The organism is Streptomyces tateyamensis (assembly GCF_003205575.1).
Classification (GTDB): Bacteria; Actinomycetota; Actinomycetes; order Streptomycetales; family Streptomycetaceae; genus Kitasatospora; species Kitasatospora tateyamensis.
The window spans coordinates 1-53,816 of sequence record NZ_PYBW01000074.1 but is presented as its reverse complement, the minus strand read 5'-3'; the positions used below and the strand labels follow the sequence as shown (position 1 = coordinate 53,816).

Here is a 53,816-nt window from a genome sequence, read left to right as displayed (position 1 = left end):
CCCTCCTCCTTCCGGTCTGCTCGTCCCGGCTGCGCCGAGGCTCAGGCGCTCTTCTCCCGGCGCTCGCGCTTGATCATGTCGCGCGGCACCAGGGTCGGGATGGCGTGCTTGGAGACCACGTCACCGGTGACCACCACGCGGGCGACGTCCTGACGCGAGGGCACCTCGTACATCACGGACATCAGCACCTCCTCCATGATGGCCCGCAGGCCGCGCGCGCCGGTGCCGCGCAGGATCGCCTGGTCGGCGATCGCCTCCAGCGCGTCCCGGCTGAACTCCAGCTCCACGCCGTCCAGTTCGAACAACTTGCGGTACTGCTTGACCAGCGCGTTCTTCGGCTCGGTGAGGATCTGCAGCAGCGCCTCGCGGTCCAGGTTGTGCACGCTGGTGATCACCGGCAGCCGGCCGATGAACTCCGGGATCATGCCGAACTTGACCAAGTCCTCCGGCATCACCTGACGGAAGTGGTCGCTGGCGTCGCTCTCCCGCTTGGACCGGATGGTGGCGCCGAAGCCGATCCCCTTGGCGCCCGAGCGGCCCTCGATGATCCGCTCCAGGCCGGCGAACGCGCCACCCACGATGAACAGCACGTTGGTGGTGTCGATCTGGATGAACTCCTGGTGCGGGTGCTTGCGACCGCCCTGCGGCGGGACCGAGGCGGTGGTCCCCTCCAGGATCTTCAGCAGCGCCTGCTGGACGCCCTCGCCGGAGACGTCCCGGGTGATCGACGGGTTCTCGCTCTTGCGGGCGACCTTGTCGATCTCGTCGATGTAGATGATCCCGGTCTCGGCCTTCTTGACGTCGTAGTCGGCCGCCTGGATCAGCTTGAGCAGGATGTTCTCGACGTCCTCGCCGACGTAGCCGGCCTCGGTCAGCGCGGTGGCGTCGGCGATCGCGAACGGGACGTTCAGCATCCGGGCCAGGGTCTGCGCCAGCAGCGTCTTGCCGGAGCCGGTCGGGCCCAGCAGCAGGATGTTCGACTTGGCCAGCTCGATGGCGTCCTCACGGCCGCCGTTGCGCCCGGCCTCGCCGGCCTGCACCCGCTTGTAGTGGTTGTAGACCGCGACCGAGAGCGCCTTCTTGGCGAGGTCCTGGCCGACCACGTACTGGTCCAGGAACTCGTAGATCTCGCGCGGCTTCGGCAGCTCCTCGAAGCGCACCTCGGAGGACTCGGCGAGTTCCTCCTCGATGATCTCGTTGCAGAGGTCGATGCACTCGTCGCAGATGTACACGCCTGGGCCGGCGATCAGCTTCTTCACCTGCTTCTGCGACTTGCCGCAGAACGAGCACTTGAGCAGGTCGCCACCGTCTCCGATGCGTGCCACGAGGTGCTTCCCCTTCGCCAAGGGCCCCGCGGGGGTTCCGGGGCCTGGTGCTGTGGACCGCCACCGCCGTCCGGCGGTCGGGTCTCGGTATCCGACGGTACTCTGCCAAGCCGCAGAATCAGCCGTCTTCGACAGCTCTGCCCTACGCCCTGGGCGAATTGATACCGAACAGATGCCGTCGGTGCCGCTGCGGGCGGGCGTACCGGACGGCGCGCCCGCCCCTGGCGGCGGTGCCCACTCAGTCGGTGAGCGAGGCCTTGCGGGTGGAGATGATCTGGTCGATCAGCCCGTACTCCAGCGCCTCCTCGGCGGTGAGGATCTTGTCGCGCTCGATGTCCTCGCGGACCTGCTCGATCGGCCGCTTGGAGTGCTTGGAGAGCATGTCCTCCAGCTGCTCGCGCATCCGGAAGATCTCCCTGGCCTGGATCTCCAGGTCGGAGACCTGGCCGCGGCCGGTCTCGGTGTACGGCTGGTGGATCAGGATCCGGGCGTTCGGCAGCGCCATCCGCTTGCCGGGGGTGCCGGCCGCGAGCAGCACGGCGGCGGCCGAGGCGGCCTGGCCCATGCACACGGTCTGGACGTCCGGCTTGACGTACTGCATGGTGTCGTAGATCGCGGTCAGCGCGGTGAACGAGCCGCCGGGCGAGTTGATGTACATCTGGATCTCGCGGTCCGGGTCCATCGACTCGAGGCAGAGCAGCTGCGCCATGATGTCGTTGGCCGAGACGTCGTCCACCTGGGAGCCCAGGAAGATGATCCGCTCCTCGAAGAGCTTGGCGTACGGGTCGTACTCGCGGATGCCCTGCGAGGTTCGCTCGACGAAGCGCGGGACGATGTAGCGGCCCTCGGCACGGGCGCCGAGGTACTCGCCGGCGGGGGTGTTGCGCGGGTTCATTCGGGTGTCCTCCGGAAGCGTTCCGACGTGGTGGGGTGCGGGGCTGCGGCGATCAGGCGCCGGTGCCGCCGCCGCCGGGGACGTCCGCGGCGCTGTGCATGATGTCGTCGATCAGGCCGTAGGCCTTGGCCTCCTCCGCGGTGAACCAGCGGTCGCGGTCGGAGTCCTTGGTGATCTGGTCGAAGGACTGCCCGCTGTGCTGCGAGATCAGCTCCGACATCCGCTTCTTCATCCGCAGCAGCTGCTCGGCCTGGATCCGGATGTCCGTGGCCGAACCGCCCAGGCCGGCCGAGGGCTGGTGCATCAGGATCTCGGCGTTCGGCAGCGCGAAGCGCTTGCCCGGGGTACCGGCGGTGAGGAGGAACTGGCCCATCGAGGCCGCCATGCCCATGGCGATGGTCACCACGTCGTTCTTGATGTACTGCATCGTGTCGTAGATCGCCATGCCGGCCGTGATCGAACCGCCCGGCGAGTTGATGTACAGGTAGATGTCCTTCTCCGGCTCGGCGGCCAGGAGGAGGAGCTGGGCGGTGATCTTGTTGGCGATGTCGTCGTCGACCTGCTGGCCGAGGAAGATGATGCGCTCGCCGAGCAGCCGGTTGTAGACCTGGTCGCCCAAGCCGCCGAGAACGTCGCCACCGGCCGCGCGCGGCGTCATCAGGCCAGGCATCTGCATCTGCGGGAACGTCACTTAGCCACCTGCTCAGTCGGTTTCGCTTGCTTTCGTCGACCCTAACGCGCAGGCCCTGCCCGACCATCCCCCACGCAGAACTGTTCGCTGTGAGCGCAGGTGGCTCAGGGGTGCACAAACCCGACAGGCCCGGGCGCGTGATGCGCCCGGGCCTGCGGAGACGAACTACGGCGAGACTCAGGCCTCGTCGGTGGCGGCCTCGTCGGCGGCGGGGGTCTCGGCGGCGGCCTCGGCGGCCGCCTCCTCGTCCTCGTCCTCGTCGAAGTCGATGACCTCACCGTTGGTGTCCTTGACCGTGGCGGCCTCGACCACCAGGGCCAGGGCCTTGCCGCGGGCGACCTCGCCGACCAGCAGCGGCACCTGCTGGTTGGAGACGATCTGCTGGGCGAACTGGTCCGGGGACAGGCCCGAGCCGGCGGCGCGGCGGATCAGGTGCTCGGTGAGCTCCTCCTGGTTGACGCCCACCTCCTCCTTGGCCACGATCTCGTCCAGCACGAACTGGGTCTTGATGCCCTTCTTGGCCTGCTCCTCGGTCTCCGCCTCGAACTCCTCGAGGGTCTTGCCCTGCGCGGCGAGGTAGCTCTCCAGGGTCTGGCCGATCGGCTCCAGCTGGTGGTGCTCGAGGTTGTGCTTGCGGGTCTCGACCTCGTCCTTGAGGAGCTTCTCCGGGAACTCGATGTCGATCTTCGCGAGCAGCTCGTCCAGCACCCGCTCCTGGGCCTGGGTGGCCTGGTCGAACTCCTTCATCCGGCCCAGGCGCTTGCGCGAGTCGCCGCGCAGGGCCTCCAGGGTGTCGAACTCGCTGGCCAGCTGGGCGAACTCGTCGTCCAGCTCGGGCAGCTCCTTCTCCTGGACCGCCGTCACGGTGGCGGTGACCTCGGAGGTCTGGCCGGCCTGGCTGCCGCCCTTGAGCTCGGTGGTGAAGGTCTTCGACTCGCCGGCCGACAGGCCGATGACGGCCTCGTCGATGCCGTCCAGCAGACGGCCCGAGCCGATCTCGTAGCTCACGCCGGTGGCGGTGCCGTCCTCCGGCACCTCACCGTCGACCTTTGCCTCCAGGTCGATCACCACGATGTCGCCGGCGGCCGCGGCGCGCTCGACGTCCTTGACCGAGGCGAAGCGCTCGCGGAGCTGCTCCAGCGACTTCTCGACGTCCTCGTCGGTGACCTCGATCGGGTCCACCTCGACCGAGATCTCGGTGAAGTCCGGCAGGGTGATCTCGGGGCGGATGTCCACCTCGGCGACGAAGGTCAGACCGTTGGCGTCGAGGTCCTCGACACCCTTGATCTCCGTGATGTCGGGCTGCCCGAGGACCTCGACCTTGTTCTCGTCCACAGCCTGCGTGTAGAAGCGCGGCAGGGCGTCGTTGACGGTCTCCTCCAGCACGGCCGCACGGCCGAAGCGCTGGTCGATCACCCGGGCCGGGATCTTGCCCTTCCGGAAGCCCGGAACCGTGACCTGCTGGTTGATCTTCTGGTACGCCGCGTCGAGGCTGGGCTTGAGCTCCTCGAAGGGCACCTCGACGGTGAGTCGAACCCGGGTCGGGTTCAGAGTCTCGACGGCGCTCTTCACGGTTTGGTCTCCTATGGGGCTTGCGGTCGGCTTGTCTGGTCCGGACCGGACCCTCGCGGGCCGCGGACCGGGCAGACGGGTGATGAGCCACCTGAGTGCGGCATCTCCCGTATGGGGTGGACGGCGAGCGGCCCGACCCGGTCAGGGGCTGGGCGGGGACTCTGTCACCCTGGGGCGGTCGGCTCGTAGAGCCGTGACCGCCAGCGGCCCATCCTACCGGGTACCACGAAACTGACTGGTCGGGGTGACCGGATTCGAACCGACGGCCTTCCGCTCCCAAAGCGGACGCGCTACCAAACTGCGCCACACCCCGCACTGTGCGAGAGGAAGCGTACACGCCGGGCTCGTACGGCTCGCCGGTATTCGGCGGACTCCGAAAGGCCCGGGCGGCACGGTGAAGCCACGTGCGAGGCGGGCGCCGGACCAGGTACGCTGTTCCCCGTTCGCCCCTGGAGTCGATTCGCGGGGCGGCGTGCGGGTGTAGCTCAATGGTAGAGCCCTAGTCTTCCAAACTAGTCACGCGAGTTCGATTCTCGTCACCCGCTCCACCTGCGGTGGCCCCGGCCCGACGGCCGGGGCCACCGGCATGTCGGGCACCGGCGCGGCCGACCCCGACCCCGGCCCGAACGGCGCCGTACCGAGCGGTGACCACAGAAGCGGGGGACGCAGTGCAGCCGGAGCAGCGGCGGGCCGTCATCCAGCAGGCCGTGGTACGGGAACTGGCCCGGTTCGAGCGCGAGTTCACCATCGACGGGGAGGTCGTCCGGGGCCCGGGCAGCACCGCGGTGGCGATCCGCGAGCACGCCGGGGCGGACGGCACCGGGCACGTGGACCTCGGCTACGTGCTCCATCTGGGCAGCGCCGAGCTGCCGGTGCTCTGGGACTGCGCGGCGGGCCTGGGCACCACCGAGGCGGAGAAGCTGGACAGCGCGGTGCGGATGTGGGCCGCCACCACCGCGGCCACCGTGGTCGAGCTGCTGGACCACCGGGGCCGCTACGGCGACCACCTGGCGCTGCCCCAACTGCCCGGCTGGCACGCGGTGCAGGGCCCGGCCACCGTCTTCGGCTTCCACAGCGAGCAGCTCTCCGACTGGCTGGGCGCCCACCAGCTGCTGCCCGCCCTCGCCGCCGAGCTGGCCCCCGAGCTCACCGATCCCGGACTGAACGGCGTCAAGCTCTTCCTCGGCGGCCGCGCGGGGGACGAGGTGGCCGAGGTGCGGGTCAACGGCGAGGTGGCGCACCGGGCCTCCCGGGCGCTGGGTGCACTGGACTGGCCGCGCGGCGAACGCTTCTGCTGGGCGCGGCTGTTCGTGGTGCTGACGGCGGCCGGGGGCCCGTTGGCGGCGGTCCGGGCGGTCGAGGCGCCGGCGGCCGCACCGGCGCAGCCCGTCACGGCGCCCGGCGCGACCGTGCGGCGCGGTCCGGGCGGCTGGTGGCGCGGGCTGCGGGCCGGACGCTGAGCGGGGACCCGGAGCGGACCTGACGGCCCGTCCGGGGCACCGGCCGCCCCGGGCGGCGTCAGCTGGTGATGTTGCTCAGCGTCTTGGCGAGTTGGGTGAGGAAGTCCTGCACCGGCTTGGAGAGCTGGGCGGACTGGTTCAGCATGAAGCCGAAGAGTACGGCGACGATCGCCTGCGGCCATTTGATCTGCCCGCCGCGGATGAAGATGACCAGAATGATCCCGAACAGAACCAGGGCGGAAACGGAGAGCACCCGGACTCACTTCCTCACGTCATGGCGAAGCGGACCCCGGCCAGCCCGACGGTCCCGAGGCGGCACCCGCCGACCACCACGCACCCGACTTCCCCCGAGTTCCGGCCAGTCCCGCCCGGACTCAGTGTGGTCGACCGTGCCGACTGCGTAAAGGACTTGCCGCTGACAGGTGCCAAAAGTCCTGCACTGTGAGACGAGTTTCCGCCCTCCGGAACGACGGTGGACGAGTCCTGACGATCCGTTGCCCGGGGCCGGAGAAAGGGCCGTTCGCACACCGAGGGCCCGTCAGGCGCGGTGCTCCAGAATGGCCGAAGATCGGCGATGGCGACTTGACAGCGTGGGACTCGTGGACCCGTCCGTCACTCCCGCCACAGCAGCAGCACCGCGCGGTCGTCGTTGATGTCCTTGGCCACCGTCTCGATCAGCCGCACCGCCGCGCCCCGGGTCGAGCCGCCCAACTGGCCGGAAGCCACCAGCCGGTCGGCCTCGCCCATCAGCCGGTCCATGCCCTCGGCCAAGTCCCGGCCCGGGGCCTCCACCATGCCGTCGGTGCACAGCATCAGCACGTCGCCGGGGCCCAGCCGGCCGCGCACGCCCTCGAACTTGGCGCCGTCGTAGAGGCCGAGCAGCGGCCCCTCGGCCGCCTCCTTGTCCTCCCAGCGGCCGGCCCCGGCCAGCCGCTGCATCCCGGGCAGGTGGCCGGCCGACAGCAGCTCGTACTCCCCGCTGTCCAGGTCCAGGGCCAGGTGGACGGCGCTGGCGAAGCCCTCCTCCCAGTCCTGGCGCAGCAGATAGCCGTTGGCGGCGGGCAGGAACTCGTGCGGCGGCAGCGAGCCGAGCAGGCCGCCGAAGGCGCCGGAGAGCAGCAGCGCCCGCGAGCCGGCGTCCATCCCCTTGCCGGAGACGTCCGCCAGCACCACCTCGAGCATCCGCCGGCCGCCGCTGCCGGTGCGGGCGGCCACCACGAAGTCGCCGGAGAAGGACTGGCCGCCGGCCGGACGCAGCGCCATGTCGGCGTGCCAGCCGGCCGGCAGTTGGGGCACCTGGCTCTGCACCCGCAGCCGCTCGCGCAGGTCGAACAGCATCGAGCCGCCGCTGCGCCAGGGCACCCCGACCCGGCTGCGGAACTGGGCCAGCAGCAGCCCGGCCACCCCGACCGCGCCGACCACCAGGGCGGCGCCGGGGGTGACCCCGAAGACGTAGGCCTCGGGGCGGTCGCTGGCCGCCTGCTGGCCGGTGTGGATCACCGACTCGGTGGACAGGCCGAGCGCGGCGGTGGCGTAGAGCAGCACCAGCGAGACCGGGCGCAGCAGCAGCGAGCCGGCCAGGATCGGCAGCACCAGGGCGGTGGGCGGTACCCAGCCGGGGATCCAGACGTTCAGCGTCACCAGCAGCGGGACCAGCAGGAGCAGCACCGCGAAGGCCAGCCAGTCGGCGGCGTCACCGCGGAAGTAGTCCACCCCGGTCCGGCGCAGGGTGCGGCGGGCCCGGTAGAGCCGCTTGCGCAACCGGGCCGCCAGGGGGTCCGCCACCGCGGTCACGGAGTTCCCCTTCGCACTCGTCCGGGGCGCTGGGCCCGGCGCGCTGCCAGCCATGGGGCTTGACCCTATCCACCCAGGCCGCGCCCCGTCGACGGGCGTTCACGTCCCGGTCGCGCGGCCGCTTGTTTCCGGCCGGGCGACGACAGCGCACGCAGGGCTCACCAGGCCCTGCCCGGAGGCGAGTTGGGGCGCAGGTCACGGGCTCGCGCCGGGGTGCGGCGAATACCCCGGGCGCGCCGGGCGGCCGAAGGACTCGCCCTGGCGCCGGGTGGGTGATAGCTGTGGCATATGACACAGCTCGCCGATCCCCATGACGCGCTCTCGCTGCGGCCGCTGGCCGCCGAGGAGTGGGAACCCTGGTACGACGCGCTGGAGACCGCCTTCGGCTCGGTGGAGTCCGCCGAGCGCCGGGCCATGTGGCACGCCTTGACCGAAGTCGACCGGTCACTGGGCGTCTGGGAGGGCGAGGCGCCGGTCGGCACGGCCGGCGCCTTCTCGTTCCGGATGGCGGTGCCGGGCGGCGCGGTGCTGCCCACCGCGGGCGTGACCATGGTCGGGGTGCTGCCCACCCACCGCCGGCGCGGGGTGCTCACCGCGCTGATGCGCCACCAGCTGGACGACGTGCACGAGCGCGGCGAGGCGCTGGCCGTGCTGACCGCCTCGGAGCCCGCCATCTACGGGCGCTACGGCTACGGCCTGGGCACCTGGAAGCTGCGGGTCGAGGCACCGCGCGCCTGGGTGCGGGTGGCGCCGGGCCCCGAGGACGGCCGGATCCGGTTGCGGCTGGCCGACCCGCGGGCCGCGCTGGCCCACTGCGAGCGGCTCTACCACGAGCTGGTGCCGCGGCGGCCGGGGATGCTGGCCAGGCGGCCGGGCTGGGAGCGGCTGCCGGTCTTCGACCCGCCCGCCGAGCGGGGCGGCCACGGCCCGCTGCACTGCCTGCTGGCCGAGGACCGCACCGACGGCGAACTGCTCGGCTACGCCCGCTACTCGGTCGCCGAGCAGTGGCTGGACGGCGGCCCGGCCGGCGTGGTGCGGGTGCGCGAGGTGACGGCGGCCTCCGCAGCCGCCCGCCGGGCGCTGTGGCGCTACCTGCTGGACCTGGACCTGACCGAGACGGTGCAGGTGCCCAGCCTGCCGCTGGACGACCCGCTGCTGCACCTGGTCGGCGACCCGCGCCGGCTGCGGCCCCGGCAGCTGGACGCGCTCTTCGTCCGGCTGGTCGAGGTGGGCGACGCGCTGCGCTCGCGGCGGTACGCGGCGCCGGTGGACGTGGTGCTGGCTGTGCAGGACGAGTTCTGCCCGTGGAACACCGGACACTGGCACCTGCACAGCGCCGGGCCGGAGAAGGGCGCGGCCTGCGAGCCGACCGAGGCGTCGGCCGAGCTGGCGCTGGCGGTGCGGGAGCTGGGCGCCGCCTACCTGGGCGGCACCACGCTGGCCGCGCTGGCCGGGGCCGGGCTGGTCACCGAACTGCGGCCGGGCGCGCTGGCCGAGGCTTCGCGAGCCTTCGCCTGGGACGTGGCGCCCTGGCTGCCGCACGGGTTCTGATCCCCCGTGCGGCCTGCCTGGCGGTGGGTCAGCCCTGCTGCGGGTGGTGGGCCGGGATGGGCGGGAGCTCACCGGTCGCCTCGTAGGCGGTCAGCATCTCGATCCGGCGGGTGTGCCGGGGCTCGTCGCTGTACGGGGTGCTGAGGAAGATCTCGGCGAACTTGGTCGCCTCCTCCTCGGTGTGCATCCGGCCCCCGATGCTGAGCACGTTGGCGTTGTTGTGCTGGCGGCCGAGCGCGGCGGTCTGCTCGCTCCAGGCCAGCGCCGCGCGCACGCCCTTGACCTTGTTGGCGGCGATCTGCTCGCCGTTGCCCGAGCCGCCGATCACGATGCCCAGCGCCTCGGGGTCGGCGGCGGTGCGCTCGGCGGCGCGCAGGCAGAACGGCGGGTAGTCGTCCTCGGCGTCGTAGATGTGCGGGCCGCAGTCGATCGGCTCGTGCCCGGCCTTGGTGAGCCAGTCGACGAGGTGGTTCTTCAGTTCGTATCCGGCGTGGTCGGAACCCAGGTAAACGCGCATGGGCACGAGTGTGGCATGCACCCGGACCAGGGGCCGCCAAGGGACCGCCAGTGCGTCAGATCGGCCTGGCCGGGGGTCGGCAGCCGATGGCGCGACCAAGCGGTTACGGCGGGTGAGCACCCGGTCCGGATCGTGAACCGGCATCGGACCGCCCATCGTCATCCCGGATAGTGGATGCCGCTGTCCGTATTACGAACGTCTGGATCCCGATGACCGCCACCAACACCCCTGCTCCCCCGGCCTCGCAACCCGCACCGGCCGACTCGGCCGCACCTCAGCTCGCGCGCGGTCTGAAGCAGCGTCACCTGTCGATGATCGCCCTGGGCGGGGTGATCGGGGCGGGCCTCTTCGTCGGTTCGGGGGCCGGCATCGCGGCGGCCGGGCCGGCCGTGGTGCTGGCCTTCGCGGCCTCCGGGCTGCTGGTGATGCTGGTCATGCGGATGCTCGGCGAGATGTCCGCCGCGCACCCCGCCTCCGGCTCCTTCTCGGTGCACGCCGAGCGCGAGATCGGCCCGTGGGCCGGCCTGACGGCCGGGTGGATGTACTGGGTGATGCTCTGCTGCGGTGTGGCCGCCGAGGCCACCGCGGCCGGCGCGATCATGCACTCCTGGCTGCCCGGGGTGCCCGGCTGGGCCTGGGTCGGCGTCTTCATGGCCTTCTTCTGCGCCAGCAACCTGACCGCGGTGAAGAACTTCGGCGAGTTCGAGTTCTGGTTCGCCGCGATCAAGATCAGCGCGATCGCGGCCTTCCTGGTGCTCGGCGTACTGGGCGTGACCGGGGTGCTCGGCACGGCCCCCGGCACCGCCAACCTGACCGGCCACGGCGGCTTCCTGCCGGCCGGCACCAGCGGGCTGGTCACCGGCCTGCTGGCCTCCGTCTTCGCCTACGGCGGGCTGGAGACGGTGACCATCGCGGCCGCCGAGTCCGACGACCCGCGGCGCAACGTGGCCCGCGCGGTGCGCACCGCGGTCTGGCGGATCGCGCTCTTCTACGTCGGCTCGATGGCCCTGGTGGTCACCCTGGTGCCGTGGAACGACCCGAAGGTGGTCACCCAGGGCCCGTACGTGACGGTGCTCCAGGTGCTCGGCGTGCCCGGCGCGGCGCTGGTGATGAAGGCCGTGGTCCTCATCGCCCTGCTGAGCGCGATGAACGCCAACATCTACGGCGCCTCCCGGATGGCCTTCTCGCTGGTCGCCCGCGGCCAGGGCCCCAGGGTGCCGGCCAAGGTGGGCGGCGGGGTGCCGCGGGCGGCGGTGCTGGCCTCCTGCGCCTTCGGCTTCGCGGCCGTGCTGGCCGGCTACTGGTGGCCGGACACCGTCTTCAGCTGGCTGATGAACACCACCGGCGTGGCCATCCTGGTGGTCTGGCTCTTCATCGGCGCGGCCCAGTTGCGGATGCGCCGCCGGCTGGAGCGCGAGGCGCCCGAACTGCTGACGGTGCGGATGTGGGCCTACCCGTACCTCACCTGGCTGGCGATCGCGGCGGTGGCCGGGGTGCTGGCCCTGATGACCACCACGCCCGGCGACCGGGCCCAGCTGTACGCAGCCGGGGTGCTGGTGGCAGCGCTCAGCGCGGTCGGCTACTGGCGCCAGCGTCGTGCAAGGGCTGCGTGAAAGGATGCTCTGGGGCAGGACCTGCCCCGTGACCTGCACCACCGTGCGAGCCGGACAAAGGAGTACCGCAGTGCCGGGCAAGAACCTCAGCCGGGACGAAGCACAGCAGCGCGCCGGCCTCCTCAGCGTGGACGGCTACGAGGTCCACCTCGACCTCACCAGCGCGCCGGACGCCACCGCGTCCACCTTCGTCTCCACCACCACCATCCGCTTCCGCTGCACCGAGCCGGGCGCCGGGTCCTTCGCGGACCTGCTGGCGCCGCGGGTGCGCGCGGTGACGCTGAACGGCCGCGAGCTGGACCCGGCCGCCGTCTACGACGGGGCCCGGGTCGCGCTGACCGGCCTGGCGGCGCAGAACGAGCTGGTGGTGGTCGCGGACTGCGCCTACAGCCGCACCGGAGAGGGCCTGCACCGCTTCGTCGACCCGGCGGACGGCGAGACCTACCTCTACACCCACTTCGAGCCCGCCGAGGCCCGTCGGGTGTTCGCCAACTTCGAGCAGCCGGACCTGAAGGCGCCCTACCGGTTCACCGTGACCGCCCCCGCCGCCTGGGACGTGTACGCCAACGGCGCCGAGGAGAGCAGCGCGACCGACGGGGACGCCCGGACCTGGCGGTTCCTGGAGACCAGGCCGATCTCCACCTACCTGACGGCCGTGGTGGCCGGCCCGTACCACGTGGCCCGCGACCACTGGAGCCGGCAACTGGCCGACGGCAGCACGCTGGAGATCCCGCTGGCCGCCACCTGCCGCAGGTCGCTGGCGCCGTACTTCGACGCCGAGGAGATCTTCGCCGTCACCAAGCAGGGCCTGGACTTCTTCCACGAGGAGTTCCAGTACCCGTACCCGTTCGGCAAGTACGACCAGTGCTTCGTGCCGGAGTACAACATCGGCGCGATGGAGAACCCGGGCTGCGTGACCTTCCGGGAGGACTTCGTCTTCCGCTCCAAGGTCACCGAGGCCGCCTACGAGGCACGGGCCAACGTCATCCTGCACGAGATGGCGCACATGTGGTTCGGCGACCTGGTCACCATGAAGTGGTGGGACGACCTGTGGCTCAAGGAGTCCTTCGCGGACTTCATGGGCTCCTTCGCCCAGCAGGAGGCCACCAAGTACCAGGCCGCCTGGGTGACTTTCGCCAACCAGCGCAAGGCCTGGGCCTACCGGCAGGACCAGTACCCGACCACCCACCCGATCACCGCGGACATCCGCGACGTCGAGGACGCCAAGCTCAACTTCGACGGCATCACCTACGCCAAGGGCGCCTCGGTGCTCAAGCAGCTGGTCGCCTACGCCGGCCGGGAGCCGTTCTTCGAGGGTGCCCGCCGCTACTTCCAGCAGCACGCCTTCGGCAACACGGTGCTCGGCGACCTGCTGGAGGTGCTGGCCGCCACCTCCGGGCGCGGCGAGCAGGCGATGGCCGAGTGGTCCGCCGGCTGGCTGCAGACCGCCGGCGTCAACTCGCTGACCCCGCAGCTGACCTGTGACGCCGAGGGACGGATCACCGAGCTCGCGGTGCTGCAGGACGGGGAGCCGCTGCGCCCGCACCGGATCGCGATCGGCCTCTACGACCGGGAGGCCGACGGCGCGCTGCGCCGCACCGCCCGGGTCGAGCTGGACGCGGCCGGCGCCCGCACCGTGGTGCCGGAGCTGGCCGGCCGGGCCCGCCCGGCCCTGGTGCTGGTCAACGACGACGACCTGACGTACTGCAAGATCCGCTTCGACGAGGACTCGCTGGCCACCCTGCGCTCCGCGCTCGGCGACATCGAGGAGCCGCTGGCCCGGGCGCTGGCCTGGTCGGCCTGCTGGAACCTGACCCGGGACGGCCTGCTGCCGGCCCGCGACTACCTGGACCTGGTGCTGCGCTTCGCCGGCCGGGAGTCGGACATCGGCGTGCTGCAGTCGCTGCACACCCAGGCCAAGGCCGCGCTGGACCTGTTCGCCGACCCGGCCTACCGGGCCGAGGGCGGCCGGCTGCTGGCCGAGTGCGCGCTGCGCGAGCTGCGCGCGGCCACCCCGGGCAGCGACCACCAGCTGGCCTGGGCCCGGTTCACCGCTGCCGTCGCGCAGGGTCCGCAGGAGCACCAGCTGCTGGAGGGCCTGCTGGCCGGCACCGCCCGGATCGACGGCCTCGAGGTGGACCAGGACCTGCGCTGGTCGCTGTGGATCGCGCTGGCCGCGGCCGGGCGGGCCACGGTGGCCGAGCTGGACGCCGAGCTGAAGCGGGACAACACCGCCAGCGGCAGCCAGAAGGCCACCCAGGCACTCGCCGCCCGGCCCACCGCCGAGGCCAAGGCGGCCGCCTGGTCCGCGGTGGCCGACTCCGACCTGCTGCCCAACGCCATGGTCGGCGCCCAGACCGCGGGCTTCGCCCAGGCCGGGCAGCGCGGGCTGACCGCGCCGTACACCGAGCGCTACTTCGAGCTGCTGGAGGCCATCTGGGCCGAGCGCAGCATCGAGATCGCGATCCGCTTCGTCGGCGGCTTCTTCCCGCGGCTGCAGACCGACCAGGCGACCCTGGACGCCACCGACGCCTGGCTCACCGGGCACCCGGCAGCCGCCCCGGCGCTTCGCCGACTGGTGATCGAGTCCCGTGACGAGCTGGCCCGGGCGCTGCGCGCGCAGGCGGTCGACCGCGGCTGAGCCGCCGTCACGCCGAACGGCCCGCCCCTGACCGGGGCGGGCCGTTCGCGTCGGTGCGGCCGACTACTTGAGGGTGGCCGAGGTGAGGCCGGCCTGGACCTGCTTCTGGAAGGACAGGTAGACCACCAGCACCGGCAGCATCGCGATGGTCATCCCGGCGAACAGGCCCGGGAAGTCGCTCGCGTAGCCGCTCTGCACGGCCAGGTTCATCAGGCCCTGGGCCAGCATCGAGCGGTCCGGGTCGGTGCCGCTCTGCTGCTGCATGAGGGTGACCGGCAGCAGGTACTGGTTCCACTGGCCGAGCACGTTGAAGATGAAGACGCTGATCAGCCCCGACTTCGCCATCGGCACCATGACCTGGAAGAAGGCCCGGGTGTGCGAGCAGCCGTCGATCATCGCGGCCTCGTGCACCGCGGTCGGCAGCGAGCGGAAGAAGGAGTAGAGGAAGAAGACGGTGAACGGCAGCGAGTAGGCCGTGTACACCAGGATCAGGCCCAGGTAGCTGTTCAGCCCGAGCAGCGGCGAAATCTGCCCGAGGTTCTTCACCATGAAGAAGAGCGGGACCAGGGCCAGGTAGACCGGGAACATCGCGCCGGCCACGAAGAAGTAGTAGATGGTCCGGTTGCCGCGGAACTCGTAGCGGGCCAGCACGTAGGCCGCCATCGCGCCGAGCAGCATCGTCAGCGTGAGCGAACCGGCCAGCACGATCACGGTGTTGGCGAAGAAGCCGCCGATGCCCTTGGTCCAGGCCCGGGAGAAGGCGTCGAGGTGCCAGTGCGAGGGCCAGCTCCAGGCGCTGCCGCCGATCTGCGCGTTGGTCTTGAACGAGCCCAGCACGATCCAGATCAGCGGGACGATGATCATCAGGGCCCACAGGGCCAGGAAGCCGTGCGAGAAGACGTTGAGGATCCCCCCGCCGTCGGCGAAGCGCTGCTCGCGCGCGGGCTTGCGCGGCGCGTCGGAGCCGGAGCGCTGGGCCGGAACGGTGGCCGCGTCGGTGTTAGTGCTCATGCCGGGTGACCTCAGAACTCGATCTTCTCGCGCCGGGTGACCCGGAGCGAGACGACGGACAGGACCAGGGTGATGAAGAAGATCACCACTCCCATGGCGCAGGCGTAGCCGGCCTTGCCGTAGGTGATGAAGTTGCGCATCAGCAGGGTCGCCATGATCTCGCTGTGGTGGTCCGGGCCACCGCCGTAGTACGCACCGGGGGTCATGGTGGAGACCAGCGCGAAGGCGTCCATGGCGGCGATCGCCAGGTAGACCCAGGCGGTCTGGACGGTCTCCCAGAGCAGCGGCAGGGTGATCTTGAAGAAGGTCTGGGCGCGCCCGGCGCCGTCCAGCAGGGCGGCCTCGTAGATGTCCTTCGGCACGTTCTGCATCGCGGCCGAGAAGAGCACCAGGTAGAAGCCGACGCCGGACCAGACCAGCACGCCCACCACGCACCACAGGCCGAGGTCGGGGTCGGCCAGCCACTGCCACGGGTGGTTCGCGTCCTCCAGGCCCAGCTTGACCAGCACGCCGTTGAGCAGACCGCCCTGGTCGGTGCGGTACACGCCCTGGAAGAGGACCGAGAGGATGGCGACCGAGAGCACCTGCGGGAAGAAGAAGACGACCTTGTAGAAGGCCGCCCCGCGCACCCCCTGCACGCCGCCGGTACCGCTGCGGCCGCCCACGTTGAGCATGAAGGCGAAGAACAGCGCCAGCAGGATGGTGACCAGCGGCAGCACGAGCAGCAGCAGCAGGTTGTGCTGCAGCGCGAGCAGGAAGGTGCTGTCGCCGAAGAGCTTGGTGTAGTTCCTCAGGCCGATGAAGTTCATCTGCTGCGAGGCACCCGACCAGTCGGTCATCGAGTACCCGAAGGTCTGCAGGTACGGCCAGATGACCAGGGCCACGTACAGCAGCACCGGGAGGAAGAGGAACCCCACGATGAAGGGGTATTTGCGATGACGCATGGGAGCTGCTCCTGTCCGCCACAGCCTGTGGTCAGACAGGCTCGAAGGTGCGCGGGGGTTGATTCAGCGGGGCGCGTGGAAGCACCGGGGCCCGCGAGCGGGCCCCGGTGTCCGGAGGTGGTACCGAGGCCTGCGCGGGTGTCAGACCTTCTTGGAGGTCGCGGCCTTGCCGCGGGCGACCCAGTCGGCCGGGCTGATCCGCTTGTTGACCAGCTCGTTGGTGGCGTTCTGCAGCTCGGTGTCGAAGGCCGTCTGCAGGTCCGGGTAGGTGAAGTTGAACGTACCGGTGCCGGCCGCGGTGACCGCCACCGAGGAGGACTTGGTGCCCGGCTTGAGCACCACGTCGGCGCCGATGCCGTCCTTGAGCACGGTGAGCGAGTTGGCGGCCGCGGCGAACTTGCCGGAGCCCTCCTTCGTCAGCATCATCCGCAGGAACTCCAGGCCGCCGTTCTTGTTCTTGCCCTTGCTCGGGACGATGAACGGCTCGCCGGCGCCGGCCCGCACCGCGGTGGGGGGCAGCTTGTCGCCGCTCAGCGACGGAATCGGCAGGAAGGCCATGTCGAAGTCGGCCGGGGTGACCTTGATCATCTCGTTCTCCAGCCACGAGCCGGAGGGGATGAAGGCGGCCTTGCCCTGGCACCAGGCGGTCTGCGACTCGGTGTGGGTCATGCCGTTGGTGCCCGGGAGCAGGAAGTCGCCCGCCATGATCTTGTAGAAGGCGCTGACGCCGGCCAGCACGGCCGGGTCGTCCCAGGCGGTCGGGTCGCAGGCGTCGATCTTCTTGACCAGGTCCAGGCCGCCCTGCTTGGCGATCAGGTCCAGGATCACGTAGTTGGCGTAGTAGGGGTACTTGCCCTGGTGGGCGAAGGGCGCGATGCCGGCCGCCTTGATGGTGCCGCACAGGGTGATGAAGTCGTCCCAGGTCTTCGGGACGGCCCAGCCCTTCTCCTTGAACAGCTTGTTGGAGTACCACAGGCCGTACACGGTGTAGACGTAGTTGAGCGAGTACATCTTGCCGTTGATGGTGCCCTGCTCGATGGTGCCGGGCAGCAGCACGTCGCGGATCTTCTTGGACGGGTCGTCCAGGTAGGGCGCGTCGAGCAGCACGCTGAGGTCGGTGAGCTGGTCCGCGCCGGCCAACACGTCGATCTTCATCTGCTGGGCGCCGGAGTCGTCGACGACGTCCGGCGGGTTGCCCGCGTTGAAGCGCGGCTGGAGCTTGGGGCTGATGTCCTGGGTGCCCAGGTGGCTGATGGTGGCGCCGGAGTAGGTCTTCTTGTACATGTCCTCGAAGGCCTTGGCGTAGTCGTCGCCGTACCCGCCCTTGAAGATCACGACGTCCAGCGGGTCGCTCGCCTTGACCCCGAACGGGTTGGTGGCGCTGCCGGTGCCCGTGGAAGAGCTGCTCTTGGCGTCGCTGCTGCCGCCGGTACCCCCGGCGCAGGCCGCGAGCAGCGAGCCGCCACCGGCCGCCAGGACGGTGACAGCGGCCGCGCGCTTGAAGATGTCGCGGCGGTTGTACTCAGTTGCAGAGCCCATGTGGTGCCCTAACCCCTCAGTGTCCGAGTGATGCAGAGGTGAACCGACGTGCGGCCGAAAAAGCGAACTGACGACCAGTCAACTGCCGCCCCCGCTCCGTGCCTTAACCGTGCCTCGCGGCTAAGGTGCCGGTCAGAAGGGGTATCGTCGATGGGCAAAGGTATAGTCCACTGTTCATTCGGCGGCAATAGTCTGCCCGTCGGTAACGGCGTGCAGCACTCAAAGCGTTGTCGGCGGTGCAGCATGTGCAATGTTCAGGAAGCCTGCGTATTTCTCGGCGCTACCTGAACGTTGCCTTGCGTGCGGAGCACGATAGCGGGGTTCTGCTCAAATGAACATAGAAATGCGCAGCTTCGCGCAACCACAGCGTGGTCGCGCGAAGCTGCGCAGGGCGTGCCGGAGGGGTCCGGCGGACCTCGGCCCCGGGCCCGTCAGGTGTGCCTCGGCCCCGGTCCGACCCGGCGGACCTCAGTCCCGGTTCTCCCGCAGGCCCTTGTCCAGGGCGGCGACCAGGCTGCCCTGGGCGTCGTCGTTGTCCAGCGCCCAGGCCATCACCCCGGCCAGGCCGTTCTCGTCGGCGTACTCGGCCTTGCGGGTGAGCAGCTGCGGGGTGTCGAAGGTCCAGAAGGTGGTGCCGTCGTACTTCCAGCTCGCGCCGTGCTCGCGGTCGGTGAAGACCTGGCCGGGCAGGTCCTTGATCGCCTTGTAGGGCAGGTTGCCGCCCTGGGCCAGGCCGGTGGCCGACTGGTACAGGCCGTGGTTCGGGCCGGCCGGCACGCCGGTCCAGCCGTAGCCGTAGAACGGCACGCCCAGCACCAGGCGGTCGGCCGGGACCCCGCGGTCCAGGTAGTCCTGGACCACCCGGTCCACGCTGTAGCCCTTGTTGTCCGGGGCGGCGTCGGCCGGGTCGGAGTAGAGGTTGGCGTTGTGGTCGGTGGGCCCCTGCGCCTCCCAGGAGCCGTGGAAGTCGTAGGTCATCAGGTTCATCCAGTCCACCGACCTGGCGACCTTGGACAGCTCCAGCTGCCCCTGCTTGCCCTCGCCGGAGGGGACCGCGTCGGTCAGCAGGTAGTGCTGGTGCCGCTGGCGGCCCAGCGCGTCCAGCTCGCGGCGGAACTCCTGCATCAGCAGCGTGTAGTTGCGGCCGTCCTCGGGGCGCACCACGTTGCCGCCGTCACCGCCGCCGCCCGGGTACTCCCAGTCGATGTCGATGCCGTCGAAGACGCCCGCACCGGCGCCCGCACCGCCCTCGGCGGAGCCGATCTGCGGCAGGTTGCCCTTGAGGTAGAGGTCGATGCAGGAGGAGACGAACTTCTTCCGGGAGGCGTCGGTGGCGGCCGCGTCGGAGAAGTACTTGGACCAGGACCAGCCGCCCAGCGAGATCACCGCCTTGAGCTGCGGGTTGACGGCCTTGAGCTCGCGCAGCTGGTTGAAGTTGCCCTTCAGCGGCTGGTCGGCGGCGTCGGCCACGCCGGTCACCGACTCGGCCGCCGAGACCGGGCGCTGGTAGTCGGCCCAGGCGTCGCCGACGCCGGCCGCGTTGGCCTCGAAGCAGGTGCCGTCGGCGGAGACGTTGCCGAAGGCGTAGTTGAGCACGGTGAGTTTGCCGGCCTGACCGGAGGTCTGCACCTGCTTGGCGGAGAAGCCGCTGTAGATGCTCCACTGGGTGAAGTAGCCGACCCGCTGGCCGGGCAGGCGGTGGTGGTCCTGGGGGGCCGCCTGGGCGATCGGCGCGGCGGCCAGCGACGCCAGCACGGTGGCGGCGGCCAGCACGGCCGAGGAACGACGGGAGATGCGCATGCGGGAGACCTGTGGCTCTCTCTGAGACAGCATCAGACATGGGGCCCGAGGACCGGAATGGTCTGGACCAAGCTGAGACAGAGGTTTAGTCCGTGCAGGACCGTGTGCACAAGGGCCGGGACCGCCACGGCGGGTTTCGGCCAGTTCCGGGTGGCGGGGCGCGGTCAGGTCGGCAGACCGGCGGGGGGCGCGCCGGACACGGCGGCAGGGGTGGGTCCGCAAACGGCGCGGACCGCGCCCCTCCGCCTGGGAGGGACGCGGTCCGTACCGGCCCTGGGGCCCGGCGCCGGCTCAGCGGCAGGTTCAGCTGTTGATCAGGCTGCGCAGCACGTACTGCAGGATGCCGCCGTTGCGGTAGTAGTCCGCCTCGCCGGGGGTGTCGATGCGCACCACGGCGTCGAACTCGACGTCACCGGCCTTGACCTTGACGGTCTTCGGGGTGCGGCCCTCGTTCAGCTCGGTCACGCCGGTGAAGGAGAAGGTCTCCTCGCCGGTCAGGCCCAGGCTGTCGGCGTTCTGGCCGGCCGGGAACTGCAGCGGCAGCACGCCCATGCCGATCAGGTTGGAGCGGTGGATGCGCTCGTAGGACTCGGCGATGACGGCCTTGACGCCGAGCAGCGCGGTGCCCTTGGCCGCCCAGTCGCGGGACGAGCCGGAGCCGTACTCCTTGCCGGCCAGCACGACCAGCGGGATGCCGGCCGCCTGGTAGTTCTGCGAGGCGTCGTAGATGAACGACACCGGCGCGTCGGGCTGGGTGAAGTCGCGGGTGTAGCCGCCCTCGGTGCCCGGCGCGACCTGGTTGCGCAGGCGGATGTTGGCGAAGGTGCCGCGGATCATGACCTCGTGGTTGCCACGGCGCGAGCCGTAGGAGTTGAAGTCACGCTTCTCCACACCGTGCTCGGTGAGGTACTGCGCCGCCGGGGTGCCCGGCTTGATGTTGCCGGCCGGGGAGATGTGGTCGGTGGTGACCGAGTCGCCCAGCTTCGCCAGGACACGGGCACCGGCGATGTCGGTCACCGGGCTCGGGGTCTTGGCCATGCCCTCGAAGTACGGGGGCTTGCGGACGTAGGTGGACTCGGCGTCCCACTCGAAGGTGTTGCCGGTCGGGACCGGGAGCGACTGCCAGCGGTGGTCGCCGGCGAAGACGTCCTGGTAGCCCTTGTCGAACATGGCCTCGTCGATGGAGCCGGCGACGGTGTCGGCGACCTCCTGCTCGGACGGCCAGATGTCGGCGAGGAAGACGTCGTTGCCGTCCGCGTCCTGGCCCAGCGCCTCCCGGGTGATGTCGACGTTCATGTTGCCGGCCAGCGCGTAGGCGACCACCAGCGGCGGGGAGGCCAGGTAGTTCATCTTCACGTCCGGGTTGATCCGGCCCTCGAAGTTGCGGTTGCCGGAGAGCACCGAGACGACCGCCAGGTCGGCCTCGTTGACGGCGGCCGAGACCTCCTCGGGCAGCGGGCCCGAGTTGCCGATGCAGGTGACGCAGCCGTAGCCGACCAGGTTGAAGCCCAGCTTCTCCATGTACGGGAGCAGGCCGGCCTTCTCGTAGTAGTCCATGACGACCTTGGACCCGGGGGCCAGGGTGGTCTTGACCCAGGGCTTGACGCGCAGGCCCTTCTCCACGGCCTTCTTCGCCAGCAGGGCGGCGCCCAGCATGACGGAGGGGTTGGAGGTGTTGGTGCAGGAGGTGATCGAGGCGATCACGACCGCGCCGTTGTCGATCTCGTAGGACGAGCCGTCGGGGGCGGTGACGGCGGTCGGCTTCGAGGCCTCGGCGGAGTAGGTCGGCAGCGCCTCGGCGAACTTCGCGGCGGCCTCGGCCAGGACCACGCGGTCCTGCGGGCGCTTGGGGCCGGAGATCGACGGGACGACGGTGGAGACGTCCAGCTCCAGGTACTCGGAGAAGACCGGCTCGACCGACGGGTCGTGCCAGAGGCCCTGCTCCTTGGCGTACGCCTCGACCAGGGCGAGCTGCTGCTCGTCGCGGCCGGTGAGCTTGAGGTAGTTGATGGTCTCGGCGTCGATCGGGAAGATCGCACAGGTCGAGCCGAACTCCGGCGACATGTTGCCGATGGTGGCGCGGTTCGCCAGCGGGATGGAGGTGACGCCCTCGCCGTAGAACTCGACGAACTTGCCGACCACGCCGTGCTTGCGCAGCATCTCGGTGATGGTCAGCACCAGGTCGGTGGCGGTGGTGCCGGCCGGCAGCTGGCCGTTGAGCTTGAAGCCCACCACGCGCGGGATCAGCATCGAGACCGGCTGGCCGAGCATCGCGGCCTCGGCCTCGATGCCGCCGACGCCCCAGCCCAGCACGCCCAGGCCGTTGACCATGGTGGTGTGCGAGTCGGTGCCGACGCAGGTGTCGGGGTACGCCTGGCCACCGCGGACCATGACGGTGCGGGCCAGGTGCTCGATGTTGACCTGGTGCACGATGCCGGTGCCCGGGGGGACGACCTTGAACTCGTCGAACGCGGTCTGGCCCCAGCGCAGGAACTGGTAGCGCTCCTTGTTGCGGCCGTACTCGATCTCGACGTTCTGGACGAAGGCCTCCGGGGTGCCGAACTTGTCGGCGATGACCGAGTGGTCGATGACCAGCTCGGCCGGGGCCAGCGGGTTGATCTTGGCCGGGTCGCCGCCCAGCTCCTTGACCGCCTCGCGCATGGTGGCCAGGTCGACCACGCAGGGCACGCCGGTGAAGTCCTGCATGATCACGCGGGCCGGCGTGAACTGGATCTCCTCGCTCGGCTCGGCGTTCGGGTCCCACCCGGCCAGCGCGCGGATGTGGTCGGCGGTGATGTTCGCGCCGTCCTCGGTGCGGAGCAGGTTCTCCAGCAGCACCTTGAGGCTGTACGGCAGCCGCTCGGAACCCTCGACGGCGGAGAGCTTGAAGATCTCGTACGACTCGTCGCCCACCTGCAGCGAGCTGCGGGCGTCGAAGCTGTTCGCGGACACGACTGACTCCTTCTAGGTGCTTCGTGCGGCACGTGGGGGTTGTGGTGCCCAGACGCTGCCCACACGAGGAAGCCCGTGGATCGCCTCTCGGCAAGTATCTTGATGTCGAGATAAATCATAGCGCCGAGTTATCTCGATGTCGAGATAAACCATAGTGCATGGGCACCCGGGGAGTGACCTCGGGCACCCCTCCGGCGCGCCCCCTGCGGATTGCCCCGGACCCGGCCGTAACGCGGCGGGCGGGCTCGCGCGTCTAACCAGAGCGAGCGCGCGTCGCACGGTGGCCGGGCGGTGGTCCGGCCCGGGCGGGGCGCTGGTGCAGGAGGGTCCGGGCGCTGGTCCGGGAGGGCCGGGCACTGGTCACCAGGCGCGGGCCGCTGCTCCGGCAGGGGCCGGACCGGCTCCGGCTCAGGTCGATCTTGAGGGGGACGAGTGATCGGAAAGCCATGGGGCAGCGATGTCCCGGACGGCTTCGAGGAGTTCGCGTACGCCAGGGGGCGCCGGCTGTTCCGGACGGCGCTGCTGCTCGCCGGGGACTGGCACCTCGCCGAGGACCTGACCCAGGCCACCCTGGCCAAGCTCTTCGCGTCCTGGGCCAAGGTCCGGCGCGCCGAGCACCCGGAGGCGTACGCGCGCAGCGTGCTGGTGCGGACCTATCTCTCGCACCACCGGCTGCGCCGCTCCGCCGAGCGGCCGGCCGTCGGCGAACTGCCGGACGTGGTGGCTCCGCAGGGTGATCCGGAGTTGCGGGTCACCCTGCTCGCGGCGCTGGGCGAGCTGGGGCCCAGGGACCGGGCGGTGCTGGTGCTGCGGTACTGGGAGGACCGCAGCGTCGAGGAGACCGCCGCCGAGCTCAACACCAGCCCGGGTGCCGTGCGCAGCCAGTGCCTGCGGGCACTGGCACGTCTGCGCGAAGCACTCGGACCGCAGTCGGACCTGCTCCGGGCGTAGGAGGGGTCGCCGGCGGATCCGCGGCGGATCAGCCGGTGCGCGACGGCGCGGACGGCACGGATGGCGCGGACGGCACGGGCCTCGCGGGCGCGGGGCGTGGCACAGAGGCGTGCGGCGTCGCAGTTGCCCGTGCTGAGCGCGGCTGCCTGTAGGCGCAGCCGGAGCTGGCTGCGGCTGGCCGTGGCTGGCGGTGGCCGGCGGCGCCGACCGGATCCGTCGAGCGCCCTCCAGGGCCACCGGCTGGGAGCCCGGCGCAGTCGCCGACTGACACTTCGTTGATTCCTGACACAGTGAGGAAGGGCGGTCATGAACGAACCCGATGCGTGGGGCGAAGGCCTCGAGGGCGAGCAGCTCTCCAACGGCCTGCAACGAGCGGTTGGGCAGGTCGAACCGGACCTCGGGATGCTGGTCGGCCGGGCCGCGGTGCGGGGGCGGTCGCTGCGCCGCCGGCGGCGGGCGGCCACCGGGGCCTCGGTACTGGCGGTGGTCGCGGGGGTGGCCGGCCTGGCGCAGCTGACCGGGGTGGGCGACGCGCGGCAGAACGCCGCCGCCGCGAGCAGGTCGCCCGCGGGCCCGGTGGTGTGGCACGGGCAGTACGCGCTCACCGGGCAGGGCCTGCTGCTCGGGGTGGTGGACGCGCTGCCGACGGGGGTCCAGTTCGGCGGGGCCTCCGGGCAGCTGACGACCGCTTCGGCCAGCAGCGGCGCGCAGCCGCAGGTCCACGTGTCGGCGATGGCCAGCGGCCCGAACGACGAGCAGGGCTCGCAGTTCCTCAGCCTCAGCTTCGACAGCGACCTCGCCGGGTACCTGGCCCAGCCCGGCACCATCGACTGGCTCCCGGGCAGCCCCGGCCCGGCCACGGGCGAGGCGCTGGACTGCGCGAACGTCAAGCCGGCTGCCGAGAACGAGAAGGTCGTCTGCACCCCCAGCACGCTGCCCGGCGGCGGGCGGCTGCGGGTGGTCGACCGGCAGGGCAAGCAGGGCCTGTCGGTCAGCGTCGTCTACCAGCGGCCCGACGGCGCGGTCATCGCGGCCTACACCGAGCGGGAGAGCCCGATCCCGGTCCGGAGCGGCACGGCCACCCAGTGGGCGCCGCCGAGCTTCACCGCCGACCAGCTCAGGGCAGCCCTGCAGAACCCGGAGCTGCAGGCCTGGACGACACCGGAGTTCGCGGCGAAGGCCGCTGCGACGGTGCGGCCGTACGACGACGCGAACCTGCCGAGCTGCCCGGGGCCGGTCGGGCTGGTCACGATCATGCCGCCGGCCCGACCCACCGGCCCGGCCCGGGTGCCCGTCGGGGCGGGGGGCACGCCCTCCGGCTCGGCCTACCCGGGAGGGGCGAGTGCGAGCCCGACTCCTGGTGCGGGTGGGGCGGGTGCGGGTGGCGTGCCCAGCGGCCGGCCGACCGACCTGCCGGGCTCCGGCGGCTCCTCCGGTACGCCCGGGGACTGCCCGTCGAGCTCGCCCTCGAAGTGGGTGAGCAGTCCGCCGCAGGTCCTGACCAGCACGGTCCCGGTCTGGCCGGCTCAGCCCTGAGCCGAGCAGGCCGCCACGGTCCAGGGGATCCGCGCCACGGGGCCGGCGCGGATCCCCTGCGGGGCGGGGCGGCCGGCCGAGCCGCTCCCGTACGGGTGACCCTGCGGCATGGTGGCCCGGCGGCGCGGCCGGCGGACGGGACGGTGGAAGCCGACCCGTCGTCAGCTCCGGAAAGGTCCGCCCGCCATGCGCGCTCCGCTGCTCGCCGCCTCCTCGTTCACCGCTGCCCTGTCCCTGGTCGCGCTGGGTGCGCCCGGGGCCGGGGCGGCCGGGCCGGCCACCGTGGTGACCGGCCGGTTCGCGCCGGCCGGGGCCGGGGCGGCGGTCACCTTCGCGCCGGACCTGGTGCCGTTCGGCGCCCAGGTGCAGCTGGTGGCGGGTCAGCTGGGCGGGCGCACCGAGGTGCGGCTGACGGTGCAGGGGCTGGCGCCCTGGCACAGCTTCCCGGTGCACGCGCACACCGGGGCCTGCGGTGCGGCGCCGACCGACTCCGGGCCGCACTACCAGGACCAGGTGGACCCGGTGCAGCCGTCCACCGACCCGGCCTACGCCAACGACCGCAACGAGTTGCACCTGCTGCTCAGCACGGACGGCACCGGGCATGCCGAGGCGCGGGCCGAGCTCGACTGGACCTTCCGCCCCGGCGAGGCCCGCTCGGTGGTCCTGCACGCCGGGGCCGATGCCGGCGGGCACCCGGCGAGCGAGCGGGTGGCCTGCGTCGACGTGCCGTTCTGACCGCCGGTCAGCCCGACTCCGACGGCGGCTCAGCTGCCGCGGCGGCTCAGCCCGACTCCGACGGCGACTCAGCGGCCGGGCTCAGCTGCCGAGGGTGGCGACCAGCACCGCCTTGATGGTGTGCAGCCGGTTCTCCGCCTGGTCGAAGACCACCGAGTGCGCCGACTCGAACAGCTCGTCGGTGCACTCGAGCTCGGTCATCCCGGTGGCCTCGTGCAGCTCGCGGGCCAGCGTGGTGCCCAGGTCGTGGAAGGCCGGCAGGCAGTGTAGGAACTTGACCCGCGGGTTGCCGGTGGCCCGGACGGTGTCCATCGAGACCTGGTAGGCCTTCAGCTGCTCGATCCGCTCGACCCAGATCTCCTTGGGCTCGCCCATCGAGACCCAGACATCGGTGTAGAGGAAGTCCACCCCGGCCACGCCCTCGGCCACCGACTCGGTGTAGCTGAGCCGCGCACCACTGACCGCCGCGAGCTGTTCGGCCGACTTGCGCACGCCCTCGCCGGGCCAGTACGCCTGGGGGGCCACGATCCGCAGGTCCATCCCGAGCAGCGCGGCGGTGACCAGCAGCGAATTGCCCATGTTGTACCGGGCGTCGCCGAGGTAGGCGAGCGAGACCTCCGGCAGCGGCTTGGCGCAGTGCTCCTGGACGGTCAGCAGGTCGGCCAGCATCTGGGTGGGGTGCCACTCGTCGGTCAGCCCGTTGTAGACCGGCACCCCGGCGTAGGCGGCCAGCTCCTCCACCACCGCCTGGCCGTGGCCGCGGTACTCGATCGCGTCGAACATCCGGCCCAGCACCCGGGCGGTGTCCCGGGCCGACTCCTTGTGGCCGATCTGCGAACCGGCGGGCTCCAGGTAGGTGGTGGATGCGCCCTGGTCGTGGGCGGCCACCTCGAAGGCGCACCTGGTCCGGGTCGAGGTCTTCTCGAAGATCAGCGCGATGTTCTTGCCGCGCAGCCGGGGCTGCTCGGTGCCGGCGTACTTGGCGGCCTTGAGCTGGGCGGCCAGGTCGAGCAGGAATCGGAACTCCTGGGCCGTGAAGTCGAGCTCCTTGAGGAAGTGCCGGTTCCGGAGATTCAAGGCCATGCCGGGCTCCTGAGGTGACGGGACTTGGGATGCGGTGGCAATAGTATACGAATCCTCGAATTTATATGCAGCGGCCCGCATGGTGGGACGCCGGCGCCGGGAGCGGCCGGAGTGCTGCCCGCACCCCGGCCGCCACCGATCACCCTCGGCCGGCCGCCACCCGCCGCCGGCTGCCCGCCGCTGGCCGCCCGCACCGCGCACCTGCTGGAACCGCAGGTCCGTGGCTAGAGCCGCGGGTCCACCGGCTCGGATTCCAGCGCCAGCACCGCGAAGACCGGCTCGTGCACCCGCCAGAGCGGCTCGCCGGCGGCCAGCCGGTCCAGCGCCTCCAGGCCCAGGGCGTACTCGCGCAGCGCGAGCGACCGCTTGTGGCCCAGGGCCCGCTGGCGCAGCACGTCCAGGTGCTCGGTGTAGTCCGGACCGTAGATGATCCGCAGGTACTCCCGCCCGCGCACCTTCAGCCCCGGCTGGATCAGGCCGCCCGGGCGCCCCTGCCCGGCCGCAGCGCGGACCAGCGAGGCCAACGGCTTGACCACCATGCCCTCGCCGCCGGCCGCGGTGAGCTCCTCCCACCAGGCGATGCCGGCGGCCACCGAGGCCTCGTCCGCGGTGTCCACCACCAGTCGGCCGGTGGCCTTGAGCAGCGGCTCGACCCCGCCCTCGGCGGCGAGCTCCCGGTCGGCCGCGGCCAGCTGGTCCAGCCAGGCGAGGTGCTGGTCGTGCGGGCGCACGGCCAGGTTGGCCCCCTCGGCGGCGAGCACCTGGAACGGCGCCAGCCGGATCCCGCTGAGCCCCTCGGTCGGCCAGCAGTACTGCCGGTAGGCGGCGGTGAAGGCCGCCGCGTCGGCGGCCCGGCGGCGCTGACGCTCGGTCAGCTCGGTGAGGCCGTCGACTCCCCGGTCGGCGGCCGCGGCCAGGGCGGCCAGCACCTCGGGCAGCGCGGCCCCGGCGGCGGCGCCGACCGCGGCGTACTGCCTACGCAGCAGGTCCAGCGCCTTGAGCGACCAGGGCAGCAGCTCGGCGTCGAGCAGCAGCCAGTCGCTGCCCAGCTCCTCGAACAGGCCGGCCCGCTCGGCCGCGGCCCGGACCCGGTCGAGCAGCGCACCGGTCAGCTCCTGGTCGCCGAGGAAGGCGCGCCCGGTCCTGGTCCAGACGGCTCCCGGCCCGGCCAGGCCGAACCGGCGCTCCAGCGCCGAGCCGTCCCGGGCCACCAGCACCACGGCGCGCGAACCCATGTGCTTCTCCTCGCAGACCACCTCGCGCACACCGTCGGCCCGGTAGGCGAAGAAGGCCTCCTCGGGGTGCTCCAGGTAGCCCTCGCGACGCGAGGTGGCGCTGGGCGCCATGGTCGGCGGCAGGTAGGCGAGCAACCGCGGGTCGAGCGCGAACCGGCTCATCACCTCCAGCGCGGCCGCCGCGTTCTCCTCCCGGACCGCGATCCGCCCGTGCAGCGAGGTCTCCACCACCCGGCGCCCGGCCACGTCCGCCAAGTCCAGCGGCCGGCCTTCGCGGGCACCGGGCGCATCGGTGGCCATCGGGCGCACCGGCGCGTACCACTCCCGCTCGGCCGGCACCTCGACCAGCTCCCGCTCGGGGTAGCGCAGCGCGGTCAGCGAGCCGCCGAACACGGCTCCGGTGTCCAGGCAGATGGTGTTGTTGAGGAAGCTCGGCACCGGGACCGGGGTGTGTCCGTAGACCACCAGCGCCTTGCCCCGGTACTCCTCAGCCCACGGGTAGCGCACCGGCAGGCCGTACTCGTCGGTCTCGCCGGTGGTGTCGCCGTAGAGCGCGTGCGAGCGGACCCGGCCGGAGTTGCGGCCGTGGTACTTCTCCGGCAGACCGGCGTGACAGACCACCAACCGCCCCTCGTCCAGCAGGTAGTGGCTGACCAGGCCGCGGATGAAGGCCTGCACCTCGACGACGAACTCCGGCGGCTCGGCGGCCAGCTGGTCCAGCGACTCCTGCAGGCCGTGCGAGACGGTGACCTTGCGCCCGCCCAGCGCCCGGCCCAGTTTGTTCTCGTGGTTGCCGGGCACGCAGAGCGCGTGGCCGGCCGCCACCATGCCCATCACCAGGCGCAGCACGCCCGGAGTGTCCGGGCCTCGGTCGACCAGGTCGCCGACGAAGACCGCGGTGCGGTCGGCCGGCGGAAGCGCGTCCACCGGGCGGCCCTGCTCGTCCCGGACCAGCTGGTAGCCGAGCCGGGTGAGCAGGGTCTCCAGCTCGGCCCGGCAGCCGTGCACGTCACCGACGATGTCGAACGGACCGCGCCGGTCGCGCAGGTCGTTCCACCGCTTCTCCAGCTCGATCTCGGCGGCCGCCACCTCGGCCACCCCGCGCAGGTGGTGCACCTTGCGGAAGCCCTCACGCTCCAGGCCGGCCAGCGAGCGGCGCAGTTCGCGGTGCTGACGCGGGATCACGTGGTCGCCGAAGTCGCGGTCGGGCCGCTGCCGGTTCCGCTCGGCGCAGACGCCCGGCGGCACGTCCAGCACGATGGCGATCGGCAGCACGTCGTGCGCCCGGGCGAGCGCCACCAGCTGCTTGCGGGCGGCGGGCTGCACGTTGGTCGCGTCCACGACGGTGAGCCGGCCGGCGGCCAGCCGCTTGCCGACGATGTAGTGCAGCAGCTCGAAGGCCTCGGCGGAGGCGGACTGGTCGTTCTCGTCGTCCGAGACCAGGCCGCGGCAGAAGTCCGAGGAGATCACCTGGGTGGGCTTGAAGTGCTGACGGGCGAAGGAGGACTTGCCCGCGCCGCTGGTGCCGATCAGCACCACCAGGGAGAGGTCGGTGACGGGCAGGCGGCGGGGCTGACGCCCGGTCGACTGATCGGTGGTCGGGTCGGTCATCGGGTCTCGCTCCTCTCGGTGTGGTCGGTGGAGCCGGCGAACGCGGCGGCAGTGGTGGTGGCGGCGGGCCCGGCGGCAGCGACTGTGGCGGCGGGCCCGGCGGCAGCGCCGGGGGTAGCAGGCTCGGCGGCAGCGCCGGGGGTAGCAGGCTCGGCGGCAGCGGTGGTGGCAGCAGGACCGGTGCCCTGGGTCGTGCCGATCCGGAAGAGGGCCAGCTGGGTGGGCGAGCCCACCTCCTGGTCCTGCGGTCCGACCGGTCGCAGCGCCACGGTGTAGCCGTAGTTCGCCGCGACCCGCTCGGCCCACTGCCGGAACTCGGCGCGGTCCCACTCGAACCGGTGGTCGGCGTGCCGGTGCTCGCCGGCCGGCAGGGTCTCCCAGCGGACGTTGTACTCCGCGTTCGGCGTGGTGACGATCACCGTGCCCGGGCGGGCGGCACCGAAGACGGCGTGCTCCAGCGCGGGCAGCCGGGGCAGGTCCAGGTGCTCGATCACCTCGCAGAGCACTGCGGCGTCGTACCCCTTGAGCCGGGCGTCGGTGTAGGTGAGCGCGCCCTGCACCAGCCGGACCCGGGAGGCCTGACGCTCCGTCATACGCGCCAGCCGCAGCTTGCGGGAAGCCGCGGCCAGCGCGCCCGCCGACACGTCCACCCCGAGGACCTCGGTGACCTGCTTCTCCTTGAGCAGTGCAGCCACCAGCTCGCCCTGCCCGCAGCCGAGGTCGAGCACCCGGGCCGCACCCGAGGCCCGCAGCAGCTCCAGGATGGACTCGCGACGCTGCTGGGCCAGCGGGACCGGCCGGTCCGCTCCGGCGGCCGGCTCCTCCGGGCCCTCTGCCGGCGAGGCGTTGTCCTGGGCGAGGCTGTCCGACGCGGCGCTGTCCGGCTCCTCGGTCGGCACGGCGTTGTCCAGCTCCTCGACCTCGGCGTCGTCCGCCTCGGCCAGCCGGGCCAGCTCGAGCCGGCGCAGCGCCTCGTTCGCCAGCGACCAGCGCCGGTGCAGGTAGCGACGGATGATCAGGGCCCGGTCCGGGTGCTCCGCGAGCCAGCCCTCCCCCGCATCCAGCAGCTTGTCCACCTCGTCCGGCGAGACCCAGTAGTGCTTGGCCCCGTCGAGCACCGGCAGCAGCACGTAGAGCTGCTGGAGTGCCTCGGCCAGCCGCAGCGTGCCGGTCAGCTCCACACCGAGGTAGCGCGACTCGCCCCAGCTGGGGAACGACTCGTCCAGCGGGATCGGGGTGGCCGTCACCTGCCAGCCCAGCGGCTCGAAGAGCTGCTCGACCAACGAGCGCTCCTCGGGCGCGCGCCGCTCGCCACCGCCGACCGCCACCGCGGGCAGCCGCACCGTCAGCGGGCGGGGCTGCTCGGCCAGACCGGGCCGCTGCTCGCAGACACCCTTCATCGCCGTCCGGAAGACCGTGCGCAGGGCCACCGAGAGCAGTGAGGAGGCCGCGTAGGGGCGGTCGTTGACGTACTGCGAGAGCGCGAAGTCCGGCGAGCCGCCGCGGCCCTTGCCGCGGCCCCGTCTGACCAGGGCGATCGGATCCACGTCCAGCAGCAGGGCGGCGGTGCAGCGCTGCTCGTCCGCCTCCGGGTAGAAGACGTGGACCACACCGTGCGCGGTGCTGAACTGCTGGGCCTTCTGCGGGTGCTTGTGCAGCAGAAAGCCCAGGTCGGTGGCCGGACGCTCGGCAGTACCTGTGGTGGAGATCGAGATGAACACCCGATCGAGTATCCCTGGGGCCCCGCGCGGCGGGCACCTGGTTTTGCTCCGGCCCGCGCCGCCCCGCCGTCCGCTGGCTGAGCCGTTTCGGCAGGTGGAGCCGGAATTGGCTACCGTGCTCGGTGTGACTGAAACGACCTCCACCCTCGCCCGTGGCGCTGTGGCCGCCGGCCTGGCGACCCTCGCCGCCGACGGCACCGTGCTCGACACCTGGTTCCCCGCCCCTGCCCTGACCGACGCGCCCGGGCCCTCCGGCACCGTGCGGCTGACGGCCGAAGAGGCCGAGGCCGAGCTCGGCGCCGGTGCCGCCCAGGCGCTGCGCGCCGACGCCCGCCGCGGGGTCGAGGTGGTCGCGGTCCGCACCACCATCGGCTCGCTGGACGAGAAGCCGCTGGACACGCACGACATCTACCTGCGCCTGCACCTGCTGAGCCACCGGCTGGTCCGGCCGCACGGCCAGAACCTGGACGGGATCTTCGCGCTGCTGGCCAACGTCGCCTGGACGAGCATCGGCCCGGTGCCGGTCGACCAGGTCGAGCGGGCCCGGCTGGCGGTGCGCGCCGAGGGCGGTGCGCTGGCCGTCTACGGGATCGACAAGTTCCCGCGGATGACCGACTACGTCTCCCCCGGCGGGGTGCGGATCGCGCACGCGGACCGCGTCCGGCTGGGCGCGCACCTGGCGGCGGGCACCACCGTGATGCACGAGGGCTTCGTCAACTTCAACGCCGGGACGCTGGGCACCTCGATGGTCGAGGGCCGGATCAGCGCGGGCGTGGTGGTCGGCGACCACAGCGACATCGGCGGCGGCGCCTCGATCATGGGCACCCTCTCCGGCGGCGGCAAGCAGGTCGTCTCGGTGGGCGAGCGCTGCCTGCTGGGCGCCAACGCGGGCATCGGCATCTCGCTCGGCAACGACTGCGTGGTCGAGGCCGGCCTCTACGTCACGGCCGGCACCCGGGTGACCACCCCGGACGGCGCGGTGGCCAAGGCGGTCGAGCTGTCCGGGCAGGACAACCTGCTCTTCCGCCGCAACTCGCAGTCGGGAGCGGTCGAGGTCATCGCCCGCACCGGCTCCTGGGGCGGACTGAACGCCGACCTGCACGCGCACAACTGACACCACCCCAGCCTGCGCCACCCCGGGCCCCGACCACGCCGAACGCGCGGTCGGGGCCCGCCGCGTGTCACACCGGGGCCGGCGCGGCACCAGCGGCCGGACAGGCCCTAGCCGAGTCCGTGCGGGCAGAGCAAGCGGGAGGTCACCCGGGGGGCTGAGCGAGCGGGAGGGTTGGACCACATCGAGTGGTGCGCGGTGACCGGGGCACTGCGGGGGTCGTTGGGACGACGGGGCCGGTCGGCCCTCGCGGGACGAGCGGGCACCGCCGTCCGCACGCGTCACACCGCACTCCCGAGCTGGAGGGTCACCCTCATGTCCGAACCCAGGTACGAGGCGCCCGTCGCACCCGCACAGGCCGGGGTCGCGTCCTCCCCCAAGAGCCTGCTGGACCAGATGCAGGAGTTGCTCGCCTCCGTCACCGCCGACCTGGCCGACCTGGGCTCGGACCTGGAGGCGTCCGGCGCCCGCGCGGTGGACCGCCTCGGAGCCGGGGACCCGGCCGGCGGCCCCATTACCTGGTGACCCGGGGCCGGCCCGCAGGCCGGCCCGCTCGGCGGGGTGAGCCGCAGCACCAGCCGCAGCTCGCCCCCGACCCCCTCGGCCGCCCGCCCCGGCGCGACCCCCTCCGCCTCGGCCGCCTCCTCCTCCGGCGAGAGCGGCACCCCGGAGGCTCTGCGGGCCCGGCGGCGGAACACCCGCAGCAGCTCCGAGACCAGGTCGCGGCACTCCTGGGTGGCGTCCAACCCGTCGGTGGCGACCCAGAAGAGACCGGAGGTGCCGCAGTCGTGGGCGATCACCATCAGCGCCTCGGCGGCATCGGATACCAACTGCTGGAGCTCGCGCAGCACCGCCACCGGCTCGCCCACCTCGCTCAGCCGGGCCGCCCGGCCCGGGGTGCACCACTCGGCGCGGCCGGGGCGCTCGGCCGACTCCTCCAACCGCCCGGCGGCGTGGGCCCCGGCCGCGGCCAGCAGCTGGGCCACCGCCGCCACCTCGCCGTCCTGGTGGTCGCCGAGCCAGCCGGCCAGCGCCTCGGTCAGGGTGGCCGCCTGCCAGGCCTCGGCCAGCACGTCCGGCACGGTGCGGGCCTCGGCGATCGCGTGCCGGGAGGTCTTGATCAAGCGCAGCGCATCCATCGACGGGGTGTCCTCTCGCCGGGCCGCCCCCGCTGGACGGCCGGTTGAGAGCAGGGTGCGCGGATCGGACGGATCGCGCACCCACCACCCCGGAACCTGTGGACAACCCCGGCCCTGTGGACAACTCACCGGTACGAGGGCCGGATCATATGCCCCGTCGGGACACCGGATCTGCTGCCCCATCAGGCACCGGATCAGCTGCCCATGAGGACACCGGATCAGCTGCCTCGTCGGACCGGACACCGGCTCGATCGCCCGGCCCGCGTAGGCCCGCTCGCGGGCCTGGGCCAGCGTGCTGCCGGTCACGGTGACCGGATCAGGCGCCCGGCACCGGGAACCGCCGCCCGTTCCGCTCGATCTTCTCCGCCAGCGCCACCAGCGGATCCACCCCCAGCACCGCGCAGAACTGCAGCAGGTACGCCAGCACGTCCGCCACCTCGTCCCGCACCCGCCCCGCCCGCTCCGGGTGCGCCATCACGTCGGCCGCCTGCTCCGGGGTCAACCACTGGAACACCTCCAGCAGTTCACCCGCCTCCACGCTCAACGCGGCGGCCAGGTTCTTCGGGTTGTGGAACGGCTGCCAGCCGCGCACCGCGGCGAACTCGACCAGCCGTGCGGACAGGTCCGCCACCGTCATCTCGGGATCATCAGTCACCCGACCACCTCTACCCCATCCGCCTGCTCCGGCACCCGCGACCCCTCCCACGCCCCGGCCGGAAGTGCCGCCACCGGAACTGCCCGCGCCGGCCCGAGCACGCTGTGCCCGCTCTTCGGGTCCCGCCGGCAGGCCACCAGCGACACCCCGGGCACCCCCTCGGCCGGCCCCGGGTCCTGCACCGCCGCCAGCAGCCGCAGGTGCTCCTTGTCGCACATCTCCCGGGCCAGCCGCAGCAGCGCCGCCGTCTGCTCCGCCCCGAGCCCGGCCCCGAGGTCCTCCGCGAGCACCGTCAACTGCCGCCGCGCCCAAGGAACCTCGGCAGCCGGCTCGACGTCCAGCACCCCGGCCCCGGTGAGCAGCACCGCGGCGAAGGCGAGCAGTCGCAGCATGCCGTCCGAGGCCTGGTCGGCGCCGGTGCGGCCGAGCACCCCCTCGTCGAAGACCGCCAGCAGCCGCTCCTGCGTCCGGGTGCCGCGCCGCTCCACGTCCAGCCCGAGCAGCGGGTGCGGCGCGGCCGCCTGCACCGCCTTGAGCAGCCGGCCGTACCGGCGCACGCACTCGCCCTGCAACCGGGCCAGCACCGCCGACAGGTTGGCGGCGGTGGGCAGCAGCCTCGCCTGCGGGTCGGGGCGCACCCAGCCGCGCATCAGGGCCGGCACCGGGTGCACCGGGAAGACCTCGCGCAGCGCGGTGAGCAGTTGCTCGACGGCGGTCAGCACCTTGCGCTCGCCGGGCGAGGAGCCGGCCACCCGCAGCGGGATCTGAGTGGTGATCAGGCTGCCGCTGGGGAACGGCGCCCGGATGTCGCCCTGCCGGGTGTCGTTGTGCCAGCTGACGTTGACCCGGCCGCCGGCCAGGTCCTGCTCGCCGGTCTCCACCAGGGTCTGCCCGTCGCAGACCAGCCACTCCCGGGCCACCCGGACCCGGCCGTCGGTGCGGATCACCAGCTCCAGCCGGATCGGTCCGGTGTCGGCGCGCACCGTGCAGCCCAGGATGATGGCGTTGCGCCCGTGCGGCACGCAGCCGACCAGGCCGCCGCGCACCGGTGCGGCCAGCGGGCCGGTGATCCCGCCTACGCCGTCCAGCGAGGGGCCGATCTCCTCGCCGTGAGCCAGCCGGGAGAGCACCGCCAGCGCGTCCAGCGCGTTCGACTTGCCCACCCCGCAGGGGCCGTGCAGCACCGTCACCGGGGCCAGCGGCAGAGTGGCGCGGCGGAAGGACTTGAACGAGGTGAGCCGCACCTCCTCCACCGTGGGCCGCAACGGCGGCCGCGGCTCGGCAGCAGAGCGTGGTTCGGTAGCCGGGCGTGGTGCGGCAGCCGGGCGCGGCGAGGCGTCCCGGAGCAGTTCGGGAGCGGCGGGCAGGCGGGCGGGGCGCGGAACGACGTCGCTGGTCACCGCGAAGACGCTACTGACGCCCCGTTCGGCCCTGACCAGCAGAAACGTGCCTGCCGACGGTATTTCACCCCATCGGGGTCGAACTGCTCCGGCAGGCCCGCTCCGGCCGCCGGTAGACCGACACCCGCACCGAGCCGGTCACCGCCACCGGCTCCGGCAGCGCCCCCAGCGCCGCCGCCAGCGCGTCGGGCGCGGTGTGCCAGGCGTTCGGCCCCATCCCCACCACGGCCGCCGCGTCCCGGTGGTCGAGCCGCAGCTCGAACTCCACCTCCCGCTGGTCGACCGGCTCCAGATGGGGGCTCAGCTTCTCGGCCACCCGGCGGTCCTTGTCCACGTCCACCGCGAGCAGCCCGAGCGCGCCGACCAGCTCCGCCAGGTGCCGGGTGGTCGGGGTGACCAGCAGCAGGTGGCCGCCCGGGCGCAGCACCCGGTGGATCTCGGCGCCGTCCCGCGGGGCGAAGACGTTGAGCAGCAGGTCCGCGGCGGCACCGGCCAGCGGCAGCGGGCGCCAGGCGTCGCAGACCACCGCGCCCGCCCGGGGGTGCGCCTTGGCAGCGCGGCGCAGCGCGAACTTGGAGATGTCCAGGGCGGCGCCGACCGCACCGGGCAGCGCCTCCAGGACCCGGGCCAGGTAGTAGCCGGTGCCCGCGCCCAGGTCCACCACCAGTCCGGCCGCCTCCAGTTCGGCGGCGGTCGAGGCCAGCGCCCGCGCGATCGGTTCGTAGTGTCCGGCGTCCAGGAAGTCGGCGCGGGCCGCCACCATCTCGGCGGTGTCCCCGGTGCCGGTGTGCGCGTCGCCGGGCAGCAGGCTGACGTACCCCTGCCTGGCCACGTCGAAGGCGTGCCCGCCGCCGCAGCGCAGGGTGCGCCCGGCCGCGTCCAGGGCGAGGCCGAGCGCGCAGTGGGGGCAGGTCAGGTACCGCTCGATGTCCCGGAGCACCGACCCACCATAGCCGTCTGAGCAGCGGCTTCAGTCCGAGTCCTCCGGCCCCTCCTCACCCGCCACCCCCTCGCCCTCGGCCTCGTCGACGATCCAGCCGTTGAGCCGCTCGGCCACTCCGTCGATGCCCAGCTTGCCCTCCCGGATCGCCCGGGCCAGGCTGCGCACCTCGCGCGCGGTGGTGGCCACGTGGCAGCCGCTGGCCACCAGGTAGGCGTAGGCCACCGCGGTGGCGAAGAGCTCGTTGGTCCGCTCCAGCGCGGGCACCCGGATCAGCTGGTGCATCAGGGCCGCCGCCCGGTCCTGCGGCTCGGGGTAGACCGCGATGTCGAAGATCTCGGCGTGGTGGCGGGCGATGGCGGCCAGCAGTGAGCCGTAGTCGGTCACCTGGGGGTCGCCGGGGGTGTACTGCTCGGCCGTCATCAGCAGCCAGGAGAGGTCGACCTCCAGTTTCAACGGCGACCGCCCTGCCGTTCCTCGGCGCCCACCGGCTCGCCGAACTCGGCCAGGAACTCGCCCTCGTACTCCTTCATGAACTGGGCCGCCGCGTCCACGAAGCGCCGCCCGGTCTCGCCCATGTCCTGGCGGACCAACCGCTCGATGTACTGGTTCATGCTGATCCCCTGCTGCTCCGCCCGCTCCCGGGCCATCTCGGCGGTGGTGACGTCCACCCGCACGTTGAGCTGTTTCTTACTCATGGAGTCGAAGCTAGCGCGATGACGCTAGCGCGACAAGGGCGCGAACGGGGGCGCATTGCCCCTCGTTCGCGCCCCGTTCACCAGGAGATCGACAGAGCGTCACACCCCGCTGGCCGCCGCCCCCCGCCGCAGGTAGACCGCCCAGGTCAGCAGCAGGCAGAGGGCGTAGTAGCCGACGAAGGCCAGGTACGCGCCGTCACCGTTGTGCGAGCTCAGGAACGACTGCCGGAAAGCCAGGTTGACCAGCACCCCGCCGAAGGCGCCGATCGCACCCGCCAGGCCGATCAGCGCGGTACTGCGCCGCCGGGCCGTCCGCTCGGCCAGCTCCGGGTCCGCACCGCCGGCCACCGCCGTGACCGCCTCGGCCCGGAAGATCGCCGGGATCATCTTGTAGGTCGAGCCGTTGCCGAGCCCGCTGAGCACGAAGAGCGCGGTGAACCCGGCCAGGAACAGGCCCAGCGAGTGCTGCCGGGAGGCCAGCAGCACCGCGCCGGCCCCCGCCGCCATCGCCGCGAAGGTGTAGAAGGTCACCCGCGCCCCGCCGAACCGGTCGGCCAGCAGCCCGCCGACCGGGCGGATCAGCGAGCCCAGCAGCGGACCGAGGAAGGTCAGGTAGGAGGCCTTCACCGCGGTGTCGAACTGCTGGTGGAACTGCACCTGCAGGACCTGTCCGAAGGCGAAGCCGAACCCGATGAACGAGCCGAAGGTGCCGATGTAGAGCACCGAGACCGCCCAGGCGTGCGGCTCCCGGGCCACCTCCCGCAGCGCCCCGCGGTCGTTGCGCAGCGCCGCCAGGTTGTCCATCCGCAGCGCCGCGCCGAGCGCCGCCAGCACGATCAGCGGCAGGTAGACCAGCGGCACCAGCCGCGGGTGGGCGGCACCTGCGGTGGCCAGCACCAGCAGGCCGAGCAGTTGCACCGCCGGGACCCCGAGATTGCCGCCGCCGGCGTTCACGCCCAGCGCCCAGCCCTTGAGCCGCTGCGGGTAGAAGGCGTTGATGTTGGCCATCGAGGAGGCGAAGTTGCCGCCGCCGACCCCGGCCAGGCAGGCCACCAGCAGCAGCGTCCCGTACGAGACCCCGGGTTCCAGCACCACCCCGGCCAGCACGGTGGGCACCAGCAGCAGCAGCGCGCTGAACACCGTCCAGTTGCGCCCGCCGAACCGGGCCACCGCGAAGGTGTACGGGATCCGCAGCACCGCGCCGAGCGCGGTAGGCAGCGCGGTGAGGGTGAACTTCCCGGCCGCGTCGATGTGGTACTTCGGGCCGAGGAAGAGCACCAGCACCGACCACAGGCTCCAGACCGAGAAGCCGATGTGCTCGGAGAGCACCGAGTAGACCAGGTTGCGCCGGGCGATCCGGGCCCCGGCCTGCTCCCAGAACACGGTGTCCTCGGGCTGCCACAGCTCGATCCGGCGCCCCTGGCGGGCGGTGGTGGGGGCGGGGGTGGTCACGGCGGCGCTCATCCGGCCACCGCCAGGGCGTCCTGGGCCGCCCGCACCGGCCAGGTGCGCAGGGCGGCCGGGGAGCCGTCGGGTGCGCTCTCCTCGTCCAGGCACTGCCCGGTGCGCAGGTCGAAGGCCTGCTTGAGCATCGGCGAGACCACCACCGGAACCCCGCCCCGGCTGCCGGTCAGGCCGCGGGACATCACGTAGGCGCCGCTGAACGGGTCCCGGTTGTCCAGCGCGAACAGCTCGTCGCCGCGGGTGCGGAACACCGCCGCCTGGGTACCGTCGGGCAGCAGCACGGCCACCCCGCGCCCGACGATCAGGTCGTCGAGCTCGCAGACCGGCCGCCAGCCCTGTCCGTCATCGATCTCCACCGCGGTCATCGGCTACGCACCTCCAGGTTGGGGCCGAACAGGACGCGACCGTCCTCGTCGGGCCGGGCAGGGCGGATCTGGTCGCGCTCGGGAACGAAGCGGACCGTCGGGTCGGGGGTACCGGGCGCGTTGGCGAAGGAGACGAACCTGCGCACCCGGTCGGGGTCGGCCAGGGTGGCCGCCCACTCGTCCTCGTACGTCTCCACATGGCGGGCCATCAACTCGTCCAGCTCGGAACAGATTCCGAGCGAGTCGTCCATCACCACCGCCCGCAGGTGGTCCAGGCCGCCCTCCAGCCGGTCCAGCCAGGGCGCGGTGCGCTCCAGCCGGTCCGCGGTGCGGATGTAGAACATCAGGAACCGGTCGATGGTGCGGATCAGCGTCTCGCGGTCCAGGTCGGCGGCCAGCAGGTCGGCGTGACGGGGCGTCATGCCGCCGTTGCCGCCGACGTAGAGGTTCCAGCCCTCGGCGGTGGCGATCACGCCGAAGTCCTTGCTCTGCGCCTCGGCGCACTCGCGGGCGCAGCCGGAGACCGCGGACTTGAGCTTGTGCGGGGCCCGCAGACCGCGGTAGCGCAGCTCCAGCTCGATCGCCAGCCCCACCGAGTCCTGCACCCCGTAGCGGCACCAGGTCTGTCCGACGCAGGACTTCACGGTGCGCAGCGCCTTGCCGTAGGCGTGCCCGGACTCGAAGCCGGCCTCCACCAGGCGGCGCCAGATACCGGGCAGCTGGTCCACGCTGGCACCGAACAGGTCGATCCGCTGGCCTCCGGTGATCTTGGTGTACAGGCCGTAGTCGCGGGCGATCTCGCCGATGGTGATCAGGCCCTCGGCGGTGATCTCGCCGCCCGGCACCCGGGGCACCACCGAGTAGGAGCCGTTGCGCTGCAGGTTGGCCAGGAAGTGGTCGTTGGTGTCCTGCAGCGCGGCCTGCTCGCCGTCCAACACGTGCCCGTTGCCCAGGCTGGCCAGGATCGAGGCGACGGCCGGCTTGCAGACCTCGCAGCCCTCGCCGGTGCCGTGCTCGTCGATCAGCCGGGAGAAGCCGGCGATCCCCTTGACCCGGACGATCTCGTACAGCTCGGCCCGGGTGTGCGCGAAGTGCTCGCACAGCCCGCGGTCCACCGCGATGCCGCCGGCCGCCAGCTCCTCGGCCACGATGGTGCCCAGCAGCTTGACGCAGCTGCCGCAGCCGCTGCCGGCCTTGGTGCACTTCTTCACCTCGGGGACGGTGTGCAGGCCCTGCTCGGCGACCGCCGCGCGGATGGTGCCCTTGGTGACGTTGTGACAGGAGCAGACCACTGCCTCGTCGGGCAGCACCAGCGGGCCGTGGCTGTTCGGACCGGCCGGGACCAGCAGTTGCTCGGGCGGCATCGGCAGCTTGGTCCGGCTCAGCGCCAGCGGGCGCAGCGTGGCGTAGGAGTCCACCTCGCCGACCAGCACCCCGCCCAGCAGGCAGCCGTCCTCGCTGACCACCAGTTTCTTGTAGACCCCGGCCCGGCTGTCCGCGTAGAGCACCTCCAGCGCGCCCGGGGTGCTGCCGAGCGCGTCGCCGAAGCTGGCCACGTCCACGCCCAGCAGCTTGAGCTTGGTGGAGGTGTCCGCGCCGGTGAACTGTCCGGCCGCGCCGAGCAGGTCGCGGGCCGCCGCTTCGGCCATCGCGTACCCGGGGGCCACCAGGCCGTAGACCCGGCCGTCCACCGCCAGCGCGCACTCGCCGATCGCCCAGATGTGCTCGTCGGAGGTGCGGCACCGCTCGTCCACCGCGATGCCGCCGCGCTCGCCCACCGTGAGGCCGCAGTCCCGGGCCAGCTGGTCGCGCGGGCGCACCCCGGCGGAGAAGACCACCACGTCCACGTCGAGCTCGGAGCCGTCGGAGAGCGCCATCGAGCGGACCCGGCCGTCCGGGTGGGCCTCGATCCGCTGGGTGCCGGCGCCGGTGTGCACCCGCACGCCCAGGTCCTCTATCTTGCGGCGGAGCAGCGCGCCGCCCCCGTCGTCCACCTGAAGGGCCATCAGCCGCGGCGCGAACTCCACCACGTGGGTCTGCAGTCCCATCGCCGTCAGCGCGCCGGCCGCCTCCAGGCCGAGCAGCCCGCCGCCGACCACCGCGCCGACCCCGGCCCCGGCCGCCGCGGCGCTGATCGCCTCCAGGTCCTCGATGGTCCGGTAGACGAAGCAGCCCGCCGCGTCGTGCCCCGGCACCGGCGGCACGAACGGGTACGAGCCGGTGGCCAGCACCAGCGCGTCGTAGCGCAGTTCGGCGCCGCTCGCGCAGGTCACGGTGCGCGCGGCCCGGTCGATGGCCACCGCCGGCTCGCCCAGGCGCAGCTCGATGCCGTGCTCGGCCAGGAAACCGGGCGGGCAGAGGGAGAGTTCCTCGGCGGAGGTGCCGGAGAACCAGGAGGTCAGGTGCACCCGGTCGTAGGCCGGGCGGGGCTCCTCGGCGAGCACGGTGACCCGCCAGCGGTGCTCCCCCTCGTCGGCCGACTGCTCGAACAGGGCCTCCAGGAACCGCTGTCCGACCATGCCGTGGCCGACCAGGACCAGGTCTTTGACGCTCACAAGCGAGCTCCTCGGGTGGTGGTGAACAGGGGCGGCAGGTCGTCCCGCTGGCCACCGAGCCTGACGGCGGGCTGTTTCACCGCCGGGTCACCCCTGTTGCGCCGACGGCACGTTCCGCTCACCCGCGGGGCCGGTCAGGGTGACCGCCAGGAAATCTCCCGTAACGGCGGGCCGCCGGGCGCTTACCGGCACGTGACCAGTGCGCAACGGGCGCGAAACAGTGCTGCCCGAGCCTCACGGCATGACTGCGCTTCAGCCTTCGAACCCCTTGGTCGGCTACACCATCGGCGTGACCGCCGCGCGCCGCCGCGAGGAGCTCGTCGCGCTGCTGCGCCGGCGCGGCGCCAGGGTGGTCGAGGCCCCCGCCCTGCGGATCATGCCGCTGGAGGACGACGAGGCGCTGCGCCGGGCCACCGAGCAGTGCCTGCGGGCCCCCCTGGACTACGTGGTGGCCACCACCGGGGTCGGCTGGCGCGGCTGGCTGAGCGCCGCCGACGGCTGGGGCCACGGCGCGCGGCTGGCCGAGGTGTGCGCCGGTGCGGTGGTGCTCACCCGCGGCCCCAAGGCCACCGGCGCGGTGCGGGCCGGCGGACTGAGCGAGACCTGGTCGCCCGCCACCGAGGCCACCGACGAGTTGCTCGGCTGGCTGCTCGCCCGCGACCTGCGGGGCAGACGCATCGCCGTGCAGGAGCACGGCGCCCCGCTGGACGGCTTCTCGGCCGCGCTGCGCGAGCGCGGCGCCGAGGTGATCCCGGTGCCGGTCTACCGCTGGGCCCCGCCCGAGGACGCGGCCCCGCTGCGCCGACTGGTCGAGCAGACCGCCCGCCGCGAGGTGCACGCGCTCACCTTCACCAGCGCCCCCGCGATCACCGCCTTCCTCGCCACCGCCGACGAGCTCGACCTGCGCGCCCAGGTGCTGGCCGGGCTGCGCGGCCAGGTGCTGCCGGTCTGCGTCGGCCCGGTCTGCGCCCGGCCGCTGGTGGAGGCCGGGATCACCCCCCACTGCCCGGACCGCGGCCGCCTCGGCGCCATGGTGCGCGCCATCGAGAAGGTGCTGCCGCAGCGCAACCGGCGCGAACTGCGCGTCGGGGCCAGCCTGGTGACGCTGCAGGGCAACGCGGTGCTGGTCGACGGCGCCGAACCGGTGCAGCTGCCCCCGCTGCTGGCCTCCGTGCTGCGGGTACTGGCCGAGCAGCCCGGCCACGTGCTCAGCCGGGCCGAACTGCTGCGCCGGGCCTGGATCGGCACCCAGGCCGACGAGCACGCGGTGGAGGCCGCGATCGCCCGGCTGCGCGGCGCGCTGGGCGAACACGCCCACCTGGTGCGCACCGTGCCCAAGCGCGGCTACAGCCTGCTGGCGCCGGCGTGACGGCCGCCCTGGTCGCGATCGCGCACGGCACCCGGGACGCCGCCGGGGTGGCCGCCTACCAGCGGCTGCTGGCCGAGGTGCGGGCCCAGCGCCCGGGCCTGCGGGCCCACCTGGCCTTCCTCGACCACGCCGACCCGGCGCCCGCCGAAGTGCTGGCCGGCCTGCGCGGCAGCGCGGTGCTGGTGCCGCTGCTGCTCGGGACCGGCTTCCACCTCCAGGTGGACCTGCCCGCCGTGGCCGCGGCGGCCGGCCACCTGCGGGTGCGCACCGCCGGCCCGCTCGGGCCGGACCCGCTGCTGGCGCGGGCCCTGGGCGCGCGGCTGGCCGAGGCCGGCCCGGCAGCGGACGCGGTGGTGCTGGCCGCGGCCGGCTCCACCGACCCGGCGGGCAACGCGGCCGCCGCCGCGATGGCCGAGCTGCTCGGCGCCGAGCTGGCCCGCCCGGTCATCCCCGGCTACCTGTGCGCCGCCTCCCCCACCCCGGCCGAGGCGGTCGCGGCTCTGCGCGCCGCCGGCCACCGCCGGGTGGCGGTGGCCAGCTACCTGCTGGCCCCCGGCTTCTTCGCCCGCCGCGCCGCGGCCAGCGGCGGCTGCCTCACCGCGGCACCGCTGGGCGACCACGCCGACCTGGCCCGGCTGGTGCTGGACCGCTACGACCGGGCGCCGGCCTGAGGGCGGGTCAGCTGCGGCCGAAGGCCGGCTCCAGGATGGCCACACACTCGAAGTGATGGGTCATCGGGAACAGGTCGAAGGCCCGCAGCGAGACGGGCCGGTAGCCGCCCTCGGCGAAGAAGGCCAAGTCCCGGGCGAGGGCCGCCGGGTCGCAGGCCACGTAGGCGATCCGACGGGCCGACAGGCTCGCCAGGTGACGCACCGTCTCCCGCCCGGCGCCGGCCCGCGGCGGGTCCAGCACGATCAGGTCGGTCTCGGTGATCCCGGTGCGCGGCAGCAGCGTCTCCACCTTGTCGCACTCGATCCGCACCTGCTCCAGCCCGGCCAGGTTGTGCCGGGCGTCGGCCACCGCCTGCTTGCCGGACTCGATGCCCAGCACTGCGCCCTCCTCGCCGACCCGCTCGGCCAGCGCACCGGCGAACAGGCCCACCCCGCAGTACAGGTCCAGCGCGTTCTCGCCCCACTGCGGGTCCAGGCCCGCCAGCACCGCGTCCACCAGGGTGTCCGGCGCCTCGGGGTGGATCTGCCAGAAGCCGCCGTTGCTGACCCGCCAGGTCCGCTCGACCGCCCGCTCGCGCACGAAGTTGCGCCCGTGCACCCGGTGGTACAGCTCCTGCTGGTCCACCCGGGTGAGCGAGACCGGCCGGTCCAGCTCGACCAGCGGCAGCTGCTCGCCGGGCAGCGGGCGCAGCACCAGCTGGCGGTCCGAGGAGCCGGTGGCGGCGATCGCCTCCACCGAGGCCAGCCCGGTCCAGTCCCGGGACTCGATGCCCAGCTCGGTGATGCCCTCGGCGGCGATCAGGCAGCGGTCGACCAGCTGCACCTCGTGCGAGCGGTGCTTGCGCAGGCCCACCCGGCCGCTCTCGGGGTCCACCGTGTACTGCACCCGGGTGCGCCAGGCAGGGACCTGGCCGGGCGCCGGCTTGCCGCCCACCGGCTCCACGCTGCCGTCCCAGCCGGCCTCCGCCGGGGTCAGGCCGGCCAGCTGGGCCAGCTGCTCGGTCAGCACCGCCGCCTTGAGCTTGCGCTGGCCGCCCGGCGTGACGTGCTGCCAGTCGCAGCCGCCGCACTTGCCGGGGCCGGCGAACCGGCACGGCGGCTCGATCCGGTCCTTGGCGGGGGACAGCACCTCGACCGCGTCCGCGCGCAGGAACCGGGACTTGGTGGTGCCCTCGGTCACCTCGACCACCACCCGCTCGCCGGGCAGCGCGTGCCGCACGAAGAGCACCCGGCCCTCGTGCCGGGCCACGCAGTGGCCGCCGCCGTGCGCCACCGCGCCGATCTCGACCTCGTAGCGCTCGCCGACCAGCGGCTCGCCGCCCGGACCCCGGGGCGCGGCGGCCTTGGCCTGCGAGCCCCGGGGCGCAGCCGCCTTCGCCTGCGGGCTCCGGGGGGCGGCCGCCTTCGTTTCCGGGCTCCGGGCCTCGGCTGCCTTCGCCTCGCCCGGCTGGGCCGACCAACGCGGCCTGGCGACCTGACCGACCTTGCTGCCCTTGGCGTTCGGGCGCGGCCGGCCGGAGGAACGGGGCGGGGTGTTGCGAGTCACGTGAGGTGGTCCTTGCTGGCGTCGGCATGGCATCGGGGCGAACACCCGACGGTACCGTGCCACGCCCGGCCGCGGTGCCCGCGCGAACGCCCCGCCGTTTCGGACCGTATGGTTCCGGAATCCACCATCATGGCCGCCCGTCGAGACCTTGTTCTACGGACCGGATAGTGTCGGATGGCCAGCTGACGGGCAACACTGACGTTGCCGAGCCGCATCCCTGTGGCGGATGCGGCACCAGGACAGCCGCGCCCGGGCGCCGGCACGGAAGGAAACCGAACGGTGTTTGCGCAGGTCAACAGCCCAACGAGACGGGTGAGGTAAGAGCACCGTGCACATCGTGATCATGGGCTGCGGGCGGGTCGGATCCGCGCTCGCCCGCGCCCTGGAGAAGCAGGGCCACTCGGTGGCCGTGGTCGACCAGGACCCCACCGCCTTCCGCCGCCTCGGCTCCGGCTTCAACGGCCGCCGGGTCACCGGCGTCGGCTTCGACCAGGACACCCTGCGCGAAGCCGGCATCGAGGAGGCCGGCGCCTTCGCTGCGGTCAGCAGCGGCGACAACTCCAACATCATCGCGGCCCGGGTGGCCCGGGAGAACTTCGGCGTCGAGCACGTCGCGGCCCGGATCTACGACCCCCGCCGCGCCGAGGTCTACCAGCGCCTGGGCATCCCGACCGTGGCCACCGTGCGGTGGACCGCCGACCAGATGCTGCGCCGCCTGCTGCCGGCCGGCGCCGAGCCGCTCTGGCAGGACCCCAGCGGCACCGTCCAGTTGGCCGAGGTGGCGTTCCACCCGTCCTGGGTCGGCCACCCGCTGGCCGACCTGGAGCAGGCCGCCGGGGCCCGGATCGCCTTCGTCACCCGGCTGGGCGAGGGCGTGCTGCCCACCGCCCAGATGGTGGTGCAGGAGGGCGACCTGGTGCAGGTGATGCTGCGCCGGGCCGATCTGGCCGCCGTCGAGGCGGCGTTCTCGAAGGGCCCGGAGTCGAACGGCTCGGCCGCGAACGGCTCGAAGGAGGCGAACTGATGCGGGTCGCGATTGCGGGTGCGGGCGCCGTCGGCCGGTCGATCGCCGGCGAGCTGCTGGAGAACGGCCACGAGGTGCTGCTCGTGGACAAGAACCCCAACTCCATCTCGGTGGAGCGGGTGCCGATGGCCGAGTGGCTGCTGGCCGACGCCTGCGAGATCACCTCGCTGGACGAGGCCGCGCTGCAGCGCTGCCACGTGGTGATCGCGGCCACCGGTGACGACAAGGTCAACCTGGTCGTCTCGCTGCTGGCCAAGACCGAGTACGGGGTGCCGCGGGTGGTCGCCCGGGTGAACAACCCCAAGAATGAGTGGCTCTTCAACGAGTCCTGGGGCGTGGACGTGGCGGTCTCCACCCCGCGCCTGATGTCCGCGCTGGTCGAGGAGGCCGTCAGCGTCGGCGACCTGGTCCGGCTGATGCGGTTCAGCCAGGGCAACGCCAACCTGGTCGAGCTGACCCTGGCGGAGGACGCCCAGCTGGTCGGCACCCAGGTGGGCGGGGTCACCTGGCCGGGCGACACCGCGCTGGTGACCATCATCCGCGGCGGCCGGGTGCTGGTGCCGGGCCGCGACGACGTCCTGCAGGGCGGCGACGAGCTGCTCTTCGTGGCCGCGCAGGAGCGCGAGGAGGAGCTGGAGGCGCTGCTCTCGGCCGGCGCCCGGTAGCCCCGGCGGACACGACGGTGGGCCGGTACCCCTGTGGGGGTACCGGCCCACCGGTGCGTCAGGACCGCTCCTCGTCCTCGTCCTGCGGGAGCTCCGCCTTGATCGGCGGCGGCGCGGTGAGCAGGATCCGCCAGGTCACGTACATCGCCAGCACCAGCGGCGGGATGCCCAGCGCCACCTTCAGCCAGCCCAGCAGGTTGACGTTGTGGGTGAAGTAGAGCGGGAAGAGGATCAGCGGCTTCAGGCCCATGATCACCACCCAGGCCCAGGTGGCCTTGGTGTAGGCGGCCAGTCGGCCCGGGTTCTGGGTGCGCCAGGTGAACATCTCACCGGTCACCGGGCCCAGCGACAGGCCGATCAGCGGCCAGCGGACCAGCGCGGAGATCGCCAGGGCCACGCAGTAGCCGACGTTCCAGAGCAGGCCCGGCAGGTAGAAGTTCTCCGCCTTGCCGGTCTTCATCGAGATCCAGGCGCCGATCGCCACCCCGAAGACCCCGCTGAAGGCGTGCTGCAGGCTCTCCCGCCGCAGCAGCCGCAGCACCACGAGGACGGCGCTCAGTCCGAGCGCCCCCCAGGCGGCGTCGGCCACGTTGTGGGTGAGGTTGAAGGTGACGATGAAGACCAGGCTCGGCAGGGTGATGTCGATCATGCCCCGGACCCCGCCGAAGGCCGTCATGATCGAGTCGGCCGCCTCCCGGGTGGCCTGCTGCTCGCGCGCGGCCACCTGCTCGGCCGTCTCGGCCGGCTCCGTGGTCGCGGTGGCCTCCACCGCAGTGGGCTGTTCGGTCACTGGTGATCGCTCCCCTGTCCCACCGGACGCAGCTCGTAGCGAGGGTTGAAGAGCACGCGACGCCCGCGTGCGAGGCTGACCCGGCCACTGGCGGTGAGCCGGCGGCCGGACTCTATCCCGGCGATCGAGCGGCGACCGAGCCAGACCACGTCCAACGCGTCCGTCCCGTCGAAGAGCTCGGCCTCCAGGGCCGGCACACCCGCGCGCGGACGGACCGTGACGGTGCGCAGGACGCCGGCGACGGTCACCTCCTCGCGATCACCCGCCTGGGCGATCGGGGTGCTGTCGGCCTCCCCCGCGTCCGGGTGCGGCCGGGCCGCCTGCGGCTGCTCGGGCCCGGCGGCGAACCGGGCGAGCATCCGACGCAGGCGGCCCGGCCGCTGGTCGCTGCTGTTACCACTCATGCCGGAAGGGTACCGGCTGCACCCCCCGCCGCGAGGAGCCCGTGAGGCGCCGTGGGGTGCTGTGGGGCGCCCGTGGAGTGCCGTCACTCCGGCGGATCACGGTTCGAAGCGGTAGCCCATGCCTGCCTCGGTGATGAAGTGGCGGGGGGGCGAGGGGTCCAGCTCGAGCTTGCGGCGCAGCTGGGCCAGGTAGACCCGCAGGTAGTTGGTCTCGGTGCGGTAGGCCGGACCCCAGACCTCCTGCAGCAGCTGGGTCTGGCTGACCAGCCGGCCGGCGTTGCGCACCAGCACCTCCAGCAGGTGCCACTCGGTCGGAGTGAGGCGGACGTCCGCGCCGTCCCGGTTGACCTTCTTGGCCGCCAGGTCGACGGTGAACGCCTCGGTGGTCACCAGCGAGTCGTCCTCGCCGGCCACCGGCTCGGCCCGGCGCACCGCGGCCCGCATCCGGGCCAGCAGCTCGTCCATGCCGAACGGCTTGGTCACGTAGTCGTCGGCCCCCGCGTCCAGCGCCTCCACCTTCTCGTCCGAGGCGTGCCGGGCGGACAGCACGATGATCGGCACCCGGGTCCAGCCGCGCAGGCCCCTGATCACCTCGACCCCGTCCATGTCGGGAAGGCCCAGGTCGAGCACCACCACGTCGGGGTGCCGGGCCGCGGCCAGCTCCAGCGCGCCGGCGCCGTCGTGCGCCGCGTCCACCTCGTACTTGCGCGCCTTGAGGTTGATCACCAGGGCGCGGACGATCTGCGGTTCGTCGTCCACGACGAGGACCCGGGTCATGCGAGCTCCGCCTTTCGGGGGGCGAGTGGGTTGTTCTGGTTGTTCTGGGGACGCTCCGCCGCAGGCGGCTCAGGCTGGTCGGACGCGGACTGGTCGGACTTGGGCTGCTCGGGCTGCTCGGGCTGCTCGGGCTGCTCCGGCGACTCGGTTGGCACGGTCGGCTCGGTCGGCTCCGGCGGCTCGGGCCGGCGCTCGACGACGGGCAGCGAGACCACCATGGTCAGGCCGCCGCCGGGGGTGTCCTCGGCCGTCAGCGTGCCGCCCATCGACTCCACGAAGCCCCGGGCCACCGCCAGGCCCAGGCCCACCCCGGCGCCGCGCGGCGCGTCGCCGTAGCGCTGGAACGGCGCGAAGATCCGTTCCCGGGCCTCCTCCGGCACCCCGGGACCGCGGTCCACCACCCGCACCTCGACCCGGCCGGGACCGGCCGGCAGGTCCAGTGCATCGGCCTTGACCAGCACCTTCTGGTCCACCGGGCTGTACTTCACGGCGTTCTCGACCAAGTTGGCTAGCGCCCGCTCCAGCAGCCCCGCGTCGGCCGGCACCATCGGCAGGTGCTCCGGGATGTCCAGCCGCACCGCCCCCGAGGGCACCCCGCCGAGCGCCATCGGCACCACCTCGTCCAGGTCCACCTCCTGGATCAGCGGGGTCACCGTGCCGGTCTGCAGCCGGCTCATGTCCAGCAGGTTGTTGATCAGGTGGTCCAGTCGGTCGGCACCGGCCTCGATCCCGGCCAGCAGCTCGGCCTCGTCGGCCGGGTCCCACTCCACGTCCTCGGCGCGCAGCGAGGAGACCGCCGCCTTGATCCCGGCCAGCGGAGTGCGCAGGTCGTGCGAGACCGCCGCCAGCAGGGCGGTACGGATCCGGTTGCCCTCGGCCTGGCGGCGGGCCGCGGCCGCCTCCTTGGCCAGTCGGCGACGCTCCAGCAGCACCGCGGCCTGCACCGCGAAGGCGCCCAGCAGCCGGCGGTCGGCGGCCGGCAGCACCCGGCCGCGGAGCACCAGGGCCAGGTGCTCGCCCACCGGCACGTCCACGTCGGCATCCTCCGGACGGGCCGGGGCCCCGGTGCCGGCGGTCGCGGCCGGCTGCCAGGGCGAGTGCTCGTCGGCCCGTTCCAGCAGCGCCACCGACTCCTGCTGGAAGGTCTCCCGGACCTGGTCCAGAAGTGCGTTCAGCAGGCCCTCGCCGCCGGGAGCACCACGCAGCACGGTGCCCGCCAGTGCGCTGAGTGTCTGCGCCTCGGCCTGGCTGCGGGCCGCCTCGTGGGTGCGCCGGGCCGCCACGTCCACCACGGTCGCCACCGAGATGCCCACACCGGTGAAGATCACCACCGCCAGGATGTTCTGCGGGTCGTTGATGGACAGGGTGTGGATCGGCGGCGTGAAGTAGTAGTTCAGCGCGGTCGAGCCGACCAGCGCCGAGGCGATCGCCGGGAACAGCCCGCCGACCAGCGCCGCCAGCACCGTCACCGACAGGAACAGCAGCATGTCGGCGGGCAGGCCGGGACCGTGCAGGTGGGTCAGCAGCAGCGCCAGCAGCGGCGGCCCGACCACCCCGATCAGCCAGCCGGTGATGGTCCGCGGCCGGCCCAGGTCGGTCACCTTGCGGATCGGGATCCGCCGGCGTCGCCCGTGCGCCACGTGCTCGTGGGTGACGATGTGCACGTCGACGTCGCCCGAGTCGCGGGCCACCGTGGAGCCGACCCCCGGACCGTAGGCGTACTGCCAGGCCTTGCGGCGGCTGGAGCCGAGCACGATCTGGGTCGCGTGGACCCCGCGGGCGAAGTCCAGCAGGGCCGGTGCCGGGTCGTCCCCCAGCACGGTGTGGAAGCTGCCGCCCAGGCTCTCCACCAGGGCCCGCTGCTCGATCAGCGCCTGCGGGGAGGCGGCACCCGCCAGCCCGTCGGAGCGGGCGATGTGCACCGCCAGCAGTTCACTGCCCGAGCCCTTGGCCGCGATCCGGGCCGCCCGCCGGATCAGCGTGGCCCCCTCGGGCCCGCCGGTCAGGCCGACCACGATCCGCTCCCGGGCCTGCCAGGTGCTGTCGATGCCGTGCTCGGCCCGGTACGTCTGCAGGTACTCGTCCGCCCGGTCGGCGGTCCACAGCAGCGCCAGCTCGCGCAGCGCCGTCAGGTTGCCCGGACGGAAGTAGTTGGAGAGCGCGGCGTCGATCTTCTCCGGGGCGTACACGTTGCCGTGCGCCAGCCGGCGGCGCAGTGCCTGAGGCGACATGTCGACAAGCTCAATCTGGTCGGCCCGGCGCACCACCTCGTCCGGCACCGTCTCGCGCTGGCGGACCCCGGTGATGCCCTCGACCACGTCGCCCAGCGACTCCAGGTGCTGGATGTTGACGGTGGAGATCACGTCGATCCCAGCCGCCAGCAGTTCCTCGACGTCCTGCCAGCGCTTGTCGTGGCGGCAGCCCGGGACGTTGGTGTGGGCCAGCTCGTCGACCAGCGCCACCTGCGGACGGCGGGCCAGCAGCGCGTCCAGGTCGAGCTCGGTGAACTCGGCACCCCGGTGCTCCATCACCCGGCGCGGCACCGCCTCGAGGCCGTGCAGCAGTTCGGCGGTGTTGGCCCGGCTGTGGGTCTCCACGAAGCCGACCACCACGTCCGTCCCCCGGGACAGCCTGCGGTGCGCCTCGGCCAGCATCGCGTAGGTCTTCCCGACCCCCGGTGCCGCCCCCAGGTAGATCCGCAGCCGTCCGCGTGCCATGCGTCCCGTCCTTGAGCCGGCCCGGTCCGGGGACCGTTCCCGGACAGCTCTTCGCGCTCGCTCGCGCTCCCGAGACTACGGGGTACTGGGACGTTCGCCTTCGATCTGGCTGGTCGACAGTCATATTTAGCGCCTTTTTGACGCAACCGCCCCGCCTAGGAGTCGGCGGGGCGGGGCGAGGCGAGGCGCTGGGGGCTGCGACTACGGCTTGAGGAAGTGCAGGCAGAGCGTGTAGCCGCCCGACCCCTCCTTGACGTAGTAGCCGTCCGCATCCGCGAACTTCTCGCAGTCCACCTTCGGCGAGCTGGTGTTGTCCAGCTTTCCGACCACCCGGGCCTCGGCCGCGGGGTCGGAGCAGCTGATCACCTGCACGTCGGGGTGACGGTCCTCGACCCCGGCCGACACCGCGCCCGCCTTGTTCTGGACGCAGTCACCGACCTTGGCGTAGTCCGGGTCGTGCTTGGACGAGTAGACGAACAGGCCAATCGCCACCACCGGAACCAGCAGCCCGAGGATCGCCGGGCGCAGGAAGAGCGAGCGACCCGGGTTCATCGGCACGCTCGGCCCGCCCGGCATCGGCGGGGGCAGCTTGTTGACCTTCGCGCGCTGCGGGAGGTTCCGCAGCATGGTGAGCGGGTTGATCAGCGCGGAGAGCAGGCCCCACCATCCCTGCCAGAGGCTGTTGGCCACCATCTGCCGGTGGGTGGCGATGCCGCAGTCGCGGCAGAACGGCCCGCTGCGGCTGAGGAACCGCATGATGATCAGCAGACCCTGGTGCCCGTAGAAGGTCGCCTGGACCGCAGGCACCGAGCCGCAGAACCGGCAGCGCAGCGTGCCCTGCTCATCGGTGGCCGGCCAACCCTGCTGGTAGCCCTGGGGGTAGGGCTGCTGCTGGACCGGCTGCTGCCAGCCGGCCTGCGCACCCTGCTGCTGGGGCAGTCCGCCGTACCCGTACGGGGCCTGACCGGCCGCCGGGGCCTGGTAGGCGTCGGCGGGCGGTCCGAAACCCTGGGCAGGCGGCCCGAAACCCTGGGCGGGCGGAGGCGGGTATGCGCCGGTCGGCAGCGGAGTGGACAAGGTGATCCCCCGGTGAAGAGCTGATGGTGGCGGCCGCGAAGCGCAGCTAGAACCGCGACTTTATCGGGGCCACGGGGCTCGTAAGAACCGAATAAGGACGTACCGGACCCGATCCTCGATCAGTTGCCCAATCGTGATCCACCCTGACCACTACTCAGCCGGCCGGCTACTCCACGATGTGGCCGTCGCGCAGCTCGACCACCCGGTCCGCCAGCTCCATCAGCTGCGGGTCGTGGGTGGCGACCAGCACGGTCACGCCCTCGCTCCGCACCACCTCGCGCAGCAGTTCCATCACCGAGCGGCCGGTCTCCGAGTCCAGCTGACCGGTCGGCTCGTCCGCGATGATCAGCGCGGGCTCGTTGGCCAGCGCCCGGGCGATCGCGACGCGCTGCTGCTGGCCCCCGGACATCTCGGTCGGCCGCTGCTGGGTGTGCTCGGCCAGGCCCACCAGATTGAGGAGGGCCGCCACCCGCTCATCCCGCTGCTCGGCGGGCACCTTGCGCAGCCGCATCGGCACGCCGACGTTCTCCGCCGCAGACAGGATCGGGATCAGCCCGAAGGACTGGAAGACGAAGCCGATCCGGTCCCGGCGCAACGCCAGCCGGCCCGCCTCGTCCAGGGCCGCCAGGTCTGCTCCGTCCAGAGTGATCCGCCCCGAGGTGGGCGCGTCCAGCCCGCCCACCAGGTTGAGCAGGGTGGTCTTGCCCGAGCCCGAGCGCCCGCGCAGCGCCGTCAACTCACCCCGGCCGACCGCGAAGGAGACCCCACGCAGCGCGTGCACCGCGGTCGGACCGCTGCCGAAGCTGCGCCAGACGTCCTCGACCTCTACCATGGGTGCCAGCGTGGTGGCGGTGCCCCGTCCCTGCTGCTCACTCATCGCGTCTCCCCTTCGCTTCGGCTCCATGGCCGTTCCCCCGTACTGACGATCTGTACGGTAACCCCGAAACGGGGAGTTGCAGCCGGGCGGGGTCAAGATTCTCGCGCGCAGTCGCCGGGTACAGACTGCTCGAACCGCGCACGCTTGGCTGTACACACCCAAAACGCGAAGAAGCCCCCAGCCATAAAGGCTGGAGGCTTCTTCTGAAAGATTGTTCGGCGGCGTCCTACTCTCCCACAGGGTCCCCCCTGCAGTACCATCGGCGCTGTAAGGCTTAGCTTCCGGGTTCGGAATGTAACCGGGCGTTTCCCTCACGCTATGACCACCGAAACACTATGAAACTATCGGCCGCACCCACCCACAAGACTTCCCGGGCGGGGGTCGTTGTTTCAGAA

Annotated in this window: 43 protein-coding genes, 2 tRNA genes and 1 rRNA gene; 13 read left to right on the top strand and 33 right to left on the bottom strand. The window is 72.5% G+C overall.

All coding sequences use genetic code 11. The features are described from left to right. Nucleotides 1-41 precede the first annotated feature (41 nt). From clpX to C7C46_RS20205, 5 genes are all read right to left on the bottom strand, one after another. Nucleotides 42-1,325, bottom strand: coding sequence for an ATP-dependent Clp protease ATP-binding subunit ClpX (gene clpX, locus C7C46_RS20225; protein WP_110671286.1), 1,284 nt, complete (start codon nt 1,323-1,325; stop codon nt 42-44). A 238-nt stretch (nt 1,326-1,563) separates the two neighbouring features. After that, complete coding sequence (locus C7C46_RS20220; protein ID WP_110671285.1) at nt 1,564-2,220, bottom strand: ATP-dependent Clp protease proteolytic subunit; 657 nt, start codon at nt 2,218-2,220, stop codon at nt 1,564-1,566. A 52-nt stretch (nt 2,221-2,272) separates the two neighbouring features. Then, entirely contained in the window at nt 2,273-2,878 is a 606-nt protein-coding gene (locus tag C7C46_RS20215) for an ATP-dependent Clp protease proteolytic subunit (protein WP_181442435.1), read from the bottom strand. Between the two features lie 210 nt (nt 2,879-3,088). Beyond that, nucleotides 3,089-4,483 carry a trigger factor gene (gene tig, locus C7C46_RS20210; RefSeq protein ID WP_110671284.1) on the bottom strand — a complete coding sequence of 465 codons (1,395 nt, stop codon included), beginning with the start codon at nt 4,481-4,483 and terminating at the stop codon, nt 3,089-3,091. Between the two features lie 236 nt (nt 4,484-4,719). Next, nucleotides 4,720-4,796, bottom strand: a tRNA-Pro gene (locus C7C46_RS20205). A gap of 161 nt (nt 4,797-4,957) precedes the next feature. Between C7C46_RS20205 and C7C46_RS20200 the strand changes: the two genes are divergently transcribed. Continuing rightward, nucleotides 4,958-5,031 (top strand) — tRNA-Gly (locus tag C7C46_RS20200). 96 nt (nt 5,032-5,127) lie between these two features. Beyond that, nucleotides 5,128-5,943 carry a DUF6348 family protein gene (locus C7C46_RS37370; RefSeq protein ID WP_146259149.1) on the top strand — a complete coding sequence of 272 codons (816 nt, stop codon included), beginning with the start codon at nt 5,128-5,130 and terminating at the stop codon, nt 5,941-5,943. A 58-nt stretch (nt 5,944-6,001) separates the two neighbouring features. On the opposite strand, the gene C7C46_RS20190 is transcribed toward C7C46_RS37370, so the two are convergent. Further along, complete coding sequence (locus C7C46_RS20190) at nt 6,002-6,196, bottom strand: hypothetical protein (protein ID WP_110671282.1); 195 nt, start codon at nt 6,194-6,196, stop codon at nt 6,002-6,004. 359 nt (nt 6,197-6,555) lie between these two features. Next, nucleotides 6,556-7,791 (bottom strand): PP2C family protein-serine/threonine phosphatase, encoded by a 1,236-nt coding sequence (locus tag C7C46_RS20185; protein ID WP_110671281.1) that lies wholly within the window; start codon nt 7,789-7,791, stop codon nt 6,556-6,558. 234 nt (nt 7,792-8,025) lie between these two features. Between C7C46_RS20185 and C7C46_RS20180 the strand changes: the two genes are divergently transcribed. After that, complete coding sequence (locus tag C7C46_RS20180) at nt 8,026-9,288, top strand: GNAT family N-acetyltransferase (RefSeq protein ID WP_110671280.1); 1,263 nt, start codon at nt 8,026-8,028, stop codon at nt 9,286-9,288. 28 nt (nt 9,289-9,316) lie between these two features. Here the strand turns inward: C7C46_RS20180 and C7C46_RS20175 are convergent, their stop codons facing one another. Next, nucleotides 9,317-9,805 carry a ribose-5-phosphate isomerase gene (locus C7C46_RS20175; protein WP_110671279.1) on the bottom strand — a complete coding sequence of 163 codons (489 nt, stop codon included), beginning with the start codon at nt 9,803-9,805 and terminating at the stop codon, nt 9,317-9,319. Between the two features lie 209 nt (nt 9,806-10,014). On the opposite strand from C7C46_RS20175, the gene C7C46_RS20170 reads away from it, so the two are divergent. Together C7C46_RS20170 and pepN are read left to right on the top strand one after the other, a co-directional pair. After that, the gene (locus C7C46_RS20170; protein ID WP_110671278.1) at nt 10,015-11,418 is read left to right on the top strand and encodes an amino acid permease; all 1,404 of its coding nucleotides are present in this window, start codon (nt 10,015-10,017) and stop codon (nt 11,416-11,418) included. 70 nt (nt 11,419-11,488) lie between these two features. Continuing rightward, nucleotides 11,489-14,059: an aminopeptidase N gene (gene pepN / locus C7C46_RS20165; protein ID WP_110671277.1), complete on the top strand. Its 2,571-nt coding sequence runs from the start codon at nt 11,489-11,491 to the stop codon at nt 14,057-14,059. Between the two features lie 63 nt (nt 14,060-14,122). Here the strand turns inward: pepN and C7C46_RS20160 are convergent, their stop codons facing one another. The 5 genes from C7C46_RS20160 to acnA all read right to left on the bottom strand — a co-directional run bounded on the left by C7C46_RS20160 (nt 14,123) and on the right by acnA (nt 22,305). Next, nucleotides 14,123-15,070 carry a carbohydrate ABC transporter permease gene (locus C7C46_RS20160; RefSeq protein WP_110671276.1) on the bottom strand — a complete coding sequence of 316 codons (948 nt, stop codon included), beginning with the start codon at nt 15,068-15,070 and terminating at the stop codon, nt 14,123-14,125. Between the two features lie 11 nt (nt 15,071-15,081). Continuing rightward, nucleotides 15,082-16,014, bottom strand: a complete 933-nt coding sequence (locus tag C7C46_RS20155; protein ID WP_110671275.1) for a carbohydrate ABC transporter permease — start codon at nt 16,012-16,014, stop codon at nt 15,082-15,084. Between the two features lie 141 nt (nt 16,015-16,155). Beyond that, entirely contained in the window at nt 16,156-17,553 is a 1,398-nt protein-coding gene (gene ngcE, locus C7C46_RS20150; protein ID WP_110671274.1) for an N-acetylglucosamine/diacetylchitobiose ABC transporter substrate-binding protein, read from the bottom strand. 468 nt (nt 17,554-18,021) lie between these two features. Next, the gene (locus C7C46_RS20145; protein ID WP_220040656.1) at nt 18,022-19,353 is read right to left on the bottom strand and encodes a glycoside hydrolase family 18 protein; all 1,332 of its coding nucleotides are present in this window, start codon (nt 19,351-19,353) and stop codon (nt 18,022-18,024) included. Between the two features lie 303 nt (nt 19,354-19,656). Next, nucleotides 19,657-22,305: an aconitate hydratase AcnA gene (acnA, locus tag C7C46_RS20140; RefSeq protein WP_110671273.1), complete on the bottom strand. Its 2,649-nt coding sequence runs from the start codon at nt 22,303-22,305 to the stop codon at nt 19,657-19,659. Nucleotides 22,306-22,737: 432 nt separating this feature from the next. Here acnA and C7C46_RS20135 point away from each other — a divergent pair, with 432 nt between their 5' ends. From C7C46_RS20135 to C7C46_RS20125, 3 genes are all read left to right on the top strand, one after another. Continuing rightward, nucleotides 22,738-23,256, top strand: coding sequence for a SigE family RNA polymerase sigma factor (locus C7C46_RS20135; protein WP_245984574.1), 519 nt, complete (start codon nt 22,738-22,740; stop codon nt 23,254-23,256). A gap of 306 nt (nt 23,257-23,562) precedes the next feature. Then, nucleotides 23,563-24,792, top strand: a complete 1,230-nt coding sequence (locus C7C46_RS20130) for a hypothetical protein (RefSeq protein WP_110671272.1) — start codon at nt 23,563-23,565, stop codon at nt 24,790-24,792. Between the two features lie 186 nt (nt 24,793-24,978). Further along, nucleotides 24,979-25,527, top strand: a complete 549-nt coding sequence (locus C7C46_RS20125; RefSeq protein WP_110671271.1) for a superoxide dismutase family protein — start codon at nt 24,979-24,981, stop codon at nt 25,525-25,527. A gap of 81 nt (nt 25,528-25,608) precedes the next feature. On the opposite strand, the gene argF is transcribed toward C7C46_RS20125, so the two are convergent. The 3 genes from argF to C7C46_RS20110 all read right to left on the bottom strand — a co-directional run bounded on the left by argF (nt 25,609) and on the right by C7C46_RS20110 (nt 31,177). After that, the gene (gene argF / locus C7C46_RS20120) at nt 25,609-26,610 is read right to left on the bottom strand and encodes an ornithine carbamoyltransferase (RefSeq protein WP_110671270.1); all 1,002 of its coding nucleotides are present in this window, start codon (nt 26,608-26,610) and stop codon (nt 25,609-25,611) included. A 224-nt stretch (nt 26,611-26,834) separates the two neighbouring features. Next, the gene (locus C7C46_RS20115; protein ID WP_110671269.1) at nt 26,835-29,456 is read right to left on the bottom strand and encodes a polynucleotide kinase-phosphatase; all 2,622 of its coding nucleotides are present in this window, start codon (nt 29,454-29,456) and stop codon (nt 26,835-26,837) included. Continuing rightward, the gene (locus C7C46_RS20110) at nt 29,453-31,177 is read right to left on the bottom strand and encodes a 3' terminal RNA ribose 2'-O-methyltransferase Hen1 (protein WP_110671268.1); all 1,725 of its coding nucleotides are present in this window, start codon (nt 31,175-31,177) and stop codon (nt 29,453-29,455) included. Before C7C46_RS20110 ends, C7C46_RS20115 begins: the two co-directional genes overlap by 4 nt. Before the next feature lie 124 nt (nt 31,178-31,301). Here C7C46_RS20110 and dapD point away from each other — a divergent pair, with 124 nt between their 5' ends. Further along, the gene (dapD, locus tag C7C46_RS20105) at nt 31,302-32,291 is read left to right on the top strand and encodes a 2,3,4,5-tetrahydropyridine-2,6-dicarboxylate N-succinyltransferase (RefSeq protein WP_110671329.1); all 990 of its coding nucleotides are present in this window, start codon (nt 31,302-31,304) and stop codon (nt 32,289-32,291) included. A 278-nt stretch (nt 32,292-32,569) separates the two neighbouring features. On the opposite strand, the gene C7C46_RS35150 is transcribed toward dapD, so the two are convergent. The 9 genes from C7C46_RS35150 to nirB all read right to left on the bottom strand — a co-directional run bounded on the left by C7C46_RS35150 (nt 32,570) and on the right by nirB (nt 41,468). Then, complete coding sequence (locus C7C46_RS35150; protein WP_181442430.1) at nt 32,570-33,427, bottom strand: DUF6099 family protein; 858 nt, start codon at nt 33,425-33,427, stop codon at nt 32,570-32,572. A gap of 316 nt (nt 33,428-33,743) precedes the next feature. Beyond that, nucleotides 33,744-34,064 carry a nucleotide pyrophosphohydrolase gene (locus C7C46_RS20090; protein WP_425470099.1) on the bottom strand — a complete coding sequence of 107 codons (321 nt, stop codon included), beginning with the start codon at nt 34,062-34,064 and terminating at the stop codon, nt 33,744-33,746. 14 nt (nt 34,065-34,078) lie between these two features. Then, nucleotides 34,079-35,482, bottom strand: coding sequence for an AAA family ATPase (locus C7C46_RS20085; protein ID WP_146259147.1), 1,404 nt, complete (start codon nt 35,480-35,482; stop codon nt 34,079-34,081). 64 nt (nt 35,483-35,546) lie between these two features. Further along, nucleotides 35,547-36,422 carry a putative RNA methyltransferase gene (locus C7C46_RS20080; RefSeq protein WP_110671263.1) on the bottom strand — a complete coding sequence of 292 codons (876 nt, stop codon included), beginning with the start codon at nt 36,420-36,422 and terminating at the stop codon, nt 35,547-35,549. A gap of 30 nt (nt 36,423-36,452) precedes the next feature. Beyond that, nucleotides 36,453-36,878, bottom strand: coding sequence for a fic family toxin-antitoxin system, toxin component (locus C7C46_RS20075; protein ID WP_110671262.1), 426 nt, complete (start codon nt 36,876-36,878; stop codon nt 36,453-36,455). Next, on the bottom strand, nt 36,875-37,120 hold the full coding sequence (locus C7C46_RS20070; protein WP_110671261.1) for a toxin-antitoxin system HicB family antitoxin: 246 nt from the start codon (nt 37,118-37,120) through the stop codon (nt 36,875-36,877). The genes C7C46_RS20075 and C7C46_RS20070 overlap by 4 nt, the downstream gene beginning before the upstream one ends. Before the next feature lie 99 nt (nt 37,121-37,219). Next, the gene (locus C7C46_RS20065) at nt 37,220-38,584 is read right to left on the bottom strand and encodes an MFS transporter (RefSeq protein ID WP_110671260.1); all 1,365 of its coding nucleotides are present in this window, start codon (nt 38,582-38,584) and stop codon (nt 37,220-37,222) included. Beyond that, nucleotides 38,581-38,949 carry a nitrite reductase small subunit NirD gene (gene nirD, locus C7C46_RS20060; RefSeq protein ID WP_110671259.1) on the bottom strand — a complete coding sequence of 123 codons (369 nt, stop codon included), beginning with the start codon at nt 38,947-38,949 and terminating at the stop codon, nt 38,581-38,583. Before nirD ends, C7C46_RS20065 begins: the two co-directional genes overlap by 4 nt. Then, nucleotides 38,946-41,468 (bottom strand): nitrite reductase large subunit NirB, encoded by a 2,523-nt coding sequence (gene nirB / locus C7C46_RS20055; RefSeq protein ID WP_281278570.1) that lies wholly within the window; start codon nt 41,466-41,468, stop codon nt 38,946-38,948. Before nirB ends, nirD begins: the two co-directional genes overlap by 4 nt. A gap of 277 nt (nt 41,469-41,745) precedes the next feature. On the opposite strand from nirB, the gene C7C46_RS20050 reads away from it, so the two are divergent. Beyond that, nucleotides 41,746-42,873, top strand: coding sequence for a uroporphyrinogen-III synthase (locus C7C46_RS20050; RefSeq protein WP_110671257.1), 1,128 nt, complete (start codon nt 41,746-41,748; stop codon nt 42,871-42,873). Continuing rightward, nucleotides 42,870-43,544 carry a sirohydrochlorin chelatase gene (locus C7C46_RS20045; protein ID WP_245984567.1) on the top strand — a complete coding sequence of 225 codons (675 nt, stop codon included), beginning with the start codon at nt 42,870-42,872 and terminating at the stop codon, nt 43,542-43,544. Before C7C46_RS20050 ends, C7C46_RS20045 begins: the two co-directional genes overlap by 4 nt. Nucleotides 43,545-43,551: 7 nt before the next feature. Here the strand turns inward: C7C46_RS20045 and C7C46_RS20040 are convergent, their stop codons facing one another. Further along, on the bottom strand, nt 43,552-44,853 hold the full coding sequence (locus C7C46_RS20040) for a class I SAM-dependent RNA methyltransferase (RefSeq protein WP_245984589.1): 1,302 nt from the start codon (nt 44,851-44,853) through the stop codon (nt 43,552-43,554). A 565-nt stretch (nt 44,854-45,418) separates the two neighbouring features. Here C7C46_RS20040 and C7C46_RS20035 point away from each other — a divergent pair. Both C7C46_RS20035 and C7C46_RS20030 read left to right on the top strand, forming a co-directional pair. After that, nucleotides 45,419-46,114: a potassium channel family protein gene (locus C7C46_RS20035; protein WP_110671256.1), complete on the top strand. Its 696-nt coding sequence runs from the start codon at nt 45,419-45,421 to the stop codon at nt 46,112-46,114. Continuing rightward, nucleotides 46,114-46,779, top strand: a complete 666-nt coding sequence (locus tag C7C46_RS20030) for a potassium channel family protein (RefSeq protein ID WP_110671255.1) — start codon at nt 46,114-46,116, stop codon at nt 46,777-46,779. Before C7C46_RS20035 ends, C7C46_RS20030 begins: the two co-directional genes overlap by 1 nt. A gap of 58 nt (nt 46,780-46,837) precedes the next feature. Here the strand turns inward: C7C46_RS20030 and C7C46_RS20025 are convergent, their stop codons facing one another. From C7C46_RS20025 to rrf, 7 genes are all read right to left on the bottom strand, one after another. Beyond that, the gene (locus C7C46_RS20025; RefSeq protein WP_245984565.1) at nt 46,838-47,569 is read right to left on the bottom strand and encodes a DUF3159 domain-containing protein; all 732 of its coding nucleotides are present in this window, start codon (nt 47,567-47,569) and stop codon (nt 46,838-46,840) included. Further along, nucleotides 47,566-47,973 carry an OB-fold nucleic acid binding domain-containing protein gene (locus C7C46_RS20020; RefSeq protein WP_110671254.1) on the bottom strand — a complete coding sequence of 136 codons (408 nt, stop codon included), beginning with the start codon at nt 47,971-47,973 and terminating at the stop codon, nt 47,566-47,568. The genes C7C46_RS20025 and C7C46_RS20020 overlap by 4 nt, the downstream gene beginning before the upstream one ends. A gap of 96 nt (nt 47,974-48,069) precedes the next feature. Then, nucleotides 48,070-48,750, bottom strand: coding sequence for a response regulator (locus C7C46_RS20015; protein ID WP_110671253.1), 681 nt, complete (start codon nt 48,748-48,750; stop codon nt 48,070-48,072). Beyond that, complete coding sequence (locus tag C7C46_RS20010; protein WP_110671252.1) at nt 48,747-51,467, bottom strand: sensor histidine kinase; 2,721 nt, start codon at nt 51,465-51,467, stop codon at nt 48,747-48,749. Before C7C46_RS20010 ends, C7C46_RS20015 begins: the two co-directional genes overlap by 4 nt. A gap of 201 nt (nt 51,468-51,668) precedes the next feature. After that, a complete protein-coding gene (locus tag C7C46_RS20005; RefSeq protein ID WP_110671251.1) occupies nt 51,669-52,544 on the bottom strand; it encodes an LppU/SCO3897 family protein in 876 nt (291 codons plus the stop codon). Nucleotides 52,545-52,710: 166 nt separating this feature from the next. Then, nucleotides 52,711-53,421 (bottom strand): ABC transporter ATP-binding protein, encoded by a 711-nt coding sequence (locus C7C46_RS20000; protein WP_110671250.1) that lies wholly within the window; start codon nt 53,419-53,421, stop codon nt 52,711-52,713. Between the two features lie 213 nt (nt 53,422-53,634). Next, nucleotides 53,635-53,751 (bottom strand): 5S ribosomal RNA (rrf, locus tag C7C46_RS19995). Nucleotides 53,752-53,816: the final 65 nt, after the last annotated feature.

Coding starts and splice junctions, on each gene's coding strand:
- argF (WP_110671270.1), bottom strand. CDS start 26,610: ATGGCCTTGAATCTCCGGAACCGGCACTTCCTCAAGGAGCTCGACTTC.
- C7C46_RS35150 (WP_181442430.1), bottom strand. CDS start 33,427: ATGGATGCGCTGCGCTTGATCAAGACCTCCCGGCACGCGATCGCCGAG.
- C7C46_RS20010 (WP_110671252.1), bottom strand. CDS start 51,467: ATGGCACGCGGACGGCTGCGGATCTACCTGGGGGCGGCACCGGGGGTC.
- C7C46_RS20170 (WP_110671278.1), top strand. CDS start 10,015: ATGACCGCCACCAACACCCCTGCTCCCCCGGCCTCGCAACCCGCACCG.
- C7C46_RS20020 (WP_110671254.1), bottom strand. CDS start 47,973: ATGAGTGGTAACAGCAGCGACCAGCGGCCGGGCCGCCTGCGTCGGATG.
- C7C46_RS20125 (WP_110671271.1), top strand. CDS start 24,979: ATGCGCGCTCCGCTGCTCGCCGCCTCCTCGTTCACCGCTGCCCTGTCC.
- C7C46_RS20015 (WP_110671253.1), bottom strand. CDS start 48,750: ATGACCCGGGTCCTCGTCGTGGACGACGAACCGCAGATCGTCCGCGCC.
- C7C46_RS20215 (WP_181442435.1), bottom strand. CDS start 2,878: ATGACGCCGCGCGCGGCCGGTGGCGACGTTCTCGGCGGCTTGGGCGAC.
- C7C46_RS20030 (WP_110671255.1), top strand. CDS start 46,114: ATGCGGGTCGCGATTGCGGGTGCGGGCGCCGTCGGCCGGTCGATCGCC.
- ngcE (WP_110671274.1), bottom strand. CDS start 17,553: ATGGGCTCTGCAACTGAGTACAACCGCCGCGACATCTTCAAGCGCGCG.
- C7C46_RS20160 (WP_110671276.1), bottom strand. CDS start 15,070: ATGAGCACTAACACCGACGCGGCCACCGTTCCGGCCCAGCGCTCCGGC.
- C7C46_RS20050 (WP_110671257.1), top strand. CDS start 41,746: ATGACTGCGCTTCAGCCTTCGAACCCCTTGGTCGGCTACACCATCGGC.
- C7C46_RS20000 (WP_110671250.1), bottom strand. CDS start 53,421: ATGAGTGAGCAGCAGGGACGGGGCACCGCCACCACGCTGGCACCCATG.
- C7C46_RS20130 (WP_110671272.1), top strand. CDS start 23,563: ATGAACGAACCCGATGCGTGGGGCGAAGGCCTCGAGGGCGAGCAGCTC.
- C7C46_RS20185 (WP_110671281.1), bottom strand. CDS start 7,791: ATGGCTGGCAGCGCGCCGGGCCCAGCGCCCCGGACGAGTGCGAAGGGG.
- C7C46_RS20180 (WP_110671280.1), top strand. CDS start 8,026: ATGACACAGCTCGCCGATCCCCATGACGCGCTCTCGCTGCGGCCGCTG.
- nirD (WP_110671259.1), bottom strand. CDS start 38,949: ATGACCGCGGTGGAGATCGATGACGGACAGGGCTGGCGGCCGGTCTGC.
- C7C46_RS20155 (WP_110671275.1), bottom strand. CDS start 16,014: ATGCGTCATCGCAAATACCCCTTCATCGTGGGGTTCCTCTTCCTCCCG.
- C7C46_RS20090 (WP_425470099.1), bottom strand. CDS start 34,064: ATGACGGTGGCGGACCTGTCCGCACGGCTGGTCGAGTTCGCCGCGGTG.
- C7C46_RS20115 (WP_110671269.1), bottom strand. CDS start 29,456: ATGACCGACCCGACCACCGATCAGTCGACCGGGCGTCAGCCCCGCCGC.
- C7C46_RS20175 (WP_110671279.1), bottom strand. CDS start 9,805: ATGCGCGTTTACCTGGGTTCCGACCACGCCGGATACGAACTGAAGAAC.
- nirB (WP_281278570.1), bottom strand. CDS start 41,468: ATGGTCGGACAGCGGTTCCTGGAGGCCCTGTTCGAGCAGTCGGCCGAC.
- C7C46_RS20145 (WP_220040656.1), bottom strand. CDS start 19,353: ATGCGCATCTCCCGTCGTTCCTCGGCCGTGCTGGCCGCCGCCACCGTG.
- C7C46_RS20070 (WP_110671261.1), bottom strand. CDS start 37,120: ATGAGTAAGAAACAGCTCAACGTGCGGGTGGACGTCACCACCGCCGAG.
- C7C46_RS20220 (WP_110671285.1), bottom strand. CDS start 2,220: ATGAACCCGCGCAACACCCCCGCCGGCGAGTACCTCGGCGCCCGTGCC.
- C7C46_RS20065 (WP_110671260.1), bottom strand. CDS start 38,584: ATGAGCGCCGCCGTGACCACCCCCGCCCCCACCACCGCCCGCCAGGGG.